The sequence below is a fragment of the Acinetobacter sp. genome (assembly GCF_041919735.1).
Lineage (GTDB): Bacteria > Pseudomonadota > Gammaproteobacteria > Pseudomonadales > Moraxellaceae > Acinetobacter.
Map to the genome: position 1 here is coordinate 1 of NZ_JAYRTF010000013.1, position 57,671 is coordinate 57,671.

Genomic DNA, 57,671 nt, shown 5'->3' on the forward strand with positions numbered 1-57,671 from the left:
AGCTCGTAGCATTCATGGGTTTCTGAGTGGAATTTACGCATCGTTATGTGCATATCAACTTAATCATCAAAATAAACCAACAATTCAAATTATGGAATCATTGGCTTAAGCAGGATTCGGGTTAATTTTAAAGTGATTTTTTGCATGATTGATAAGGTGAATGGTAGACAAAAAATAAGTGCCGGTTTTACACTTATTGAATTAATGATCACAATAGTTATTATTGCTGTATTGGCTGGCATGGCATTGCCTTCTTATAAAAATTACATTAAAAGGGCAAATATAAAGGCTGCACAATCTGATTTGATTTCGTTGAGTTTGGTTTTTGAAAATTATTATCAACGAAATTTATCTTATCCAAATCAAGACTATGCAAATACTAGTGCACTAGCAGCTTCCAACGCTTTTCCTCAATGGTCAGCAAGTAAAACCGATATTTTTAATTTTTCCAGCACAAAAGTAGATGATGGGAAAGGTTATATTTTAACAGCTACTGCTAATAGTTCGAGCAACCTGAACGGCTGTATTTTAAAGATTACCAATACAAATACTCGTACTGCAACAGTGAACTGTGATGGTCAAACTGCATGGTGATTTTCTGGAGAAAACAGCAAGGTGCAACGCTCATAGAGTTAATGGTGATGATTACTATTCTTGGTGTTCTAGCGGTGGCGGGTACTTCGTTAACCTCTTTATGGTCGAAGCAAGCTGAATTGGATAAGGCTATCATGTCTTTGCAAAGCGCGATGAACTTAGCTCGATCCACAGCTATACGCAATGAGTTTAGCCAAAATGTAGATTATGCAGCGAGCCAATTATGTTTTGATCAAAATACTAGAGAGCTATCAGTCCATAAGGCGACTGTTGCTGGTTCTGCAAGCTGTTCAAGTACTGCCGTGTTTAGTTATCCGCTTAATTCAAAAATTGAGATCAAGCATATGGATACTACAACTTTCAAGTGTTTTTCATTCAATCATTTTGGCCAAGTTGTTACTGAAATTACTGGTAACTGCAAAACCAATTTATCGCTGGTTGTAAGTAATGGATCTCTCGATGAAACAAAAAAGCTCGATTAAATCCAATCAAAATGGCATTGGGCTTGTAGAAGCTCTTGTTGCTGTCGCCTTATCAAGCATAGTTATTTTAGGTGCAGTATTTGGTACTGGGCGCATCTTGGTGAGCCAGAAAGAAAAAAATCTTCAGTATATAGTGGTGAATGAATTGCGTGCTGATTTGCAAAAAGCATCATCACAAGAAAAAAATGCATGGTGTAATGGAGACTCCAAGCCTGAGATTAAGCTGCCAAATGAAAAGGATGCTGTAGAAATTAAAGTCACTTGTGAATCTATGGAGGCTACAGTCAGCAATCCTTTAAATTCTACATACAATAAGACAATTACTGATAAACAACCTATTAAATTTGAAATAAATAGTAATTCTCTTGGCGGTAAAATTACGATAGGAGAAGAGCTAAAATGAAAAAACAGACTGGTGCAACTTTAATAAGTTTATTAATAGGTCTGGTAATAGCGATGTTCTGTATTTTAGCAATTCTTAGTTCTTATCGAACAGTGGTTAAGACTGGGGTGGAGTCGCGAATAGCAGCTACACATGATACTGAATTACAAAGTGGCTTAACGGCTGCCCAAATGTTTTTGCAGAATGCCGGTTTTGGGTTGGATGGTGCAAATCACTTTTTAATTACCGACATGCAAATTGAGTCAAATAACTTATCAGTTGTACTTTGGCGCTATAACAATGGGTCAAAAGTAATATGTGAAGGCCTGGCTGATGCAGAGAGCGGCGATAAGAAGAAGCGCCGTTTGGTTTTTTTGGAAGGGCTTTCAGATGAGAGCGGCTCACCATGCAATTCAACTTTGAGCTTGGGGGCTTTTAAATGGAAGGTAAAAAGCACATTGGCAAATCTAGAAGATTATTCTGCTGATAAGTCTAATCCTAAGCAAATAATGTTTAAGCAGACTGCTTTAGCTTGTTCACCCTATGGGGCTGGAGATGCCGACGAAACAACACCGCACCCATTAATTACGATTGAAGCTCAAACAAGCACTCAAAAGCTTGCAGGTTTGGAAAAAGTCCAAATTCCTGTTTGCCTTCTAAATATTGCGTCTTAAAAGAGAGAAGCTAATGTCTATTGAAAACCCAAAGTATCCTCAGGCGCAGCAAGGTTTTGCAACCGTACTTGTTGTTTTGCTTGTGGGGGTTGCTGTTGCTGCTGCAACATTAGGAACAGCATATTATGTAAATACATCTCAAAAAACATTAATTTCAAGCCATGCTTTAACAAATGCGCAATCTGGAGCATGGACTGGAGTTGAGGTATTTCGTAAATATTTAACAAATTTGGATAGTGCTGGAATTTTATCACTTAATGGCCAAAATCTTGTTGTAAAAATACAAGGCGGGCGTGAACTGAAAGTCGATAATCTAGTGAGTCTGGAAACAAATTCGGAGTTAAAACAGTATAGAGTTTCAGCAAATATTTTGAATCAAAGTGAAAAATCTGGCTCATCTTCTAAGATTCAAGTTGTATATGATATTTCTTTAAATCAAGATGCTTCAACTGGTAATGATAATTCAGCAAAATCAACAGAATATTCAGGTGCAATGAATTTTTATGGAAATTTGGATGCAAATGGGGGCATTAATTTTTCTAATGCGGGAGATAGGGCTGTCGTTAATGTTTCTGGAAATTTTAATACCAATAGCGGTTTAAGCGGAATTAAGGAACTTAAAGTGTTAGGTGACGTCAATATTGGTGGAGGGGGGATTACTGGACTAGAAAATATATATGCTAATGGTAATGTAACACTAAAGGCTAGTGGTAATGCATCACTGGTCTCTGCAAAGGGTACGGTAACGACAAGTGGTGGAGTGTCAGTTGGTGATATCTATGCTGATCAAAATGTAGAGATTGGCAGCAGCGGCACCATCAACAGTATTGATACTAAAGAGTCTATTTTTGCTGGAGGCGGGGGGCTTATTAAAGTTGCGACGGCAGGTAAAAACATTGATATTAAAAGTAAGTCTATTACTACAGCTCTTGCAAATTCAAAGATTAACCGTTCAGGTGGCGGTGAATATTTAACATATGCAACAAGTGGTGATGTATTTACTTGCGGAAGTAAGAATTGGAATGCATTTACATTGTTAAAAGCTGTTTCATTTACAAAATGTCCTGATACCCCTGAGAAAATGTTAAAAATATCAGCTGGAACTAAGGTTGCCTTTCCGAAAGGAGCATTGGCTACGGTTACAATGAGCAAACCTATAGTTAATGCATTTACATATGAAGAGCAAGCAAACTATATTTTTAGTGTGGATGAAAATAAAAAAATTAAAGTAAAGGTTCGAAATATAAAAAGCAAGGATGGTAAAACGGATTATTCTGGTGATTACTATTTAGCAAAAATTAGAACTGGCAGTGCTGATTACGGTAGCTATAAGGGGCAAATACGAGAAGGATATTTATGTAAAGAATTACAGCAAAATGATTTAGAGTTTTGTAAATATGATAAAAAAGAGACAGTTGTGAATTGGAATACAACCGTAGAATATGTTCCATATTACACGCTAAAGTTCATTCATCCAGAGGCAGATCAGAACTCAGGCTGGAAATGGGTTGATTATAATCAGCAAAATAATACATGGAATTTAGTTAATTCGTCCTCTTTGTCTCCTTCTATTGCACCTGGAGTGTTATTTTTTAGAGGTAATTTGGTGGTTGATAAAGGCAATTATATTAATACTTTAATAGCTAGTGAAAATATACGGTATGGAGGGAGTACGGAACTTCGCGCACCTAATTATTCAAAAATTGAATTAGTATGCAATACAGTTTTTGGCATGCCAAGTAATTTATGCAGCACGTCTGCTGCTTTTACTCCTAATGGTATTGGAAATATTGCACTTTTAGCAGGTTCATGTATGGATGCTGCATCACCGGATAAATGTTCATCTACTTATGTGGGTGGTAATATTACCTTAGTCGGGCAGGCAACAATCGAAGGAAATGTAATAGCAGGAAACAAACTGGATACTGGTGGAAGCAGCTCAATTAAGGGATCAATTCTTGCTGCAGCATTAGGCAAAGATACAGGTTCTAAGCTTGGTGGTTCGACAACCATCGATTTTAATGGAACTACTGATGAACAAACAACAATTACATTGCCTAGTGAAAATAATAAGGGTACAGGCGGTGAACAAGTTGCCCATGGTGTTAAAGTTAAATGGGCTAGATATATTTAATTCAATAAAAACATTAAGCAACCTGTAATTATTTGTATGGTTGCTTAATGTTTTTTGAATTATTTAATTGTCCATTTTGTGCCAGATTCGATAACATCTGAATATAAATTTTTTGACATTAATTGAAGGTTGAAATCTTGAGGATCATTAGGCAAGGTTATTAATAATGGCAACCTTGAAACTCCTAATGTACCTGTCGCAATTGCATAATTGAGGTCCCGATAGGAGCTGGAATATGCATTTTCAATTTCAAAATTCACACATAATGTAGGGTTTTGTTTTCGAATAGAAATAATTTCAGAATAGCATTTGCTTCGAATATCTTTCTGTTGTTTTTGTAATTTTTCAATTTCTTTTTGAATTCCGTCAGTCTTTTTAAATAAGCGTGTAAAAAAGCCTGCTTGTTCAGCTTTTTTTGTTTCTTTCTCCCATAGGGAGATTTGCTGTTGAACTTTTCTATTCTCTTCTAAAGAAGACTTAATTAGATTTTGCATTTTTACTAATAACATATTTGTTTCATGTAACTTTGGTTCATAACTTTCGATGCTGTCAAACGGTTTGAATATTTGTGATTTTCGTTGATTTAATAGTTTTAAGTAAGCTAATAGCTTTTGTTTGAAATTTAAAGCCTGGTTGTTATATGCGATAGCTGAGTTATATAAAAAGTCATCATACATGTTTAATAATTCGATGAATAACCGACGGATATTTAAAAAACAGTATTCTAGTTCATCGGGCTGTTGGTAAACCTGGTTTAAGGCTGCTTGAAATGGTTCTAAAATATTTACAGTTAATTTTTTTTCAACTTCAATTAGATGTTCATTAACGATCGAATCGACTGAGAAACTATTTACATTAAGCTGTGAACTTAATAAAGAAAAAATTTCAGTCTGGTTGTAGTCATGAAAGCCTTCAATAAGTTGTGTAATGTGTGGGCTAAGAGTTCGTTGAATGCCAATAATGCGGTTTATTAAAAAGTCAAGATTTTTAATGTATGATGGGTCGGAAATTTTACTTTCTTCTAGAACAAGACCTTGTATATATATCCCACCGTTAGAGCCTAATGTCTCTTCGGATAAAAAAGCTCTGATTGAATAATGGACTTCTGTATTTTCTATAGTGCTGGCTATAATAAAGTAATATTTGGAAGTTTTGATTAAGTCAAAATCTCTAATTTTTTGTTGTGAATATAAATAGTCATTAAAAAATGGATTTTTATCACTTTTTAATTCATTTTGAAGAATTTTTGAAAACCATGATCTTAAAATAATTTTTTTAATAAATACTTCAAGTATAAATTCTCGAACCTGATCAGTGGTGATCCCGCGTGTATTCTCTTTGACACTAAAATCTATTTTTTTAATGATATCTGCTGCATCATATAAAAAGGAACATAATAATTCTTTTTTTTCAATATCTTTTGTATGAATCGAATTTGTAGCTTCGCGTATTTCGCTTAATACGCTTTCGAGATAATTTGCAATTTCCAGTGCTGTACTTAAATTTTTTAAATAATCAAGACTTATTAATAATCTCGGTATTAAATTTAATAACTTTGGGTTCTTAATATGTTCTGCAAGATCTCTTGTTGAAGTGTATCCAATATAATAATATTCTTTTTTTTGTGGGTCAAAACGAATATTTTTTCTTTTTAAAAATTGATCTTCAGCTTTTTCAATTAAGCTTTCAGGGATTTCTTTTAGCAAATTATCAAGATTTTTTTTCCAGTCTATGTCTAAAGCTGGTTCTATTTGCTGTAATTTTACACGTAAATAATATGGAATGTAAGCCGTCATAAAAATGCCAAAAATATAAACTATGCAAAGAAAAAAGAGAACAAATCGACAGTATTAGATCATAATAATAACAAAAAATCACCAGTATTTTTAGTTAATTAAGTATGTTTTGGGTGTGCTTGATGGAGTTTAATATTGAATTTTTCCGTGTGAGAATTGAAATTTATAATTTAATTTGTGATATGTGTTTTAGGCTGAAATAATTTACTAAATTTATGCTGATTCTTTATAAATATTTTTTTTTGATAAGGCATGTTGATCGTGTTATTTAATATTAAACATATGAGATTATGAATCAAAAAGATTTTTATTTTTATATCTAAATACCTTGCTAGCTAAGATATGGTTTGCTATAGAAGTGTTCTCCACGCTTTCAGGTGGTTTTATAGACTTATGAGAAGATGATTGGTTAAAAATAAAAGTATGTTTAATATTGTAAATTTATAATAAATATTGATTTTTATTAAAAATATACAAATCAGTATACAATTTTATTAAAATAAATTTGTATACTCGCTCACTACTAATTACTCCAATTTACTACATTCCTATACAACTTTAAAAAGTGCATAAGGTATTGTTATTACAAGGTAATAAGGCTACATGCAAGGCATTCCAATCCAGCACAAACTTGGTGGGTTCTACTTTTTCTATTACGCCATCGTTGGCACATTTATGCCGTTTTGGAATTTGTATCTCGAAGACCAAGGCTTCAACTATCAAGAAATTGGCGTCTTGTCATCAATTGCGATTATCACGCGTTTTTTTGCTCCATTTATCTGGGGCTGGATTGCAGACAAATCTGGCAAACGCATGCTGCTGGTGCGTATTGCCACATGGATGGAGTGCTGCATTTGGCTGCTCATTTTTATTATCCCAAACAGCTTTCAGGCAATCGCTCTGCTTATGCTGATATTCAGTTTCTTTCAAAATGCAATTCTGGCGCAGTTTGAAGGGGTCACTTTATTTTGGCTGGGTGAAAAACGCACAATGCTGTATGGCAAGGTTCGAAAATGGGGCTCGATCGGTTTTATTGCGGGGGTATTTTGTATTGGCGCAGTGCTCGAAATTATAAGCATCTCTTGGCTGCCGGTTTTGCTGCTGTGTATCGCATCACTGGCTTTTTTGTGGTCGTTTAGCATTAAAGAACCAAGTTCAGCACCTGCCTCGCAAAAACAGCTGGAACCATTGTGGCCAATTTTAAAAAGACCCATTGTGGCGTGTTTTTTTATTATTGAATTTATACTGCTTTTTTCACATGCGCCATTTTACAGTTTCTACAGCAATTATTTGCACCAAATTGGCTACAGTACAGGGCAAATCGGCTTGCTGTGGTCAGTTGGCGTTATTGCCGAAATCATTATGTTTGCTTTTGCGCAGCTGTTTTTAACGCGTTTTTCATGGCGGACTTTGGTTTGCGCTTGTCTGCTGTTAACGGGGCTGCGCTGGCTGCTGGTCGGGCTTTATCCTGAGGTATTTACGATTCAATTTATTGCGCAAACCATACATGCATTCAGTTTTGGCTTATTTCATATGATTGCTATGCGTATTATTTTTATGAATTTTAGTGTGGGGCAGCAAGGGCGCGGACAGGCGCTGTACAGCACTATGTGGGGCTTAGGGGTTGCGAGCGGCAGCATGCTGGCTGGACATTATTGGGATATTCTTTCAGGGCCGTCGATTTTTATGTTGGCAGGGACTTCCACTTTGATTGGACTCTTTTTCATTGCCGGCTTGCCTAAGAAAATTTTAAGTTGATTGCAATTTTTAAACTGATTGTAAATAAAGCGTGATTGCTAGCTGTAATTTGCCACCTGATTGCGGCCCAGTTCTTTCGCCTGATATAGCGCTTGATCTGCATGATTGATCAAGCTTTGCAGTGTTTGCTGTTCGGACATGTTGTGATGTGTGATGCCGATACTTACTGTAATGTACAAGGGATCTTTGCCGTGAATACTGATAGGCGTGTTTTCGGTAATGGTGCGGATGCGCTCAGCAATGCCTTGCGCTTCGCTCATATCAATATTCTGCATGAAAATAACAAACTCTTCACCGCCTATGCGGGCAAATAAATCATCGCGCCGCAGATTATGCTGGATGGTCTGGGCAAAGTGCTGCAGCACCAAATCGCCGATATAATGCCCGTACTGATCATTGATTTTTTTGAAATGATCAATATCCATCATAATAATAGAAAAAGGCTGAGGCAGGTCATTTTGCATCAGCAGTTCGCTTCTTTGAAAGAAATAGCGCCGTGTCATTGCGTGAGTCAGGCTGTCATGATTGGCTAAATACAAGACTTGCTTATACAGTTCGTGGCGGTTTTGGCTGATAATGCATAAAATGAGCGGCGCGAGGCTCAGCATGCATAAACCGATGCGTACAGATATCGACGTTGATAAATATGCATCGGAAGATTCTGAAAGATAGAATTGATTCAAGCTGTGATAAGTTGCCAATAACACAGCGAAATTAATTAAAGCCACTGAAAATAGCCGATAGGTCAAAGCAGCCCAAATCAAAGCGGCAAGCGGATAGAGCAGTGCGCCGGGACCAGAAAATAAATAGGTCATCAGCACGCATGCAAAAACAGCAATCAATGGAAAAATGTGGCGGAGCGGATATTGCTTGTGCCGGCGCTCATTCAGCACGAATTTAACTTTAGCCCAAGTGGGCATTGCTAAGATCAGCGGAATAACCAAGATCTCATTCACTAATTCTCCCGTCCACCACATTCCAAAATCGACCCATAAACGGTCTGCGGACATAAAAGTGTTGGGCACATGCGGGATGGTGAAAACGGCAAATGCTGCGCTGGCTAAACAGCCGGTAAAGGCAAAACCCGAAAATAAATAAAGAAAAGTGAAGCCTTTATTGTAATTACGGTAATTGATACGGAAATAATGGATGAAAAATAAGGACGCTGCAACGTTCAGCAAATTCGCCAAGGTGAGGAAAAAAGTCAGTTCAAGATGATTGCCTGTAAGCAGGTCTGCCGCCATATATGCAGAAAATGCGCCAAGCCATCCGCCTGCATTGTTCAGCTTGGGAAAACGGATGAATAATGCCAGCAATGCGCCATTGGCAGGCCAGAAAAATGCAAAAAAAGAAAGCGGGCGCGTCAAAATGCCAATCAGGCTGCAGATCAAGACGACGATGGCAATAATTGTGAAAGCTTTGCTTTGCTTGCCTATAGATACAGACAGCTCATCTGAAGTATGCAAGTCAATCAGCCCCTTCCTAAAATTGCTAACCTTAACGTCCTTGGAATATCCGACTAAAGTTTAATTCTTTTGCTTATGATAAGCGATATCTTGCCGATGAATGTGAGAAAACTATGAAAAATGTGAATTATTTTTAAAAAAATGAACCTTTTGCACAGCAAATTAAAAAGCTAGAGTTCCAAGCGAAAATGATTGTTATAAAATGGTGATAAATGAATGTTTTATAAAAAAATGTGGTAATTTATAAGCCATAGTTTATATGATTGAATAAACGTATGAAAAATACATATCTTACTGTTTTACTTATGCTATTTGCTACAAACGCAATTGCTGCAGACAATAAAAAAATACCGCAAAATCAAAATGCTGATACGCAGGCTCAAGAAAGCCCAGTTAATAGCTTCCGCGTGATGACTCGGCCGGAAATTGTTGGCCTATGGGGAATGGAAATTCCAAGCAAACGCAAATGCATTGAATATTATAATTTTAAGAGCAACAATGATGTCATTATAAAAAGCGGCGATGAATGGTCATCTGGCATGTATGACTATCAGCCGTCTCAGGATCAAGCCGCGCAGCTTCCTGCGCTGGTTCTGCAAGTAAAATATGATAACAATGAAGTGGATTGCTCGGGCAATAAAACTGATCAGACAGGTGAAATTTCACAATATTTTGTGCAGTGGAAAAACGCCAGCACCATCAATTTCTGCAGCAATGAAAAAGCCGAACAGTGTTTTGCAACTTTGCATCGCGTCTTGCCTTAAATTTTTTTTGATATTGTTTCAAAATAAAAAACCGCTCAATGAGCGGTTTTTTATTTCATGGCGGTTTAGGCTTTGTCTGCCTGACCTTCAATCTTTTTCAGCAAGTGTTTTTCCAGATAATGGATGTCTACTGCTTGTTTAGTGAAGTTTTTATCTTCTAAAATCAAATCACGATGAAGCGGGATATTGGTTTTAATGCCGGTTAAGATCATTTCGTCCAAGGCCTGTTTCATGCGCGCAATTGATGTTTCGCGGTCTTTGCCGTGGGCAATCAGTTTAGCGATCATAGAATCATAATACGGCGGAATGCTATAGCCTTGATAAATATGAGAATCTAAACGGATGCCAGCACCGCCAGCGGCATAGAAATGCTCAATTTTGCCTGGAGACGGCATAAATGTCGTCGGATCTTCGGCATTGATGCGGCATTCCATTGCATGGCCTTTGCATACAACGTCTTCTTGCTGAATTTCCAAGCCCAGGCCTGCTGCAATGCGCAGCTGCTGTTCAATAATGTCAACACCAGTCACCATTTCAGTGACAGGGTGTTCCACCTGAACGCGGGTATTCATTTCAATAAAGAAGAATTCACCATCTTCAAACAAGAACTCAAATGTTCCTGCACCGCGATATTGCATCAGTTTACAGGCATTGACACATGCTTCTAGAATTTCTTCACGTGCTTGTTCTGGTAAACCAGGCGCAGGCGCTTCTTCCAGTACTTTTTGATGGCGGCGCTGCAATGAGCAGTCACGGTCATATAAGTGAATGGCGTGGCCGTTGCCGTCAGCAAGCACTTGAACTTCGACGTGACGCGGTTTTTGCAGGAAGCGTTCCATGTAAACCGTATCATCGCCAAACCACATTTCAGCATCACGCTGCGCAGCCTGTACAGATTCAAGCAGGGTATCGACACGCTCAACAATACGCATGCCGCGTCCGCCGCCGCCCGATGCTGCTTTGACGATCAGCGGGAAACCGATTTCTTTGGCTTCAGCCAGCGCATTGTGAATCGTCACTGCATGGTCACAGCCAGGAACGGTCGGGACACCGGCTTTTTTCATTGCAATAATGGCAGAAACTTTGTTCCCCATTAAGCGGATGTGTTCTGGACGAGGGCCGATAAAGATAAAGCCTGAGCTTTCTACAATTTCAGCAAACTCTGCATTTTCAGATAAAAACCCATAGCCTGGGTGAATGGCGTCAGCGCCTGTGATTTCCGCTGCGGTAATAATCGCAGGGATGTTCAGGTAGCTTTCGCTGCTTGCACCAGGACCGATACACACGGCTTCATCGCAGAAGCGCAAGTGCATGAGGTCTTTATCTGCATCGGAATAAATCCCTACGGTTTTAATTCCTAAAGTTTTGCAGGCCCGAGTGATACGCAATGCGATTTCACCACGGTTTGCAATTAAAACTTTTTGCAACATTATTTTTCCCCGAGGTCTTAGGCGCGGTAGCGGAACAATGGTTGACCGAATTGGATCACATCGCCATTCTTCACTAAAATTTCTTCAATCACGCCGCTTTGAGTCGCTTCAATCGGGTTCATGATTTTCATTGCTTCAATAATGCCCAGTGTTTCACCAGCAGAAACAGTTTGGCCTACTTTTACGAATGTTGCTTCACCTGGGCTTGGCGCAGCATAGAACACGCCGACCATTGGTGAAGTTTCTACTGCGCCGCGAGGCGTTTTAGCAGCAGGTGCGGCTGCTGCTGGCGCAGGCATTGCAGGAACAGCTGCTGCAACAACTGGACTGCGACGAGTCAGCGCAATGGATTGGTCGCCTTCTTTAACTTCTATCGCCTGTAAGTCAGATTCAATCATCAAATCGATGAGCTTCTTGATTTTACGGATATCCATGAGACAGTATTCCTAATTTTAAGATTGTAAAGATGGCTGGATTTTTTCGAGAGCGTAGTCAAGTGCTGCGGCATAGCCTTTTGCACCTAAACCGCAGATTACGCCAACGGCTTTATCCGATAAATATGAATGATGGCGGAAAGCTTCACGCGCATGCACATTTGATAAGTGAACTTCGATAAACGGGATGGCAACGCCAAGAAGGGCATCACGTACTGCCACTGAGGTATGCGTCAGCGCTGCAGGGTTGATAATGATGAACTGTACGCTTTCTTGCTGCGCTTGATGAATACGGTCGACAACTGCACCTTCCCAATTGCTTTGGAAAGTATCTAGAGAAATTGATGCATTTTGCGCTTGTGCTTTGAGCTGCTGATTTATATCCTCAAGGGTGAGGTAGCCATAAACTTCCGGTTCGCGCTGTCCCAGCAAATTCAGATTCGGTCCATGAATGACCAATATGGTCGAACTCATTCAGCTTGCTCCAATTAAAAGTTGCAAAAATACTTTGCGAGATGTCAGCAAAGTTTGCTTATTATGGCATGAAATTCCACATTTCTTTTATAATTTCTTTGAATTGACGTAGAAAGCATGTGCCAGAATTGAACAGTATAATGAGAACTTTGCAGAGAATTGGCAATGTTAAAAGATTACATTTTTTAGTGTGATTATGTTTTTTTAATTTTAAACTGAATTGGCGAAAACTGTTCATATCAATTGTGTAACTGCGGGCCGCGGCTCTGCACTCAAAAGCGCGTTCCAGCGCTTCTATAGCGCGGAGGACGGTGTTTCTGCTTCAATTTTTTAGTTTGCTGCGCAGATGAAGATTCTTTTGGGATGCTGTCCGCGCCATTACATGTTTGCATTTTCATTAAAGCCGTCATCAGCTGATCGCGCTGCTGGGTTTTATGTCAAGGCCGTCCTAAATCATAGGTATGCATTTTTTCATACAGGGTACTGAACATGACGGCGGCTTTTTTATATTGAATATTTTTCTAAATAAAACATTAATTTGGTGGTAAATTTCAGGATTGATGGTCTGTCTGCCATTTGCTGAATATTCGAGGCCAATTGCATATGAGATGCCTTTTATAGAGAGATACGGCAGGTCTTCATAACGTAGGGTATGCAGTGCAGTGCCAAGGCGCTGCTTTGACAGCCATGCATGCGCGCCGTTGATTTGAAAAATCGCTGCTGTTTTAATGATCTCCTTATCTGTTAACAGCTTAGCGAAACTGCGTGAAGATAGAATTTGCTTAAAGGGAAGATCAGGGGTATTCAATGCCATGCAGGATTGACTTTTTTGCTCACAAATGGTGCGGGCAATCAGGGCAGAGAACAGTTTAGCCCGATGCCGCTTATTGGCAAAAGTTAAATCTTAGCAATTACGGGTGCTGTAGCGCTTCCGTATTTTGCTGATTTTTCATTCAATCTTCCCAAATTTCAGAAACAGGTATTTTCACGATCAGGCTTGTTGTGCCGCATCAAACGATATCCAATATCCTTGAAAGGGCACATACGCTTAAAGCCAGTATGCGGCTTTGTAAAATGATTGCCCCACATAGCTTCTATGCCTTGCTGCATGGGCATTGTCCGCCGCTTATGTCAAATCACTCACTGCCTTTTTATCCAAGTTTTTTGGTGAGATTTGAAAATAATCTTATAAAAAATGGGAAGCAGAGGCGTTGATTTGTCAGCATCTTAGAGAGGCATGTTCAAACGCTCGAAAAAGCACAGCGTCTGGAAGATGGGCTGCAAACGGGGAAAATAAGACCAAATCCATGTGCTGCTGGCTAAAAATAATGATTTTTTTGCGGATCACGGTATAGTAAGCGTTTAAAGAACAGTTCATTAGAACGAAACTGGCATGACATTGTATAGAGGGTAAGATGAAAAAGATGATGGGCCTAGCCCTTAGCGCAATGCTGATTTCTGGCTGTGCGGCGCTTCCAGAAAGTGGAAATGTAGGTACCAGTGGACTGCTTTTATGTGAAGCCAATGAGCTATGTCCTGCAGTGCTGGTGGGCTGGAATGAACAGAAAAAAGATGTTCTGGACATGAAAATCAGCCTGAACAGCGTTAGCCATTACTATACGATCAAGCATGTCAGTTTTAGCAATGGTCAGAAAACACTGGACTTTACTCCTGCGGCAGCAACAGAACAAGCCATGATCTTGGGCATGTACCGTTCACGCGCTTTTGTGACTGTTCCTGTAAAGCTGATGGCGGAGCTGAAAGTTGAAGGGCAAAAAGAAGATCAGAACATCACCATGAGTCTGGAAACAGACAGAGGTACAATTACCCGTTATGTGCTGAGAAATGGTCAAGAATCCTCACTGTTTCAGCAATTCAAACAAGTATATTCAGGCTCATAAGCACTTTGGCTTATTTGCCGCAGTTTAAATAAACTGATGAAAGCACCAGCATATCTGGTGCTTTTTTTATTGGCGGCATGCATATATATTAGATTCGCTTCATGCATGCAATCCATAAGCCATGGGCTGTAAGAAAAAACGCAAGTTTTCATTTTGAACCTGACTATCTGACATATTGATCGGATACAATGGCGGCAATCGAATTGAAGATGAATGCTTGACGACCATGGATAAAGAGCTGATTGAAGAACAAAAATTAGTATGCGAAGAATTTGGCTCAGCCTATTTGCCGGTGAAAGAAACCGATTTGGTTGCCATTGCCTTGCATACCTTAAATAAAGAGCCGATTGTTGGGCTGCGCAAATTGCCGGATGAGAACAAAGTAGCTTGGTTTATCTATGGCGGTGAATTGGATGATGGCGAAGCATTCTTTGAAATTATCAGTGTTAAGGAATTGGACAAAGAATTCCCTGACGCGCTTCCGTACTTGGCATTGGACACAGGCTACCGCTTCATGATTGATGCAGATGACTATGAAGATGTTTGGAAAGAAGGCGATGAAGCTTAAGCTGGGCGCACTGATTTTTTGCATGATGAGCCTTGCGCGAGCAGAAACGCTTACGCAGCAGCAGTATGATCAGCAAATTCAGCATCATACTGAAATAATAAAGCAGACGAAAGCGATTTTGGATACGCCAGGCAGCAAGGCGGATGCTGAGCAGCAAAGCCAGGCGTTATGTGACCGGCTCAATGCTTATGAACAGATTGCTCAGCTGTCCAAGGACAATCCTGAGCTGGAGCTGTCTTCAATCAGGCTGATGGCTTCTGAACTGTATTTAAATCAGCAAAAGGCCAGTTTGGGCAACGCTGGGATGAGCATTGCTGTATTTTGTAGCGGAAAAATTAAGCAATAGACCATACTGAAAATGAAAGTTGTCAGGAAATGATAAAAAACTGGTTCAAAATGATAAGTTCATCGGGCTTATGATTAAACGTATTAGAGAGGATAGGCATAGCATCCCTGGCTAAGCGCTTTGCTCTTTAATGCATCATGTTGATGTCGTTCCTTGATAGCCGCTGAAAAGCGGCTTTTTATGGCTTTTATATTGGTGAATAGGCTTGGTGTAGACGGTTTTGTTGCACCATTTCAAAATTAAAGAAAAAATGAAAGATAGCTTATTCATGCTGGCGCTGAGCTTGGCCATATTTTCATATTCTGTAGAAGAAATAGACAAATTAGGTCAATATGCTAAGATAGCTATAGCGCCACAGGTTCCGTATTTGGGTGTTTACTTTCAGGAGTTGTTGAATGACAGCTTATACTTCAGTAATCAAAGCCGGCAAGTATGAGGATGATATGATTCCTAAACTTGCAATTCATGCATTTCGCCATGCTTTTGAGCGTGCCTGCGCGTCTTCTGAAGTCGTATATGCAAAAAATCAGCTGCTGATGCGCCGTGCTGTAAATGGTCAAGAAACCGCAGTAAAAGATTTAGCACAAGCTTATGTTGATGCTGGCCCATTGCCGAAAGTGCTGAAACGTAAAAAGAAATTAGCGGAAACTGCATAGCGTATGCCCCGGCAGCCTCGCATCAGGATGTTTGCAGGGCCAAATGGTTCCGGAAAAAGCACCGTCAAAGAATATTTATTGCCCCATCATATTGGGGCATATTTAAATGCCGATGAACTTGAGCAGCAGCTGAATCAAACACAGCGCATCGACCTGATCAGCTATCATCCATCTTTAAAAGCCCAAGACTTGCTGGCTTTTCTCAAACAAAAAAAGCGCCCTAAAGCAGGAGAATATACGCCGTTGCTATCCAAAGAGCCGGCGGTATTGGATGAATGGAAAATTCAGTTTGATCCCAGTGAAATTGACTCCTATTTATGCGCCCGCATTATTGATTACATCCGGCTGGCCTTTTTGGATTTAAAGGTCAGTTTTACCTTTGAAACGGTGATGTCGCATATATCCAAAGTCGAATTCTTAAAAGAAGCTCAGCGCAAAGGCTACCGCACATATTTATATTTTGTATCGACAGTTGATCCAATGATTAACATTGCGCGGGTCAAATACCGTGTGCAGACTGGCGGGCATGGCGTGCCGGAGCAAAAAATTATAGAACGCTACCAGCGCAGCATGGATTTGCTGATGCAGGCGGTAGAAGCCGCAGACCGCACGTATATTTTTGATAATTCAGCCGATGGGCAAATTGCATCTTTTATTGCGGAAATTGAATCTGCTGAAATCTTGAAAATGAATCAAAGTTTAACGGTATTGCCAAAATGGTTTGCAGATCGGGTTTTAAAAGACTTCGAAGCATAAGTCCGAACGCATCAATCAGATTGACAGCGGGTTCCAGCAATCCATATTTCCTTTGAAATGGCTTTGTTTAATAAAATTGCATAAAAAAATGAAAAGTTAAAAATTCCTCGGGGATATATTCAAGGCTAATTTTTCATTATTAATTTTATTTAAATAATAAAGGATGAAATGTGCTAAATTCAGATGCGCGCTGAGCTGCTTTTGGCCAGCTCAGCCGACGCAATCTGGAATGAAGTCAGAAATAAAATGATTGAAGTTTGAAAGGATTGAATTAAATGCTTAGCGGGATAAATGCAGTCAAGGCTTGGAACGCTGCAAAAAATATGTAAAAAATCGCTTGAAAAATACGGGCAATAACATATTATAAAAACATATATTGTTTTATGGATCATCATCAGTGCATGACTTCATTTGGGCTTTCATTGGCGGCGCAATGCTGGGCCTGTCCGCAGTAGGCTATTTATATGTGCATGGAAAAATTGCTGGAATCAGCGGTTTAGTGGGCCAGCTGTTGAATGCTCAAGGGCGGGCTGGGCGTCCTTCGACGTGGTTCTTGCTTGGCCTATTCATTGTCCCTTTCATTTACAGCCTATTTACTCAGCCAGAAATTACGCTGAATGCGAGCCCTTGGATGATGGTTCTGGCAGGGCTGCTGGTTGGTTTTGGGACACGCTTGGGTTCTGGCTGCACCAGCGGGCATGGCATTTGCGGCATTAGCCGTTTATCAAAACGTTCTTTTATTGCGACAGCAGCCTTTATGGCGGCAGGTATGATCACTGTATTTGTGATGCGTCATGTCTTAGGAGCAGCATCGTGAAAAATGTTCTAGCATTTATTTTTGGCGGATTATTTGCTGTTGGGCTTATGGTTTCAGGCATGGCTAATCCGGAAAAAGTCCTTAACTTTTTGGATATTACAGGGCAGTGGGATGCAAGTTTAGCCTTCGTTATGGCAGGCGCAATTTGTGTTGCATTCATTCCATTTCAGCGCGCCATGCGTCATCCAGAAATGAAAACGCTGTATGGCGAAGCAATTGAGCTGCCGAAAAATACACATTTAGATAAGCAGTTAATCGCAGGCAGCTGTATGTTCGGCATTGGCTGGGGAATTGCAGGTATTTGTCCGGCACCAAGTTTTACTTTAATCGGTTTGGGTTATTATCAGGCAATCTATTTTATTGCAGCCATGTTTGCAGGCGTATGGCTGCATCGTCTTTGGGCTAGCAGGGGGCTGAAATCATGATGCAGGCGCAGGTACAGGATTTTTTTGATGAAAACACCAATACTTTCAGTTATGTGGTGACTGATCCCCAGACAGGGAAATGCGCCGTAATTGATAGTGTTTTGGATTATGATGCACCATCTGCTTCAACCTCGACTCAGCATGCAGATCAAATTCTTGCCTATATTCAGCAAAATAGCCTAAGCGTCGAATGGATTTTAGAAACCCATGTCCATGCTGATCATTTAACGGCTGCGCAATACATCAAAGAACAGGCTGGCGGCAAAATTGCCATCAGCCATAATATTGTTGGCGTGCAGCAGACATTCAGCGCGATTTATAATTTTGATATGAAATATTTCAATTCAAATCAAATTTTTGACTATTTGTTTGAAGATCATGAGGCCTTCAAAATCGGTGACATGGAGGCTTTTAATATTCCGACACCAGGGCATACACCAGCTTGCTTAAGCTATGTGATTGGCGATGCTGTTTTCGTGGGAGATACCTTGTTTATGCCGGATTATGGCACGGCAAGATGCGATTTTCCAAAGGGCAGCGCATCGGCACTGTTTGATTCTGTACAGCGTCTTTATGCGCTTCCAGAACAGACGCGCGTGTACTTGTGCCATGATTATTTGCCAGAAGGCCGTGAACAGTATCATTGCGAAACAACCATTCAGGCGCAAAAACAGCATAATATTCATATTCATGATGGTACGGCAAAAACTGAGTTTGTCGAAATGCGCAACCGCCGTGATGCATCTTTAAGCATGCCGAAATTGATTCTGCCGGCGATTCAAATCAACATGGATGCAGGCAGAATGCCGAAGCCGGAAGAAAATGGCATCCGCTATTTAAAGCTGCCGTTGAACCATTTCAACTGATTTATCTTTAAAACAAAGCAATAATTGAGGCCAGCAAGGCGATATGACTCAGCATAGATCCTTGCCTCGATTTAACTTACACTCCAAAATAGCCTAAGCAAAAAAAATAAAATTTAATCAAAAGCCAATTGATTAAATCCCCCTAAAGAATCATCATCAATCATCTTTAAAAGAAAACAGCATCAGCAACATGATTCTTCATTATGATTTTCAGCAAAACACTGACTCCATAAAAACACCAATTGTGTTTATTCATGGTTTATTTGGCAGCTTGAGCAATTTAGGCATGCTGGCGCGGGCATTCGCAAAAACACATAGCGTGCTTCAGCTGGATGTGCGCAATCACGGCAAGTCAGGGCATTCGCCAGAAATGAATTATCAACTGATGGCGCAGGATGTTGTGGAAACTCTGGATCATCTTGGATTGCAGCATGTGAGTTTGGTCGGTCATTCGATGGGCGGAAAAATTGCGATGCGCATTGCGGATTTAGCGCCTGAACGGATTGAACACTTAGCTGTTTTAGACGTTGCGCCGTATGCATATCAGCAAAATCATCATGATCAAATTTTTAAAGCGCTGCTGGCCGTTGAACAGGCCGATATTCAAACACGCCAGCAAGCTATTGATATTATGAAACCGTTTATTTCGGAAGACATGGTGATTCAATTTTTATTGAAGTCTTTTTCTAAAGGCAAATGGCTGTTCAACGTCAGCGCGTTATATGCGCATTATCCCGATATTTTGAGCTGGCAAGAACAGGCACCGTGGAATAAGCCGGCTTTATTTTTACGCGGTACGGCGTCGCCTTATATTGCCAAAACGGAATATTTAGACGCACTAATGCGCCAATTTCCACAGGCTGAAATTCAGGATATTTCAGGCGCCGGCCATTGGCTGCATGCAGAAAAAACGACCGAAGTTTTAGCGCAGCTGCAAGGCTATCTGGCTTAAAAGTGTTGAATCTGATGTATTGAAAATCACGCAATACGATTGCCTGTTTTAAGCATAAAATGATGGATTGCACCCATTACGGCGCATGAGCAAAACCCGTGGCTTGCAGCTGACCTTCTGAGGTGAGCTGTTCGGCCATTTCTCTGGTTTTCTTGAGCCCTGGCATCCGGTATTCGGTATGGCCATAATCTTGAATGGATTTCCAGCGTCCGCCCCAGGTCAGGCCAACGGATTCGGCTGTCTGCCCATAGAGCTGATAGCCGCGCATAGCCCAAGCATCACGCTCCGAAATCACAACTTTACCATCGCGTTTAAAGGCGACATCTGCGGCTAAGCCAAATTGATGGTAGCTTTGATAGCCTTTTGCGCGCGTAGTGTTGATATTTAAAGATAAATTATTTTGCCGCTCAGGACTGCGGTAGCCTTCTAAAAGCACCATTTCATAGCCATGCTGTTCCCGCATTATTTTAAAAACCATCAGCAGACGCTGTTTATAGCGCGGATTGATTTTATTCCATTTGCGGTCTGCAGAAGCAATATCGGTATGGTGATATTCAAATGCATTTTCATCCAAAGCTGTATTGGTATCAGAAAGCGGTCCAAAATTAGGAGAAATCTGTGAAGCGGAGACAGCCGCGGTATTTTCTAAAGCAATGGCATCATTGACGGCATCTTGAACCAAGGCCTCATCCACCTCAGGCGGGACATCCAGCATTTGACCGTCCAGCATCGCGTAAATTTTCGGATCAGTTTTTTTCAGATAATCCGCTTCAATTGCAGAAGCTGTAATGGGCCGTGTAAATGCATGTATAAGGATGCTGCTGAATAAAAATAAGCCGGCAATTAAAATCCACCATTGCTGCAAATGCCAATGCGACTGAATGTGTTCTGGCGATGCAGCAGTATTCAACTGATGGGCAAACTGTTTTGCAGATGAAAATTGCTCCTTGCTGCGCTTTATTATGTTGTGCAATGTTTGGCTGAGCAGCTGCCTAAATTCATAGGACATGAATAACGCCATCGCAATGCTGAGCACGATAAAGCTGCAGACCAGAAGGAAAATCATGGAACCGCAGCAGTCTCTTTAATTGGAGACAAGGTCTTTGTTATCGTCACTTGCAGTGAAGCGCGCGGACTAGGAACATCGGGTTCCGGTTCATTTATTTGCTGAGCTAAAGCAGGCTGCAAAGCCGGTTTGGCTGGCATTTTGGCTAAATCATTTTTAGCTTTTACTTTGACTGCTGGCTTATTTACAGGTGCATTTTTTAGCCGTTCAGTTGCCTGCGTTTTTTTTGCGACAGGAACCGTTGCGGAGCTTGTCTGAGTCAGTGAATGTTCAAATGGAGAGCGAGCCTGCGCAGCCGGCTGAACGGGCTTTTCATGTTTGAATGCACTCAGTAAATCATCCGAAAAATGCGGACTGTGTTCAGATTCTGCTTCATTTGCGTGAGGTGCAGCCTGAGGCATTGGATGTTCAGCTTGTTCCGGCAACGCCGGCTCTGCATGTGAAACAACGGCAGTATCTTCTTGAAAATGATTGTCAGATGAAAATTTTGACTCATCGCGGTCATTTAAATAAAGATACATCAAGAGCGCCATAGCAATGAATGCGGCGCCTGCAAAAAATCCCCAAACGGCATGCACAGCCGGATGCGTTGCTTTTTTATGCGTAGATTGAAGAATGCGTACGTTATTTTGTTTTTCGTTTGCCATATTTAGCGTACTTATTAAAATTATTATTAAGGTAAATGAATAATGATATATGCAGCTTCCGCTGGAGCCGCAATCACGTTCTGGAACTTGGCAAAAGCTTCATTGCTTTGATTTAACAGCATAAAGTGTAAAGCAGTAAAAGCGCATAATAAAAAAATCAGCCAAAAAATCAGAATCCAGAAAAAAGGCAGTTCACGGTGAATAATATGCTTAATTTGATCAGGCAAAGCCGAAAAAGGAGAAAAGGCTGCTTTTTTGCCTTTGAGATAATCAATTTCATCACCGACACGCGAAGCCAGCACATTAAGGCTTTCAATGGATTCCAAACGGTATTTGCCATGAAATCCCAATAGAATGCAGTAATGATAAACCTCCAGCGCGGCGAGGCGTTCTTTGCCCTTACTGCGGATTTCTTCCATTTTTTCAAAAAAACGGTAGCCCGCCAGCTGGGAACCAAACAGGCTTAATTGCAGCGGGCACATCATCCAGTTGTTTTGAAGTTCAAAAAAACGGGCATCCTGCTGCGTAATAATGGTTTCATCCAGCAAGGCGCAATAGGCATATTTGGCATCCTGAATATCGTCTGAATTGAATTGCAGCTTGCGCGCCTGGCTTTCGAAACGGTTCAGCAAATCCAAAATTTTTTCTCTAAAGCTTTCCGCATGAGAGGGGACATACTGATTTTTCAGTAAAAAAACAATGTAAAAGCCATCATGCATTAAATCGACCAAATTTGAGGTGCTGGCAATTTTATTTTCAATCGCCGCCGGCGCCATGCCAAAGCCGATTTGGCCATCATCAAAAAGAGAGGGGGCATTATTTTGCATATTCATTGCGTTCACCCATTCATCACAGCAATTAATTCAATTGAAATATCTTGGAATCCGCTCGGGATATAGACGCAAATGCTTTCAGAATCCAGCATGCGCTGATAGAGATCGCTATGCGGTTCTATTTCAAAATAGCTGACTCCTGAACGCACAGGTATCGCGGTAGGCACCTGCATCAGATGCTGCAAAGGAATGGCTGGAAGGGCAGCGACAACCCGCTGTTCTACATCAACCGTATTGCCGACTTTGAAACGCAGCGGAACATAAGAAATCAGATCATGCGTTGGCATCACACCGCTGGAAACTGCCAAATATAAGCGGGTATCGCGGCTAATTTTGTCGGATTCCAAACCGCCGATCCAATACGATGGACGGGTTTCTTTCAGCGCGATACTGATATAGCGGTTAGAAATAATCGTATCCAGCAAATCACGCAAAATGTTATCTAGGCTGCTGAAACTTTCTTCTAAGGCATGGTGCTTATATTGAGGCAGCTGATCAACCTCATAAGCGGTTGAAAAGGTCAGCAGTGATCCGCTGAGCCGAAGCAATTCAAAAAACAGCCGCTCAGGGTGTATGTGCGGATACTGCAGCAAATGGTTTAATGCGGCATGTGCGGTGTTCAGCGCATTGACCAGCCAAAAGGACACAATATCGCCAGAACGGAACTCAATTAATTTCTGCTCATTTTCACGGTTATTGGCCTGTATCGCTTTGATCTTCGCCTTCAGGACATTCAGTGTGCGCTTTAATCCAGACATGAGCGGTTCGCTGGATTCAATATGCAAAATCGGCGGAATGAATTTGCTGTCCAGCACAAAACTGCCTGAACTTTGACGTTTCATCCGGCCCACCGGCAGGTATAAAAAGCCATCCAGCTGCTGCGGCTCATGATGCAATTCAAACAGCTTGATTTCAGCACGGCGCCTGAGCAGGCTGATTTCAGCACTGCTGGCATCTGTAAATAAGTCATGCGTTTCGATCAGATGTGAATGGTATCGGCTGGATTGGCTTTGCGCAGATTCAAAACTGATATTTTTCTTGTTCGGCTGCACAATCGGCAGCGCCAAATAGATCTGCATTTCAGTTTTTAAATGCAGCGCATCCAGTAAAATAGGCTCAGGCAGCAAGTCATGGGCAGGCGCCTGATAAATGTCGCCATCTTGCCAAATCATTTCAACTTGACTGATGGCCAGCACATTGGTGCTGAGCTGAGATTCATCAAATTGAAAGGCCTGAATACCGTAGGCAAAAGGAATCGTTGCCCGAATGGTTTGGCTCAGCCGCTGTTCATGATAGGCATCCTGCAGCTGAAAATGCTGCGGACGCAAAAACAGGCCTTCACCCCATAAAATTTTTTCTGCTTTAAACATCAATCTTACCAATCACTATTTGTTTCATTATGAGATTCTTCTGAATTTAGCTGCACACCCAGCAGTTCCTGCATGCTTTCGAGCGGCTTATCATTTTTGATGACCTGAGATAGCCATTCATGCAGCGGCATTTGGCTCCATTTAATGGTTTTCTGCAGCAGATAGCTGACTGGACTATGCGGCTCATTGGTTTGAAAATAATCAGCAATATTCTGTAAAACCTGCATCGCCTGTTCACGGTTCGCTAAATGATTTTGCGGCTGCGGCTGAAAGGACGGCTGATGCGGCGCGGACTGAGCCGTGTGCGCTGCCACAGGCATGGCCATATTTTCTGAAAGCGAAGGTGTAGAAGCCGCTGCGGCAAGGTCCGCAGATGAATTTATCGAAGATGCTAAAAAAGCATCGGCTTTGTAGATCTTTTTCAGCATGATATGCGCCATTTCTATTTGTGAATCTATACTCGAAAAACTTGGCGCATCTAAACCCATTAATTGATCCAACACGTCTTTCAGCAGCTGCCATTGATTTAATGCTTCAACGAATTGCTGATAATGCTGGAATTGAAAAGATTTTGACGTATTAAATAAAGCCTGTTCGAATTGTTCCAATTGCGGGCTGGATGTTTCTGGCTCATCATCTTCTGAACCGCTTTTCAATTTTTGATTTTTCTGATGCAGCATGCTGTCATAATCGGCAAGCGCATATGCTGCGGATGTGCTGACAATCGGTACATGCTTGAGCAAATTCGGCAATAAATGCACGAATCCCTGCAAAAGGCCAATGCGCTGATCGAGATCATCATCTTCAATTTCTGGATGCAATTGAACCCAAAAATTGCTCAAGCTGCGCTGTGTCAGCTCTAGCGCCTTGGCAATGCCCTCAAAGCCGTAAAGATGCGTCCAAGCCTCCAACAGCCATGTAAAGAGCCGCAGATCTTTGGTTTTTTCGGTCAGCAGCTCAGTGGATTTTGCGTGAATAAATGCCCAATCCGCCTGCTTGGGCTCAGAAATCCAGTCACCTTGCTCCAGCAGTGGGTCGTCCTGCGTCTTGGCTTTTTTGATGGCGTGAAATTCATTTGAAAATGAGCAATCGACACCGCAAGGGCAGTCCGCTGAGATCGGCTGCAATAAATCATCGAGTATTAAACTCATATTTGGCCTTTATAATAATTAGGTTTGATACTTATGCTTTTAATGGTTTGCTTTTGGCTGCTTTTGATTTTTTTTCTGGCGGCAGTTGAGGGTCCAAAACATAATGAATTTCATCATTTAAGGCATTGATTTGGATCATGCTTGGGATTTTCTGTTCACTCATCGCCATTAGAATATGCGTTGCCAACTCTGGAAGTACCGTAGAATTTAAAATGTTGTCGACATTGCGCGCGCCGCTGTCTATTTCTGTGCAGCGGCTGAGCAGCAATTCCACCAATTCATCGCTATAGCTCACTTGGGTTTGATAATGCTTGGCGATCCGCGCTGTAATTTTGCCTAATTTATGATGAATAATTTGCACCAGCAGATCATCATGCAGCGGGAAATACGGCACAATGCGCATGCGGCCTAAAAATGCGGGTTTAAATTGCTTATACAGCGCTGGCTTCAGCTGCTCAATCAGCTCTTCAGCGCTCGGCCATTCGTCTGCCGGTTTATGCAGGCATGCCTGCATAATTGCATTGGAGCCGGTATTGGAGGTCAGAAGAATCGTGGTATTTTTAAAATCGATCAGGCGGCCTTCGCCATCCTCTAAAACCCCTTTATCAAAAACTTGATAAAACAGTTCCTGCACATCGCTGTGGGCTTTTTCAATTTCATCTAAAAGCACAACACTGTATGGATTACGGCGCACAGCTTCAGTCAAAACACCGCCTTGACCATAACCGATGTAGCCGGGAGGCGCACCTTTTAAGGATGAAACTGTATGCGCCTCTTGATATTCAGACATGTTGACGGTAATTAAATGTGATTCACCGCCATACAGTTCATCGGCCAAAGCCAAAGCAGTTTCTGTTTTGCCCACACCGCTTGGCCCAGCCAGCAGAAAAACACCTTGCGGTTTATTGGGATCTTCCAATTTTGCTGTTGCGGCTTTAATCCCTTGCACCAGCTGGCGAAGCGCATAATCTTGCCCCATCACGCGCTGGCTGAGCTTGTCCTCCAGGCTCAGAATTTGCTTGATTTCATCATGCAGCATTTTTCCAACAGGAATGCCCGTCCAGTCGGAAATAATCTCGCTAATGATCTGGGCATTGACCCGTTCAAAGACCAGCGGAGATTGACCTTGCAGTTTCAATAGTTGCTGACGCAGCGCTAAAATTTCATGTTGCTGCATTTCAATATTGAATTGATCCATATGATCCGGTTCAGACTTTTGCTGCAATGCCTTAATTTTTTGCACCAGCTGCAGTTCTTGCTGCCATTTTTCTTGTGTTGCTGAAATTTCGGCATTGAGGCTGGAAATGGATTGCGCCAGTTCATCTAAACGTTCGTGATGAATCGGCATGCTTTGATTTTCTTGAGATAAAATTTCCTGCTGCAGCTTCAGGTTATGCAGCTGCGCTTGCTGCTGATCCAGCAGAACAGGATTGGCATTTTGTGTTAAAGCCACGCGGGCTGCAGCCGTATCTAAAACACTGATAGCTTTGTCTGGCAGCTGGCGGCCTGTGATGTAGCGGTGCGATGCGTGTACGGCATTGACGATGGCTTCATCATCAATCTGCAAATTGAAATGATTGGCCATTACGGGAATCATGGCGCGCAACATATCAATGGCAACTTCTTCGGAAGGTTCATCAACCTTGACCACTTGAAAACGGCGGCTCAGTGCAGCATCTTTTTCAAAATACTGCTTATATTCAGCCCAGGTCGTGGCGGCAATAGTCCGCAGTTCACCGCGCGCTAAGGCTGGTTTTAGCAGATTGGCCGCATCATTTTGCCCCGCCTGGCCGCCAGCGCCAATTAAGGTATGCGCTTCATCAATAAATAAAATAATCGGGTGGGCAGAGGACTGAACCTCTTGAATCACTTGCTTGAGGCGGTTTTCGAATTCACCTTTCACACTGGCGCCAGCCTGCAGCAGCCCCATATCCAAAGTGTACAGCTGAACATTTTTCAGCACATCCGGCACCTGATTTTGTGAAATTTTCAGCGCTAAACCTTCAACAACAGCCGTTTTTCCGACACCCGGTTCACCGGTCAGAATCGGATTGTTTTGCCGGCGGCGCATTAAAATATCCAGCATCAAACGGATTTCGAATTCACGGCCAATGACTGGATCAATCCCGCCATTTTTAGCTTTTTCCGTTAAATTGATAGTGTATTGATCCAGTGCAGGTGTTTTTAATGCGGGTAGGTTGCCGGCATCAACTGCAGTTGCATTGAGTGCATGGTTCTTGTTTTGATTTTCACTGCTGTTTTGGCATAAATCGATAAATTTATGCTTCATGCTATCAATTGGTAATAGATCAAAAAGCAATGATGCGCGGGCAGCCATTTGATAAAGATCCTGGGCCGTCAGTAATGCTGTGATTAAATGGCCGCTTCGGATCATGGAATTTTGTTCAGCAGAGGCTAAGAGCCAGGCCTGTTCAAGCAAACGGACAATTGATTTGGCAAAAATCGGGGTGCGCGCATTGCCTTTTGGCAGCTGAGAGATGCTATCAGTCAGATCATGAATTAAATCATCTTTCGCAATCTTATATTTTTTCATTAAAATCTGAAGATCATTTTCTTGATTCTGTTTCAGAATTTCCAATAGAAAATGTTCAATTTCAATTTCATAATTCTGCTGTGCAATACAGGTATTAGCTGATTTTTCAAGTGATAAACGTGATTGTGATGATAATTTTGTAATCAAAATCTTTAAATTATTCATGGATATCTCTGTATTTTTGTTCGAGCAAGCAGCTTATTGGAATAAGTCTATTTACAGGCTGTTTTTAATTAATTTTAGTTTTATATTTTAAATCAAAGCTTTATGTTGTTTTTATAATAAAGCTACCGGCGTATTCTACATATTTTTTATCAAAATCAAAATCAATTTGCAGAAATTATCAAAAAAAAGCAAAAAATGTCATTTTTTGCTCAATTTTTTATTTTTTTTATTGACTTTTGATGGTGCTTTTTTGTTAAATCGGCAACGTTAAAACTTAAAAATGATTAGAAAAAGGAAGAATCACAAAATAATAAGTGATGAACCTTGCAGATAACGACTCAATAATTTAGAGAAAAATAGATGCGTATTTTGACCAAAGGCATATTTTTTATGCCATTGATTGCTATTGCCTGTGCAGCGCAAATCAGCCATGCAAAAAAAGACGATTCCATCGAGTTAAGCAGATCCTGCTTGAAAACATATTCATTGGCAGCGGGTGAAGCAGATGTTGAATTAATCAGTTTATACAGCCAGCTGTGCGATAAAAAAAATAAGCAGGACGCAGAGAAACAAGCACGTTTGAAAATTGATATTGCTCAGCAATATCAAAGTCTTGGCAATAATTTAAAAGCGCTTCAAGCCGTTAGTCAGCTGCGCGGTCAGAATATCGATACACCGCAAATGACCGATATTGCATTCCTTGCGGGTGCCGGAATTGCACAAACTGCATTAAATCAAATGCGTACTGCTGAACTGCGTTCTTTATCTGAAGATGTCTATCCAGCTGCAAAAAACTTAGCGGATACCATCCGTTTTGCACAGCCAGTTGCGCAAATGAATCCCGATAAAATAGGGACTGAAGCTGCCTCCAAAAAGAAATCGGCAAAGAAATCTTCGCCGGCAGCAGCAGGCGGAACAGCCAGAAAAAGCAAGCCGGAAATTGTCAAAAACACTGCGCCAAAAGCGCTCAAAGTGAATAAAACAGTACCTGTCAAAGAAGCTGCAGTGAAAGTCTCTGATTCTGCAAATACATCACCATTTGAAACTTTTAATAAAAAATAAAAGAAGAAGGAAAATAAAATGGCCAAGCGTGAAAGTGTGCAAAAAAAATTACAGCGTATTCGGCCGCCGAGGGTGCAGCTGACTTATGATGTTGAAGTCGGTGATGGGCGAGAAATCAAAGAACTGCCTTTTGTCGTCGGTGTACTTGGCGATTTCTCTGCAGCATCTGAGCTGGAAAAAACCAAGCTGAAAGATAAAAAATTTATCAATGTGGATTTGGAAAACATTGATGAGGTGATGGAGTCTTTAGCGCCGCGCGCCAATTTCCGGGCTGAAAATACCTTGACTGAAGAGGGCGGCACACTGTCTGTAGATTTGACCTTTAAATCGATGGATGATTTCCGGCCGGAAAATATTGTGCAGCAGATTGATCCATTGAAAAAACTGGTTGCGGCGCGTGAACGCCTGACCGATCTGCGCAATAAAATTTCAAATAATGAGCGGCTGGAAGATCTGTTGGATGATGTTTTACAAAACACAGATCAAGTCCGCAAGCTGAGTTTGGAGGCTGAAAATGAATAATGCAGGTGCAGCAGCGGCAGCCGATTTAGCCATAAAAGAAGAATACAGTTTGCTGGATTCAATTGTTGAGCAAAGCCGCATTGCGCGCAATGATGATGAGCATGGCCGCGCCAAAAGCTTGATTGGCGAACTGGCGAAAGAAGTAATGGCTGGAACGATTACCGTTTCTGAAAACATGACCTTGTCGATTGATAAGCGTATTGCAGAAATTGATGCGCTGATTTCGGCACAGCTCAGTAAAATCATGCATCATGCTGATTTTCAGAAAGTGGAGTCAACTTGGCGCGGTTTATATTATTTTTGCCAAGAAACACCATCGAATTCTTTAATTAAAATCCGCATGCTGAATACGACAAAAAAGGAACTGATCAAGGATTTTCAAAGCGCATCCGATTTTGATCAAAGCACGCTGTTCAAGAAAATTTATGAAGAAGAATATGGCTCCTTTGGCGGCGCGCCATATGCAACTTTGATTGGCGATTTTGAATTTGACCGCACATCTTCAGACATGTATTTGCTGGAGCAGATTTCACATGTGGCGGCCGCTGCGCATGCGCCATTTATTTCAGCCGCCAGCCCAGAAATGTTCGGCTTAGAATCATTTACCGATATTGATCGTCCCCGTGATGTATCGAAAATTTTTGAAACAGCTGAATATGTGCAATGGCGTTCTTTCCGGGAAAGTGATGATGCGCGTTATGTCGCTTTAACCATGCCCCGCGTTTTGGGCCGTTTGCCGTATCATCCTAAAGAAGGCGCCGCCACAGAAGGCTTCAACTATGTTGAAGAGGTTTCCGGCGAAAACCATAATGAATATTTATGGATGAATGCTGCATATGCATTTTCTACACGCTTGACCAATGCCTTTGATATGCATGGCTGGTGCGCTGCGATCCGCGGTGTGGAAGGCGGAGGCTTAGTCGAAGGCCTGCCGGTGCATACCTTTAAAACCAATGATGGCGAAGTTGTCTTTAAATGCCCGACTGAAATTGCCATCACCGACCGTCGTGAAAAAGAACTGAGCGACTTAGGCTTTGTGCCTTTAGTGCATTGTAAAAATACCAATTATGCTGCATTTTTTGGCGCGCAATCTGCGCAAAAACCGAAAAAATATGACAGTGATACGGCCAATGCCAATTCGGCATTATCCAGCCAAATTCAATACATCATGGCGGTTTCGCGCATTGCGCATTATTTAAAAGCCATGATGCGCGATAAAGTCGGCAGTTTTGCATCTGCAGGCAATGTTGAAGCCTTTTTAAATGGCTGGCTTTCACAATATGTTTTGCTGGATGACGGCGCATCACAGGAAGCCAAAGCCCAATATCCGCTGCGTGAAGCATCGGTCAAAGTGGTAGAGAATCCAGCTCAGCCTGGGCACTACAAGTCTGTGGTCTTTTTGAGGCCGCATTTCCAGCTGGACGAGTTATCTGTGTCATTGAGGCTTGTGACTGAGTTGCCTCAGTCTTCAAATTAATTTGAGCCAGCATAATAATAAAGCTAAATTAAAATTAGGAAAATTATAAAAATGAAAGATATATACGTACAGTTTAAAGGCAAATACAAAGTGGATGGTGAATCACGCGATTCTGAGCATAAAAACTGGCTAGAAGTTAATTCCTGGTCACACAATATGCGCCAGCCAAAATCTGCGACTTCTTCAAGTGTAGGCGGCCATACCGCTGAACGCGTTGAACATGCCGATATGATTTTTGTCAAAGACTTGGATGCGACCAGTCCAAAACTTTGGGAAGCCTGTTCTGCCGGCTATACGTTTGATGAAGTTCAAATCGACTTTTACCGCGCCAATGGCGACAAGCGAATTAAATATCTTCAAATCAAATTGAAGCATGTTTTAGTATCCAGCGTGACGCCGAATGTCAATGAAGAAGGCGTTCCGCATGAAGCATTTGGCCTGAAATATGCCGCAGTAGAATGGACGTATAACCAGCAGGATATTAATGGCACGCAAAAAGGCGCTGTGACGAAGAAATGGTCACTTTCGAATAACACTGCATCTTACGCTGCATAAGTTTCAATTTGGAATAGAGGCTGATCCTGATTGGCCTCTATTCTTCTCATGAAGAATAAGAAAAGCATGAATTTAGATCACCTTTATCCTTATGGGTTTAAAACCACATTATTTGAGCGGCTGCTGCCGAATGAAAATCAGGGGCTGCAGGGGCAGTCACTGCAGCAGTTAAGGGAATCTGTGGCGATGGATCTGGAAGATTTATTGAATAGCCGGATGGTCAAGCTGAACAGTGATATTGATGACTTCCCTTTGGTGAAGCAGTCTATTTTGCAGTTCGGCATTATCGATTTTGTAGGCTTATCAACGGCCAACCCGGCGGATCGCGACAAAATTTGCCAGTCGATTGAGCAGTCCATTGCATCGCATGAACCAAGATTAAAGCAAATCAAGGTGGAAATGCAGATGGAAGGCGACAACATGGGAGCGCTTTGCCTCAGTATTCAAGCTTTTCTGAATATTCATCCTTTATATGAACCTGTTGTTTTTGATGCTTTATTAAAGCCGACAACACAACAATATGTTATTTCGCCTAGAGCTTGAGTGGGTTATCTGTGATTGAAGAGCTGCTACCGTATTATGAAAAGCAATTGCAGGAGTTTGGCCAGCAATCGCGTGAGTTTGCGCAGAAATATCCTAAAATTGCCCAGCGTTTATCTTTAAATCAAGAGCAGATTGACGACCCGCATATTGAACGGCTGATTCAGGCTTTCTCATTAATCGCGGCACGGATTGATAAAAAGCTGGCAGACAGCTATGAAGTGTTTACCCACTCCATTTTTGAGGTGATGTTTCCGCAGTATTTAAAGCCTTTTCCCGCCTGTACGGTTATTTCATTTGAAGATGCCAATAAAATAAAGCAGTTGGCCGATGCGCACTTGATTCCGCGCAGCACCGCTTTAAAGTCGAAAAGCATCCGCGGTGTGCAGTGTGAATATTCAACAGTTCAGGACACGGTTTTATTGCCGATTTCCCTAAAGCAATTACAGTTTAAGACCCATTCCAGCGCGCATATTCATTTGCATCATAATGCGGTGCTGAGTTTAAGCTTTGAGATTTTCAATCAAAAGCACAAGCTGCTGGAACACAGAATATTGCCGATTTATTTAGATGCGATTTCGAATTTCCCGCTGCAAGTGCTGGACAGCATTTTTCAGCAATCTACAGGTTTTACAATTAAAGCCGGCCATGAAACATTTGATATTGCCAATCCCTTTCAGCTGACGGGGTTTCAAGAACAGGAAAGCGTGCTGCCGCTTGATCAGCATACGCATCAGGCCTACCGGCTGTTGATGGAATATTTCTGCTGTCCTGAAAAATTTCATTTTTTGGCGCTGAATTTGGATTTTCTGCGCTTATTTCAAACAGTACAGGAATTTGAAGTGCAGATTCACTTTAAATTGAACCTGAATGATCAGGCCAGTTTGCGCAATTATTCTGAATTAAGCGCCGCAAATTTCAAGCTGTTTTGCACACCTGCCGTCAATCTGTTTAAAAAGCAGGCTGAACCGCAAAAAATTGACCATAAGCGCATGCAGTATCCACTGATGACCGATGCGCATCATCCTGAATATTATCAGGCTTATTCAATTTTAAGAATGAATATGATCCGCGAAAAAAGCAGTCAGGATCGGGTTGAGCATCCGATTTTGCCTTTTTTTGCGATGAGCCACTATCATCAAGATCAAGTAAATTTTTTCTACAGTTTGAATGGTTCTGCGCATGCAAAAAGCCAGGAAATGCAGTATTCGGTGCTGTCTAAGCATTTAGCGCCGCACAGTACGCAATCCGATTTCATCAGTATTGAATTGCTGTGCTCCAATCGTGATTTGCCGCATGAAAGCTACAATAAAGATCAAAATATTTTGACATTGAATGACAGCAATCTTGCGCGCCGCGCAGTAATGCTGAAACGCCCGAATTTGCCGTATTATTTTGAACAAAAGCAGCAGGAACAATGGCGCATTATTTCGCATTTGTCTTTAAATACAATGTCATTCATGAAGGGCGATGCCATTGCGCAGATGAAAGAATTGCTTGAATTGTACAATCTGCCTCAAACCAAAGAAAATCAGATGGTCATTGATTCAATCCAAAAACTGGATTTTGAATTAACTCAAAAATTAGTACCTAGCCAGCCTTATCCCTTATTTGTCCGCGGTGTCCGAGTCAAACTGGGAATACAGTCCGAGGTATTCCGCGGTCATAGCCTGTATATTTTCAGCCAGCTGCTGGCGCAAGTATTTAATTTGAAAGTTCAAATGAACAGTTATGTTGATTTGATCGTTTATGATGTGCAATCTCAGCAGGAGTTATACCAATGCGTTCAGAACGTTGGTGGCAAAATGCTTCTGTAATTGAGGAATTGCTGGAAAAGCCGGCTTCTTTTGAGTTTATTCAAGCCGCCAGGCTGCTCAGGCATATGCCGTATGCCGATAAAAGCAAGCATTGGGCGGCGAATTTTCAATTTAACAGTTCACTGAAATTGAATTTTCCGCAAAGCGAAATTGAAGCGCTACATTTGGATGATCATAAAGCGCATCTTACCAATCTAATGGTGGGCTTGACCGGTATGCAGGGCATGCTGCCTTACAGCTATACCAATAAAATTAAATTGAGCGGCCATAAACAGCAAAAAGAAGCGCTGCACTTTTTGAATCTCTTTAACCATAAGCTGACAGCGCAGTATGTGGATGCCAGCCTTCATTATAATCTGCCAATACGCTATGAAATTGATTCAGAAAATCATTATATCGATATTCTGCACGCCTTAAATGGCTATGTAAAAAATCAGCATCAGCATGCAGATTTGGATGATTATTTTGCTGAATTTTCGGGATTGATGCAGGGGCAAACCAATACGGTTTATGCCTTGAAAACGATTCTCAGCTGTATTTTTGATGCCGAGATTGCCATTCAAGAATTTATTCCGGCTCAATTCAGTTTAAGTGCTGAACAGCGGACCTGCTTAGGCGCTGCGCAGGCCAGCCGTTTAGGGCTGAATACCTTTTGCGGTGAAAGCGTCCGGCAAATGGATGACAAAATTGAAATCACGATTGGTCCATTAAACCGTCAGGATTATGCAGGCTTTTTGCCGCGCCAGGCCATGAGTGAAAAGCTGAAAAAAATCATCAGCACATGGTGCAGCCCGACACTGGCCGTTGATGTGCGCCTTATTTTAAAAAAAGAATATATCCACTCTGCCCGTTTAAGTGCAGATGTTGCGGCAGGCTTGGGGCATGGCGCTTTTTTAAGCCCCCAAAAAACCATTGACAATGCTGAAACCTGTTATGCATTAATCGGAAATTTATCATGATAAAAATAATAATTTCATCCTTTATCGCCATTGCGCTGCTTATCAACAGCTGCGTTATTTTGTATTGGCGGGATACGGCTTATGATCCGGCGGGCGCAGATCTGCTCTGCTATTTGCTGATTTTGCCTATCGCAGTAACAGCAGCTGTATTAGCTCCCTATTTGATTTATCGGTATTTGAAATACCGTAAAGAAAAACAACAAGAAAAAGCGCTTCAGGCCGCTGCATTTGAAAAACAGCAAGCGCAGCAATTGATCGATAGCTCAAAAGCGCCAGCCATGCAAAGCAGTGAATTTTCAGTCCATATTTATGCGGCGGCGGCTTGGCACAGCTTTGGTGAAAATGAAGCCATCATTGAGCAGTATAAGCAGTTCAAAAGTCCTGAGCTGGACACCAGTTTATTGAATCCTTATGGCTTGCCGGTACTGTCGCTGCGCATTCAGGATTTAGATGATTTGCTACAAGATGCGGAAGACGACGAAACCTTGCATATGCCGATGCGTGAACAGCGCATCAGCCATCTGATCAATCATCAAATTGAACAGCATGCCGCTGTATTGGCAGATGTGGCTGAACATTTAAAAGATTCAGCAATGTTCTATGACAGTGAAATCGCCTATCAATACAAAATGCATCCTGCTTGGATGGGAAACATCGATGCCGATGGCGAATTTGAAGAAGAGCCTGCCGATCATGCCGCAAAGCCGGTTCATCGGCTGAATCTGCTCTGCATTCATTTGCTGTTGCCTGAGGAGATGATTCATTCATGGAATAATGCGCTGACTGAACAGATGCAGCAGACGCTGGCGGAGCAATTTTCAATTGTGCCGGCGCAAATCTACATTGAGCAGCATTTTATCAGCCAGCACAGCGCCTATGCTGAGTGGCTTAAAATCTTGGAACGCATTTCACAGCAGGAGCATGCTTTTAGCTTAGTGATCAATGCCGATTCTGAAATTGATCAAGCGCTGCTGGACGAAAAGTTCTGGCAATCTGAACAGTATATTGCCGCTGAATATGTGTCCAGCTGGTGCATCGCCAATGTGCAGATAGAAATGAAAGCGCTGCAGCCCTGCAAAACCTTAAAAATGACGCTGAATGAAGCCAGCATTCAAGATTATCTGCAAGCTCATCAGCTGAATCATCACGTGCAGTTTCAGCAGGATGAGCCTTGTGTATTGATTTTAGATGATGCCTCGAATGCCCGGACAGCCAAAAAATTGCAGCAGAAATTTACGGATTCTGTTATAGAGCCGCAGCACTTTTTATATGGGCAGCCTTATGTAGGCCATACACAGAAACTGTCCGCTATTTTCAGCTTTATGCTGGGGACGTTTTTCCCAGAAGATATACATGGCTTGGTATATAGCGCAGAACAGGAAAATATTTACGCGCTGTTTCAAGGCTGGCAAGAAGAAGCTGTACCTCAAGTTTTGCAAGAAGAATTTTTGAACCAATAAAAGCTTAAAGACAAGAAGCTGCATCGAAATAAAAACAATTTAAGAGAATAACGTGAATACATTATTTTATACCTTGCTGGGCTATGTCTGGCAGTATGTGACTAATCCTAAAGCAATGATGGCGCTGGCATTTTTTGTCACAATTATCGCAATGCATAATACCGTGCCGGATAAGGCCTTTTGGATCATCGTGGCGGTTTATCTTCTTGGCCTGATGATCTGGGGCATTTATGAGCTTGTCCAGCATTTACGTGGCCAAAAGCAGGGTGAAATTCTGGCGGATGCCATCAGTAAAGATACTGAGTCTGAATACAGCAAAGTTAAAAATACAGAAGAATTACAGCTGATTAATCAGCAAGTTAAAGATTCCATCCAATTGATACGCAAGTCTAAGCTGGGCGATAAAAAAGGCAATGCTGCTTTATATGAGCTGCCTTGGTATATGGTGATCGGCAATCCTGCAGCGGGAAAAAGTTCAGCCATTTATAATTCTGGCCTGCGTTTTCCTTTTGAAGACAGCCATCAAAAAATGGTGTCTGCGGGTTTAAGCGGAACACGCAATTGTGACTGGTTCTTTTCCACAGAAGGCGTGTTATTGGATACGGCGGGGCGCTATTCAGCTTATGCTGAAGATCATTCTGAATGGCTGGGCTTTTTAAATATCCTGAAAAAGAACCGTACAAAAGCGCCTATTAACGGTCTGATTGTGATTGTCAGCGCGGCTGAACTCGTCAGCCAAAGCCCGGAAAAGTCGATTAAATTAGCAAAAAATTTACGCGCCCGGATTCAGGACTTGACCGAGCGCTTGGAAATCTTTGCGCCGGTGTATCTGGTGTTTTCTAAGATGGATTTGATTGCCGGATTTACCGAGTTTTTTGACTGTTATGACAATGATGAATTTGATCAGGTTTGGGGTGCGACACTGCCATATGACCCAAATTCTTCTGAAAATTCGGTTGAGCTGTTTGAAAAACATTACAGCATTTTATATGACGGCCTAAAAAGCGTCAGCACCACGCACTTAAGCCGCCGACATGCGCAGAACATTTCGCCCAGCGTCATGACTTTTCCTTTAGAATTTAAAAGCTTGAAGCCCGTACTTAAAACCTTTATCGGCACGCTGTTTCAGGAAAACCCTTACCAGTTCAAACCGGTTTTCCGCGGTTTTTATTTTACCAGCGCAGTGCAGGAAGGCCTGATTGAAAGCCCCATGACGGAGCAGATTGCAGATGATTTTCATCTGATGAAAAGCACCGGCAGTGATTATGGCGTGCCGACCAATTCGATTTCACAAGATCATGGCTATTTCCTTAAAGGGCTGTTTTCTAATGTAATTTTAAAAGATAAAAATCTGGTGAGGCAGCATATTAATCCTGTCCGCAAAAGGCAGCGTTTTTTGCTGTTTATTGGCGCCTTATGTGCGGTGGCAATTTTGCTGAGCCTGTGGGTCTGGTCTTATCGGAACAATCAGCAGCTGATTGCAGAAGCCAATGCGGACTTAGCCAAAGTGGTGCAGATGGAAGGCCGGTCAGGCGTTGAGCTGTCGACACAGCTGGAAGCGCTGCTGATTTTGCAAGGCCATTTGCAGCAGCTGGATCATTTTGAACAAGACCGGCCTTTAAAATACAGTTTTGGCCTGTATCAGGGCCATGCGATTCGAGAAAAACTGAAAGCGGAATATTTAAAAGGTGTGCAGCAGATCGTTTTGCAGCCCGCGCAGCAAAATATGGCGCAATATTTGCAGCAGGTGAAAGCCAATGAAGCGGTGCTGAAAGAAAATCATATTAATGTGCAGCTCAACCAAACAGTGCGCGCGCAGCCTTTATCTGAACCGTCGGACCGCAATCCGCAAGATGCCTACAATGCGTTGAAAGCTTACTTAATGCTGAGCAGTCCGCAATATCGGGAATCCAGTCATTTGAGCGATCAGGTTTCGCGTTTTTGGCGTTCATGGCTGGATGCCAACCGTGGTTCATTGCCGCGCAATGAAATGATCGGCAAGGCAGAGCAGATTTTATCCTATGCCATGACATTGGCCAATGATCCGCTGTTCCCGCGTCTGGAATCGGATGCCAATCTGGTGGATCAAACACGGCAAATTCTGACGGCAATTACTACCGGAATTCCGGCACGTGATCGAGTCTATAATGAAATTAAGATGCGCGGATCGGTGCGTTTCCCAGCCTTGACCATCAAGCAGATGGTGGGTGAAGCGGGGCAAGGCAGTATGCTGGGCAGCTATGCCTTGCCAGGCATCTTTAGCTATCAGGCGTGGAATGATTATGTCAAAGACGCGATTGAACAGGCGGCCAATAGCCCGACGGACAGCAAAGACTGGGTGCTGAACATGACCCAATCTGATGATTTGACCTTCAGCGGCAGCCCAGAACAAATCCGCAAACAATTGACTGAGCTGTATAAGCAGGAATATATCGCAGAATGGCGTAAATTTTTAAATGGCGTGCACTATGCAAAAAATCCTGATTTTAAGCAGCAGGCCAAACATATGGATATTTGGGGCGAACCGGAAAACTCGCCAATCCGCAAAGTCATTGAACGGGCTGCCAAAGAAACCAGCTGGGATAATCCCGTGGTGCAGGCGGAATTGGCCGCGCCGAAAACCAGTTTTGTGGCCTGGTTTAAGCGCAAAGTGCTGAACCGTGATGAAAGCAAGATCGCACAGCAGAACATGCCGGCTGCAGCTCAAGGTGTGATTGCCAAAGAGTTCCAGATGTTCTATCAGCTGGTGCGCAAGCGTGATGATCAGCAGAATAAATCCTTGCTGGATGAATATATGCAGTCGATGGGGCAAGTGCGCAGCAAACTGAATGATTTGCGCAGCGCCGGTGATTTTGGCCCATCCAGCATGGCTTTGGCCAAGCAGACCATTAATGATCAGAATTCTGTTTTCAATACTGCGCAAAAGTATGTTGATGAAAAGATGGCGGTCGGTTTAAAAGAATCTGATCAGCAGCTGCTGCATAAACTTTTGATTGCGCCTTTGACGCAGACCTTTGAAAGCTTGCTGACCCCGGCGCAGGATGAATTGAACAAGCTATGGATGATGCAGGCCTATCAGCCCTTTACGGTCAATCTATCCGCCAAATATCCGTTTAATGCCAATGCAGCGCTGCAGGCAACCAGCAATGAAATCAATCAGATTTTTGGTGAAAGCGGCAGCATTGCGCGTTTTGTCAAAGAATATCTTGATCCGTTTGTGATTCGCCGCGGCTACACGCTCAGCTCTAAAACTTGGCAAGATTTAGGAATTGGCATCAATCCGCAATTTGCAGCCAATTTCCAGAACTATGCAGCGCCAAGCAATGGCATGGCGACGGGTGAATTAAATCAGCCAGCCGCTGCTGCCGCACCAGCCAGCCAGTCGAATTTCCAGTTTTATCCTTTGGAAAATCCGCAGCTGCTGTCTTATACCATTGATATTGATGGGCAACGCATGGTGTTTGAAAATGGCGTGCAGCAATGGGTGAATTTTGTCTGGCCGAATAAAGGCGCGATTCCAGGCGCTCGGATTACCGCCATCGATTTGGAAGGCAAAACCCATACCGTGTTTGATGAGCCGGGAGAATACGGCATTAACCGCTTGGTTGAAGGGGCTGAACGGATGCAAAAAGGCAATGCTTTTGAAATGATTTGGCGCAGCAAGCAAAGTCCTGACGTTTTTGTCAAAGTGAACTTCCGCTTAGTCAGCGGCAATACGGCAGGCAGCATTGGGGCCAACCCGGGCTATAAAGGGCTGGTGCTGGTCAATCAGGTGGTGATGGATAAAGCGGTTCGCGTTGTCGCTGCGCAGGAAATGCCAGCTGGCGCTATGCCGGCGCCTGCACCAGCTGCAGCCAATTTAAGCGCCGCATTTCAGAACGGAAAAGCGGAAGGAGCTGCGCAATGACAGTCTGTTTGAGCAGGAAAAGCAGGAGGCACTGCGATGCATGAGCTGAAAACCACACCGCTGTATTATGGGAAATGTCCGGCGCACGGTGACTTTTTGAAGTCGCGCGGCCAGCATGCTTTGATTCAGCTGATGGATCAATGGATGACGGAAGCGCTGGAGCAGGCAATGCGTTCTGAACATTTTCAGGAGGCCTATGCAACTCTGCCATCCTTAGACTTTTTTATTGCCAGTCCGCAAGATAAACGGTTTCTCGCCGCGAATTTGATCAGCAGTGAAGACAGTTCCGGCCGCCAGTTTCCAATGGTGCTGTGCCATCTGCTGGAGCTGGATGATCCCTTTGACAACATCCTGTTTGCGCCATACCGCTATAAGCCGGCGCTGATTGACTTATATCAGCGCAATCGCATTATGCGCTCTATCCGTGATCCTGATGTGCTGCTGGATAAATTAAGCAAGCTGTCGGATGAAATTCAAATATTCGGTACAGAAGAAGCCGTTTCATTTTATGAGCATCATACCGTGCATTCTTTTGCCAAGATGCTGAATTTCAGCCCGTATCAGCTGGCGCAAAGCATGATTGGCTTAGGGCTTTTACTGCAGCCGATTATTCAGCATGGCACAGCGCGTTTGAATAAAGTGCTGATCCTGCCGATAGGCAATATCAGCTACTGCTATGAAATCGCCGCCTTTTGGGTCAACTTGATCAGCCGCTTTATTGAAAAGAAAAATGCAGAATTATTGATCGGCATTTTGCACAGTGAATCGCCAAAGCTGCTTCTAGGATTCCAAGGGGCAGATATCCGGGCGCTTAGCAGCATTTTTACTCAAGATATCGACAATGAACATTGGGTGTCGTTGATTGATGCGCAGTGGGTTGATCCGTATTTAGAACAAAATGCAGGACTGGCTACGCTGGAACAGGCGCTGTGTGAACGGCAAATGAGCCTAACCCAAGCCATCAAACTGTTCCGGCAGACATTTATAGAGGATTAAGCATGAATACATATAAAAACCATATTTTTAAGACAATGGCGTGCATCCTTTTGAGCCTGTTTGGCGGTTTCAGCTATGCACAGCAGCCGATTGTGATTGAAGGCGCTGTGCCGAATGAAGCGGCTAAACAAGAAATTTTGAATAAAGCCTATGCGGCTTATGGTCGTGAAAATGTCGTGGACAAGATACAGGTGCGTATGGTGGCTGCACCCAATGGCTGGAGCAGTACGGTAAGCAATGCCATTGTTGAAGATTTAAAAAAAGTAAAACAGGGACAGCTGTCTGTACGCGGCATGCAAGTCCGGTTGACAGGTAAAGTCAGCAATGCGGAGGAAATACCAGCCACGGCTGCGAAGTTTCAAAGCTTGATGCCACTAGGCTTTAAAATCAATACTGAGCTGAGCGTCAATGCAGCGGAGCAGCAGATTATTGATGCGGCATTGAAAAACCGCATTATTGAATTTGAGTCCGGGAGTGCTGTTCTAGCGCCATCTGGGATGCAAATACTGAATGAAATGGCCGTGGCTTTGAATAAAGTTGGCGGCAAGAAAGTCAAAATTATTGGCCATACGGACAGTTCTGGCGACAGCGCAAAAAATCTGGCATTGAGTCAGGAGCGTGCTGCGGCAGTAAAAAACTATTTGACCAGCAAAAATATTGCAGGAGACAGCATGAGTGCCGAAGGCTTGGGGGCAGCTAAGCCTGTTGCTGATAATGCAACAGCAGAAGGTCGCAAAAAGAACCGCCGCATTGAGTTTGAAGTCCTGTAAGCCCCGTGCTTCAAATGATTATTTATTCCAAATCAAACAATAAAACCGCTGAATTCGGTTTTATTGTTTGAAACAGAAAAATGAGCTGAATCGCTTAAAGCGTGCAGCTGTCATTACAATGTATATTGCATGTAAGGATAGGGGTAAAAAATAGCGTTTCAATGTGCCCTTATCATTGAATTTTAGCCCAGGGCTGAGCCTCTTCCAGCTGATAAGCCAATTCCAGCAAGGTGCGTTCATCACCTAAATTGGCCGATAATTGCATGCCGATAGGCAAACCATGTTCAGCGGTCTGGCCCAGCGGTAAGGAAATTGCCGGCGCACCCGCAATATTTTGGATGGGTGTGAAAGTGACATAATTTTGAATTCTTGCAAATAGCTCATCGAAAGACAGCTGCGGTGAAATATAGCCAAGCTTGGGTGTGGTGTGCGCTAAGACCGGAGAAAGCAAAACATCAAACTGGCTGAACATTTGCTGATATTCATGCTGAATCTTTTTTAAGCGGTGCAAAAACAGCGGTGTTTTATAAAAATTGCGTTTATACAATTTAGACAATCCAACGGTTAAATGATCCAGCTCTTCCGGCTGAAAGCTGGAACCAAAGAGCTTTTTGCCGAAGCTTTGCAGCATAAACGATAAAAAGCCCCAATAGTGGCTGAAATCTTGGACAAAATTTGCTGAAAACGGCAGCTGAAATGTTTCTACGTGATGGCCTAAGTTTTCCAGAAGCTGGACTGTATTTTCCAGCGCAGATGCAGTTTCTGCATCAACAGTGCCGGTAATAGATTGCTTGGCAACTCCGATACGCAGTTTCCTGTTGGATGCATGCTCAATTAAGCCCATTTTAGGCAGCTGCACATTATAGAAACTGCGCTCCATTCCCGCCATAAAATGCGCAGTATCTCTGACGCTGCGCGTGAGGACGCCTTCGGAAATGATATTAATCGGCAGCTTGCTGGCAGCCTCGCTGTCGCGTGTGCGTCCGCGTGTCGGTTTGAGGCCAATTAAACCGCAGCAGGCCGCTGGGATGCGGATTGAGCCGCCTCCATCATTGGCATGCGCGATGGGCACTGCACCTGCGGCCACCAAAGCGGCTGAGCCGCCGGAAGAAGCGCCGCAAGAAAATTCGGTATGCCAAGGATTCAGTGTCGCAGAGCCATCTTTGTATTCTGTGGTCGCATTCAGGCCAAATTCAGGCATGCTGCTTTTGCCTAAAAAGATAAAGCCCTGATCAGCCAGCTGCTGGCTGAGTACAGGATTTTGAGTGACCGGCGGACTATGAATGGCCTGAGAACCATGATGCGTCGGCAATCCGGCTAAATCGGTATTGTCTTTCATAAAAAAAGGAACCCCGGCAAAAATGCCATTCTGCTGCTGTCCGCTGAGCTGCAGCGCTTTTTCAAATTGCTCTGCTTGGACAGCATTTAAAACAGGGTTGACTTTTTTTACGCGCAAGATGGATGCCTGTACGGCTTCTTTTGCAGAAATTTCTTTATTTTTAATCAGCTGTGCAATTTTTACAGCGTCGAAATCTTCTAAAACATCATTGCAGAAACTGTGAATGCGTGTTGTGCGCGGAGCGTCCATCAATAAATTCCTATTTTGTTTTTTTTAATCTCATCGTTCCAAATGAAGATTATATTTTGACAACAAATATTGTCAAATTAATCTCTGGTTATCTCTGCATGAAATGAACGGCACAATGAGATAGAGCAGATGACGCCGATGGACTTAAATAGGCTCAAAGCAATATCTACATGCTGTAGAAGCTCATTTGTCCAAAATCCATTTATGATTTGCAGAATCAGCTGAAGAAATAACAGCCTGACAAAAATTAAATGCACCATGATTGGATTAGGCAATATTGCCATGGACATGCTTTGGCTGGCGGCGATGTACTGCAAATTGCATCTCATTCAATTTTTAGATTTCTATTTCTAAATACTGCTGAAAAAAAGCGCCGCGGCAAAGCTTAATGATCTTTTAAATATCTTCTCTAAGCCTTTTGCTGAAAAGTATATACATGCTCGCAATAGAGCCTGATATGAATCATCGGACACATCTAACGAACAATATTCAGCCAAAAATATTTGCTGAAAGAATATGGAATGCTCTCGCAAATAGCTGAATAATTTGTTTACACCTAATCAGTTATTTATTTGTTTACTAAAAATATTTAGGTTTAAATGTGCCTGCCGATGCATTGCGCTGCAATTTTTTTGATGCGTGAATCATCCAGCTTGACACCATCCTATTTACGCATTTGCTGAATGATCCATGCAAAATCACTGGCTTGGACTGAATCCTGTGTGCCAAATGAACGGATAATATTTTGAATTTTATAAAATTTATCGACATGAATGAGGGGCGAACAGTTAAAGCGGATAATTTTACGGCATTTGCCAGACCTGATCCAGACAACTCAATGTCTTTAAATCATGCTGAGCAAGCTGAATGGCCGTTTCTATGGCTGTTAATGCTTCTGGATACAGTTTTACCCATTCCTGTGTCAACGCCAAAACGTTATCTGCAACTTCTGGAATAATCTGCTTGCTGCCTGCAATGACCCAGCTATAGCCTTGAATTTGCGCCTGAATATTCCATGGTTCACCTGCGCAGAAGCCGACGATTTGCTGTGCAGAAATGGCATTGACCATATACGGCGGCGGCAAAGCAGATAAAGAACAATTTTTAGCCAAAGCATCATCGGCCAGAGCCAGCGATTCCCTTAAGCAATAATGGTGGATTGATTGTTTAAACACTTGTGCACCGGATTTGATGGCAGCAGCCAGTTTAGCGGCAGATTCTGCAGGCTTATTCTGTTCACTGATTTCAAAATCCCAGCATAATTTCTGGCTTAGGCTGATAAAAGCGCGGCTGGTGCTGAGTACCAATGATGTTTGCAATGAGATTCCCAATTGATCTTCACCGATTGCGGCGGCTGGCGGCATGGCGGACAGGCAATGCGCGGCATCTAAAATGCCAAATGCTAAATGGTCACGCAGGCTTACCCACGAGGTTTCCTTTACTAAATGGCATTAAGCCTTGCGCGGCGAAATAGCCCTGATGCTGCGCCCATAAAATGGCAGTGCAGTCTAGCATCGGAACATAGCCCAATTGAATATCGGTTTTTTCAAGCGTGGCCATGGTTTATTCCTTAAATTGAGACTGTAATAAAGTTTGTGCATCGAGCAGGCGACGCGCCATTTCACCCATAGTCATGCGGTGGCTCATGGCATTTTTACGCAGTAGGTTAAAGGCTTGTTCTTCGGCAAGACCATGCATCTGAATCAGTAGCACTTTAGCTTTTTCGATATCTTTGCGGTCAGCCAATTTATTTTTGGTTTCAGCTAAATCATTTAAGAGTTTTTTATGTTTTTTAAATTGTTCTATTGAAATTTCTAAAATATTTTGCAGTTTGGCAGGATCAATCTTGTCAACGATATAGGCTGTGACTCCTGCTTCAATCGCACTTTTAATGGTGTCTGTATGGCTGTTTTTCGTGAAGAGCACGGTAGGCACATCAAATTGGCTGACGCAGCTTTTGATAATGTCGCAGTGCGGATGATCCATGTCCAGCAAAATTACATCGGCATGCAGTTGCTGTAAATCGTTTATATTTAAATGCTTGATTAGTAGGCTCGCAACAACATCGAAATCATGTTGTATCAACGAGGCCTGAATAAACTTGGCACGTTCTGGATCATCATTGATCAGGACAATTTTGAGTTTTGGCATGTGGTGGCCCAAGCAGAGCAAACAAATATGGATCAATATACTTAGCAATTTCAATGCCAATCTGGGGAAATAAAGAAACAGGATCAATTTATCTTGAGGTCCTCTTTTTGCAGTGTGCGGGGCTTGGATGCACTTATGTTGTGCAAGGAGGAACAATGCTTGCACACCGTGCAATTCAATTTCATATAGATGGCTATTTGGCTGATGAAGAACTACCTAAGAGTATTTACTTTATAAAACAAATAGTTATTAGAAAAATAAGTTCAAGAAAATAAATTGGCACGCTCGTTGCTATATCTCTAATGAGTCAAAGACGACTCTAATAAAATTTGTAAGGCGGCCAACGACGTCCGTTCTGATCGACTCTGCTGTGCAGCAATCCGCATAGCAGAAAACACTATACGCTCAGTTCAGGAAGGAGATGGTCATGTCTTCAAATTTAGAAGCTAAAAAAGCCACAAAAATAAGTCTTTTCAGTTTCAGCAGCGCAGCGATGAGAGCCTTCCACATGAGTTGGCTGGCTTTTTTTGTCTGCTTCTTTGCATGGTTTGCCTGTGCACCACTGATGCCAGTGATTGCAGGGGAATTTCATCTGACCAAAGACCAGATTGCCAATATTAATATTGCCGCAGTGGCCATCACCATTTTAGTCCGTCTGATTGTCGGGCCGCTGTGTGATAAATACGGGCCGCGTAAAACCTATACCGCACTGCTAGTGCTCGGCAGTATTCCAGTCTTTGGTGTCGCGTCTGCCAACAGTTATGAATCCTTCCTGTTTTTCCGTTTGCTGATTGGTGCCATTGGCGCAAGCTTTGTGATCACGCAATACCATACCAGCATTATGTTTGCGCCGAATGTAGTCGGTACAGCCAATGCTGCATCAGCAGGTTGGGGTAATGCCGGCGGCGGTGCAACACAGGCGCTGATGCCCTTGATGCTCGGTGCTTTGGTGATGTTCGGTGTTGAACAAGCGATGGGCTGGAGAATTGCACTCATCGTTCCGGGTGTCCTGATGTTGATTGTGGGTTTGATGTACTGGAAATTTACTCAAGACTGTCCACAAGGCAACTTTAAAGAATTGCGTGCAGAGGGTGTGCATGTCGGCTCAGATAAAAAGGGCGGCGTTGCAATCCTGATGCATGCTGCAAAAAACTACCGTGTTTGGATTTTATTTGGTGCCTATGCAGCATGTTTCGGTATTGAAATTTTCATCCATAACATTGTCGCAATGTATTACGTCGAGCATTTTAGCTTTGGTTTAAAAGAAGCCGGGATGGCTGCGGGCATCTTTGGTTTATTGGCGTTATTTGCCCGTGCACTGGGCGGTATTGTTTCAGATAAATTGGCGATGAAAAAAGGGCTTGATGGCCGTACTCAAATCTTGTTCGCGATGATTTTGATGGAAGGTCTGTTCCTGATGGTTTTCTCACAAATGAATAGCGCAGTCCTTGCCATTCTCGCGATGACGGTATTTGCCTTATTTACCCACATGGCGTGTGGCGCAACCTATGCACTGGTGCCCTTTATTGATCGTGATGCCTTAGGTGGTGTCGCAGGGATTATTGGTGCAGGCGGCAATGTCGGTGCAGTTGCAGCAGGTTTCTTACTCAAAGGGATGCTGGATATCCAAAGCACATTGATGATTTTAGGTGGTTTGGTGGTGATCGCTGCAAGCTGTGTGCTGATGATCCGCTTCTCCGTTGAGCATAAAGAGAAAGAACAAAAGTTATTTGAAGCCGCTGTACTTGAACGTGAAAGCCTTGAACAAAATGCTTCGGCAAGTATTAAACCCAGTATGAAGCAAAGCGTTTAAGCCAAAGAATAAGCAGAAAAATTGAGGAGAATTGAGATGAAATTAGTGATGATTGGTCATGGCATGGTTGGACACAAATTCATTGAATCTGTGTTGGAACATGCAGGCGATGAAGTTGAAATCACCATCTTGGCAGAAGAACCGCGTTTGGCCTATGACCGTGTACATTTAACCGAGTACTTTACCGGTAAATCAGCCAAAGATTTGACCCTTTGCCGTGCAGATTTTGCTGATGCTTATGGTATCGATCTTCGTTTAAGCACAAAAGTGACTGACATCGATGCACTCAATAAAAGCGTTAGGACCCAGCATGGGGATGTGATTGCTTACGACAAACTGGTTCTCGCGACAGGTTCCTATGCTTTTGTTCCGCCAATTCCGGGCAATGACCGTGAAAACTGCTTTGTATATCGCACCATTGAAGATCTGGATGCACTCAAACAAGCCAGTCTGACTGCAAAAACAGGTGTGGTGATTGGTGGCGGCTTATTGGGTTTGGAAGCAGCCAAAGCTTTACGAGATTTGGACTTGGAAACCCATGTGGTTGAGTTTGCGCCACGCTTAATGGCGGTTCAAATTGATGATTTAGGCGGTAAAGTTTTACGTTCGAAAATTGAAAACCTCGGGGTAAAAGTCCATACCCAAAAGGCGACATCTAGTATTGAAGAGGGCACGAATAGCACGCATGTGATGAAGTTTGCTGATGGTTCTGAGCTTGAAACAGATATCGTGTTGTTTTCCGCAGGGATTCGCCCACGGGATGAATTGGCGCGTCAAAGCGGCTTGGCCATTGGTGAACGTGGCGGGATCGTGATCAATGATTATTGCCAAACCTCCGATGCAGATATTTATGCAATTGGTGAATGCGCCTTATGGCAGAACAAAATTTATGGTTTGGTTGCACCGGGCTATGACATGGCGCGTATTGCCGCAAAACATGTGATGGATCAAGCCTGCAATTCATTTGCCGGCGCAGACATGAGTACCAAGTTGAAACTGATGGGGGTGGATGTTGCCTCGGTGGGTGATGCACATGCCATGACACCAAATTCACTCAGTTATTTTTATGCCGATGAAGATGCGATGGTCTATAAAAAGATCGTCGTCAATGCTGAAAAAAATAAATTATTGGGTGCAGTGCTGGTCGGTTGCGCCAAAGAATATAACGACTTGCTGCAAATGATGCTGAATGGACTGGACATCCCAGAAAATCCTGAAAGCTTAATCATGCCGGGGTATGCGCAATCATCGAGTAAATCAGGGGGCAGTGGTGTCGATCTACTACCAGAGAGCGCAACCATTTGTTCATGCAACAACGTGTCTAAAGCGGATATCTGTAGTGCAATTGCGGAGGGTTCAACCTCTTTGGGGGCGTTGAAAAAATGCACCAAAGCCGCAACCGCATGTGGCGGATGTGCGCCCTTAGTGACTCAAGTTTTAAAATCTGAGTTGCAACGTCAAGGTGTGACAGTCAATAACCATATTTGTGAACACTTTGCCTATTCACGCCAAGAGCTGTATCACCTGGTTCGTGTTAATGAAATCAAAACCTTTGACGATCTGATCGGGCAGCATGGTCATGGTATTGGCTGTGATATTTGCAAGCCAACAGTAGCCAATATCTTGGCGTCTTGCTGGAATGATTTTGTTTTAAAGCCGAGTCATGCAGGCTTGCAAGACAGTAATGATTACTACCTCGGCAATATTCAAAAAGATGGTTCCTATTCGATCGTCCCGCGTATGGCGGGCGGTGAAGTCACACCTGATGGTTTGATTGCAATCGGTCAAATTGCCAAAGACTATGGCTTATATACCAAACTGACAGGTGGTCAACGTGTGGACATGTTTGGCGCGCAAGTGCATCAACTGCCTGAGATTTGGACAAAACTGATCGAGGCAGGTTTTGAGTCTGGTCATGCTTACGGCAAATCATTACGTACCGTGAAATCCTGTGTGGGCAGTACATGGTGCCGTTATGGCGTAGATGATTCTGTCGGTTTAGCCATTTTCCTTGAAAATCGCTACAAGGGCTTACGTTCACCGCATAAATTAAAAATGGCGGTTTCGGGTTGTACCCGTGAATGTGCCGAAGCGCAAAGTAAAGATGTCGGTGTGATTGCGACTGAAAAGGGCTGGAATCTCTATGTCTGTGGTAACGGTGGGATGAAACCGCGTCATGCAGAATTATTGGCCTCAGACTTGGATACGCAAACGCTGATTCAATATATCGACCGTTTCTTTATGTTCTATATCCAAACCGCAGATCGTTTGCAACGGACCTCAGTATGGCGCGACAACATGGAAGGCGGTTTGGACTACCTTAAAGATGTGGTGGTTCACGATTCACTCGGCGTTGCAGCGGAGCTGGAACAGCGTATGCGTCATGTGGTGGGCACGTATCAAGATGAATGGCGTACTGCGGTAGAAGATCCAGAGGTACGCAAACGTTTTGTCACTTTTATCAATGCGAAAGCAGAACAGCAGCAAGATCCGCACATTCAATTTGCACAAGTGCGTGGGCAGATCCGTCCGAAAACTGAAGCAGAACGTGATGTGACACGTATTCCTGTGGTTGAGGCTTAATTTATAAAGGTAAAACTTTTATTTAGTTTTTAAGCCCTCTTTCTGATTTCCCCCAAAGGGGGAAAGGATTTAGAGCTTAAATAAAAGTTTAAAAGGATAAAGATGATGACAGTTTTAAAAGATATGAATGAACTGGATTGGCTAGATGTTTGCGCTTTGGATGAAATCACTCCAAATACAGGTGTTGGTGCATTGTTGGATAATCAGCAAATTGCAATTTTTCGGGTCGGCAGTGAAAAGCGCGTGTATGCACTCAGCAACCAAGATCCATTCAGCAAAGCTTTTGTGATGTCGCGTGGCATTATTGGTGATTTGCAAGGTGAACGTGTTGTTGCATCCCCGATTTATAAACAGCATTTCAGTTTGGCGACGGGGCGTTGTTTGGAAGATAAAGAACAAAAATTGTTGGTTTTTCCAAGCAAAATTGAAAATGGTCGCGTACTGATCAGTCCGACAGCGCAAAAAACCTATATCACCAATAACGGAACTGCTCAGGAAAAAATGAAACTGGTGCTGATTGGAAATGGGCTTGCGGGTATGCGCTGTCTGGAAGATCTACTCGATATGGCGCCAGAGCGTTATGAAGTGACGGTGATTGGCGAAGAGCCATGGGGGAACTATAACCGCATCATGCTGTCGCCTGTCTTGTCAGGAGATAAAACCATTGATGACATTATGCTGCATCCACATGCATGGTATAGCGATAAAAATATCCGTTTTATTGCAGGCGATCCAGCCGTGCGTATCGATCGTCCACGGAAGCAGGTCTATACCGAAAAAGGCTTGATGGTTGATTATGACCGCCTGATTTTAGCCACAGGTTCGAAACCGTTTATTCCACCTGTCAAAGGTGCAGATCTAAATGGGGTACTCAGTTTCCGTGATATTTATGACGTCAATACCATGCTGGATTACTGCAAAACTAAGAAAAATGCTGTAGTGATTGGTGGTGGATTATTGGGATTGGAAGCTGCGTATGGTTTAAAACAGCGTGGTATGCATGTGACCGTGTTACATCTGATGGATCGTATTATGGAACGTCAATTAGATGATAAAGCCAGTCAAATGTTGCGTCAGAGTATTGAGCAAAAGGGCATTTCAATCCTCACCGAAGCCAATACCGAGGAACTGATTGGGGTGGATGGTCATGTCACTCAGGTGCGTCTAAAAGATGGCACGGTTTTGGATGTAGACCTTGTGGTTTTTGCTGTAGGTATCCGTCCGAATATGGCTTTGGCGCAAAGTGCGGGCTTACGCTGTAATCGTGGTGTGTTGGTGAATGACACCATGCAAACTTATGACCCAAGTATTTATGCGGTGGGTGAATGTATTGAGCATCGAAATCAAACTTTTGGTTTGGTTGAGCCATTGTGGGGACAAGCTTTTATTTGTGCATCGCATTTGGCCGAGCACGGCAGTTTAACCTTTAAAGCACCGACTGTTCCGACGCAGTTGAAAGTCAGTGGTTGTGATGTGTTCTCCGCAGGAAATTTTGCACCTGAAGATGATTTTGAAGACATTATTTTGAATGATGAAAAACGTCAGATTTATAAACGCATTATTATTCAAGAAGATAAGGTTGTCGGCGCGGTATTGTTTGGTGATACGGAGGATGGGGCTTGGTATGCAGAATTGATTTCTGATCAAACCTCTATTTCTTCAATCCGCAATAAATTGTTATTTGGTAAGGATTTTGCTTTAAAGAAAGCAGGGTGAGAATCTATATTTTTGAAAGTCCCTTCTCCCTCTGGGATGAGGAGCATGCTCCGCAAGAGGATGAGGGGCTTTCATATAAATCCTCTCCCTCTTGCGCGTAACTACGCTCGTCCTTAAAAAGAGGGTGCTTTTTAAAAATTTCATAAAAGTCAAACAATGATTATTGGTAATAAAAAATATATTGAAAGTCCCTTCTCCCTTGGGGAGAAGGTTAGGATGAGGGGAATTCTGCAAATAAATCCTCTCCCTAACCCTCTCCTTTTAAAAGGAGAGGGAACTTTCATTAAGAGTTGATCAGGAGCACAGCAGAAATGAATAGTATCCCTGTAATGGAACTGCATAGCTCCACAGAATCCAAGGTAAAAACCACCCAAACAACATGCCCATATTGCGGCGTCGGTTGTGGCGTCACTGCAACCGTACAACATACAGCTTTAGGGCAAAAAGTGTCTGTGGCTGGAGATTTAAATCATCCTTCCAATTATGGAAAACTGTGCATTAAAGGCAGCAATCTCGCCGATACGATCGGTTTAGAAACTCGGGTTTTACATCCGATGTTAGGGCCTAAAGTTGATTCAGAAAATATCTATACCGATACACGACAATCAACAGATTGGGATACAGCAACAAATCTAATTGCCAATAAATTCCGGCAGTTTATTGACCAATATGGTGCGAAAAGTATTGCCTTCTATGTATCGGGGCAGTTGCTGACCGAAGATTATTATGTGGTCAATAAGTTTGTAAAAGGTTATCTCGGTACAGCCAATATCGATACCAATTCAAGGCTCTGCATGTCTTCTGCGGTTGCTGCGCATAAGCGTGCCTTTGGGGAGGATTTAGTTCCTGCCAGTTATAGTGATTTTGAACATACCGATATGGTGGTTTTGGTGGGTTCAAATACAGCTTGGTGTCATCCCGTACTGTATCAGCGCATCATGAGGGCTAAAGAAGAAAGAGATCTTTTTGTCGTTGTGATTGACCCGCGTTTTACCGCAACTTGTGAGGCAGCGGATTTACATTTACCGATTTTACCCGGACAAGATGTCGCATTATTTAATGGCCTATTACAGTATTTACATCAAAATGGTCATATCGATGCTGAGTTTGTAAAAGCGCATACTCAAGATTTAAAGGCTGCTCTCGAAGCATCTCAATCGGAAGCTGATATTCATGACGTTGCAGCTAAAACAGGAATTTCACTCGAAAAATTAAATTTACTCTTTGAGAAATTTGCGCAAACTAAAAAAGTGATGACTCTGTTTTCTATGGGCGTCAATCAATCGTCTCGCGGCGTGGACAAAGCCAACAGCATTATTAATTGTCATCTGCTGACAGGGAAAATTGGCAAATTGGGTGCAGCGCCATTTTCCATGACCGGACAACCGAATGCCATGGGCGGACGTGAAGTCGGTGGGCTGGCCAATATGTTGGCGGCGCATCTAGATTTGGACAATCCAACGCATCAGCAATTGGTACAGCAGTTTTGGAACAGTCCGACGATTGCGACGCAGGCGGGTTTAAAAGCTGTAGATCTTTTTGAGGCGGTTGAGTCAGGTAAAATTAAAGCCATTTGGATTATGGCCACCAACCCAGTGGTGAGTTTGCCCAATGCAGATCAGGTTAAACGCGCTTTGGAGAAATGTGAGTTTGTGGTCGTTTCCGATATTTGTCAGGACACCGATACCACACAATATGCGGATGTGTTATTGCCTGCACTGGGCTGGGGCGAAAAAGACGGCACAGTTACCAATTCGGAACGTCGTATTTCAAGACAGCGTGCATTTTTAGACGCACCTGAGCAAGCCAAGGCGGATTGGTGGGCAGTGTCACAAGTGGCTCAGAAACTCGGTTTTAGCGGTTTTGACTTCGAAAATAGTCATGAGATTTTTAAAGAACATGCACAATTATCGGCTTATCAGAATGCGGAAATTTTAAAGCGTTCAGATATAGATAATTTCCGTTATTTTAATTTACAGGGATTGATTGACCTTTCATTAGAGGAATATCGCCAACTTGAACCTGTTCAATGGCCCGTCATTCAACGTGATCAATCTCATGACGATTACGAACAACTGTTTTCCAAAGGGCAATATAGCCACGCAGATGGTAAGGCAAAATTTATTGCCACTACTGCAATTGACCCTGTAAATCAAGTGGATGGTGAATATCCTTTAATTTTGAATACGGGACGCATCCGTGACCAATGGCATAGCATGACGCGGACAGGATTATCGGCCAATTTAAGTACCCATAAAGCTGAACCTTATTGTGAAATTCATCCCAATGATGCATTGAAATATGGACTCAAAGATGGGGAATTGGTCGAAATAAAATCAGCTTGGGGTTTGTGTGTATTACGTACGGCGTTGAGCGACAATATTCGCCGTGGACAGATTTTTGCACCGATTCATTGGAATGATCAATTTGCTTCGGATGCCCGTATTGGCAAAGTGGTGAATCCGGTGGTCGATGCAATTTCAGGTGAACCTGAATTTAAACATACCCCTGTGATGATTCAGCCTTTTTATACCCAATGGCAGGGCGTGTTTTATGTACGCACAGGCTTTGAGCACATGGTGAAAAACACCATTGAACATCGCGTGTGGTGGAGCAAAATTCAAACGGCAAAAGCGGTGCTTTATGAGTTGGCAGATCGTCAGCCTTTTACAGAAACCACTGAACAGCTTAAAAGCTTGCTGCCTTTTGAAGATGAAAGTTTTGAATGGCTGAATGTGGAAGATCAATCCGCACAAATATCACACACCGTTGTGCTGCAAAATGGTGTGCTTATCGCCAGCCTATATATTGCACCGAAAGCATTATTGCCCGATCGTGACTGGGTAGCGAGTTTATTTAAACGTGAACGCTTGAGTGCGATGCACCGTAAAGCTTTATTGGCGGGCCAAGCCATGTCGATGGGAAGCAGTGACGGGCCTTTAGTTTGCAGCTGCTTTAAAGTGGGTAAAAATCGAATCATTCAAACTATTAAAGAAAAAAATATTTCCAATGAAAAACAAATCACTGCATGTTTAAAAGCAGGCGGAAATTGCGGTTCATGCCTGCCTGAAATTCGAGGACTCATTAAGGCCTGCCAAATGGAGGAATAATCATGAACAGAAAAATATTCAAATCCCTGACTTATCCTAAAACTGAAGTGGTGATTTTAGCGGGCGGTCAGGCACGCCGTATGAATGGCATCAATAAATTGCTGCAAAAGTTTGATGATGAGATTCAGTTGATTAAAATTCATCAACGGCTCAAGTCCCGTGCTTCAAAAGTTTGGGTGAATAGTCATCGTGACCATTCTATTTATGAACAAATCATTCAGTCCCTTCACTTTTTTTCAGACGATGAAGCCGGTTTTTATGGGCCATTGATGGGGATGAAAAGTGCATGGTCGCATGTGCAATCAGACTATGTGCTGTTTGTCCCGTGTGATGTGACTTATATTCCGAAAAACGTAATTTCTCGATTACATCAAGCGATACAACGCCACCCATTGTGTGAAGTAGCAGTGGTGGAAATCAATGGCAAGGCGCTTTATCCATTTTGTTTACTGAAACGGGGCAGCTTGCCGACAATGATTAAGCATCTTGAGCAAAATCAGCGCAGTTTAAAGGGCTGTTTTGCAGAAATGCACATGCAAATAGCACATTTCAAAAACCGCGCACTATTTTTTCACAGCATTAATTCCTTTGATGAATTGCAGCAGTACCAACAGCTGAATTTTCTCTAATTTTTTTTTCAATGGTGATGCTATTCACGCTGAATAGTGAATGAATACTGCTATTTCCATCTAAAAATTAAATCATTTTAAAAATAAAACCAAAGTTGGAACGCTTATTGCTACGTCTAGGTCATAGAAATAAAACATGATTTTGAGCTGTGTTGATACAGCGCAAAAAACGCCATGGATAATTGACATGAATAGCATGACACAACTGAATCAGCCGCGTGTGTTCCAAGATCAATTTGGGCGGCAAAAACGCAAGCTCCGTATTTCGGTGACAGATCGCTGTAATTTTAAATGTGTCTATTGCATGCCTGAACATCCTGAATGGATGAACAAACACAGTCTTTTAAGTTTTGAAGAACTGTACGTCTTTTGCGAATTTATGGTGCAGCAGGGTATTGAGCAAATCCGCATCACTGGCGGTGAACCTTTAATGTGTCAAGGTGTGGTGTATTTTATCGCGCAGCTCCAAGCGCTGAGAAAAATTGGACTCAAACGAATTTCAATGACCACCAATGGTCATTATCTTGCCGCTTATGCCGCGCAGCTTAAACATGCAGGCCTGGATGGTCTGAACATCAGTTTAGACAGTTTAAATCCAGTGCAATTCGAGGCCTTGACCCAAAAAAAATTGCAGCCTGTATTGGAGGGTATTGCAGCGGCCAAGCAATCTGGACTGAACATTAAAATTAATACCGTGCTCATAAAAGGCGTGAATGATGACCAAATTCTGCCAATTGTGAAATGGGCGCATTCAGCGCAATTTGAACCGCGTTTTATTGAGTTTATGCCGCTCGATGGCGATCAAAATTGGTCGGCATCATCAGTCGTGGCTGAACAAGAAATTTTAGATGTGTTAGCCACTGAATTTGCCGTGCAGATCCAGCAAGGGCAAGGCGCAAGCCCTGCGCGAAGCTATCACATCGATGGAAAACCTGTAGGCATTATTTCAACCATAACGAACGTATTTTGCGGTGAATGTGATCGTCTGCGACTGAATGCACAAGGCGAGTTATTTAACTGCTTATTCGCACAAACAGGGCTGCGGCTTAAAGCAGAAATTCAGTATTTGGCACAGCAGATTACTCAACATGATGCAGCTGCAAAAGATCTTTCGCAGTTTGATCTGCATGAAAAGCTCAGCGCCTATATTTGGCAGAAAAAGTCGGGCTATCAAGCTATTCAAGCCGAGATTCACACTAAAGAAACTCAATCTTATATTCAACAGTCGCATGGCAGAAAGATCAGCATGCACATGATTGGAGGTTAGCCATGTCAGAAGTCATGACCAAAATCATTCAGGTCAAAATCGAAGCGTTTGGCGCAATTCAGCGGCTATTGCCAGAAGATTTATGTCTGCAATGTGCGGCCGAAAGCACGGTTGCAGATGTGCTTGAAAATATTGTACGGACTTATCCAGAAGCCTACGGCTTGCTTGAACGCTGCGCCTGTGCCATGGGGGAAGACATGATGAGTCGTGCCACTGTTTTAGCAGAAGATGCTGTCATCGTCCTGTTATCTCCAGTAGCAGGAGGTTGATATGCAGCTGAAAAACTTTGCGCGCATTCAAGATCTTGCTCTTAAACAGGAGATATTTGATGAGATTCAACATTTTCCTGAATGCGGCGGGATCGGTCTATTTATCGGTACGGTGCGCAATCATCATGAGGGCCGTGCGGTCAAGGCGTTGAAATATACCGCTTATGCACCTGTGGCTGAAAAGATGATTCGCCAAATAGAGCAGGAGATAGAAGCTAAATATGGCGTGTCTTATGTGCGGGTGGTGCATCGTATTGGCACTCTAGATATCGGCGAAACAGCCATTATTGCTATCGCTTATGCCGCACATCGCCGTGAAGCCTTTGCGGCCTGTGAAGAAGCGGTTGAACGGGTCAAACACGAAGTACCAGTGTGGAAAGAAGAGTTTTATCTGGATGGCAGCAGTCAGTTTGTCGAAGGCTGCTGTATTCGTAAAGATGATGCAGATGGATTTAAACAGGGCAGCCAAATACATCAACACAGACATAGACGTGATAGTAATTCGATGATTCACAACGATATACAGACACATTCGCATAGCCATCCACATCATTCAGCTGAATCTGCGGGTTTTATTGAACAAGAGTGGATGTAAGGCGCGATGCATCTAAACAGCTTTAAAATATTCAACAGGAATTTGCCATGAAAAATGTGGGCATGAAAGCAGAAAGTTACCGCACCGCAATTGCCACAGGTATTTTGCATGCTCCGCCGCATTGCATTGAACTGCTTCGAAATGGCAACACTGAAAAAGGCGATGCACTGAAAACCGCACGGATTGCCGGGATTCTTGGTGCGAAACGTACCGATGAGCTGATTCCATTATGCCATCCACTGCCAATTTACCGTGCAGATGTGGAATATGAATTATTTGATGCACACGTTGTCATTACAGCTGTGGTCGAAACCATCGGCCCGACAGGGGTGGAAATGGAAGCTTTAACCGCCGTTTCTTTAGCAGGCTTAACGTTGTATGACATGCTGAAACCGCATTGTGAAGCTGAAGATTTATGCTTAGA

At 42.8% G+C, this 57,671-nt stretch carries 50 protein-coding genes and 2 pseudogenes (1 of these 52 running past the window's edge); 37 read left to right on the forward strand and 15 right to left on the reverse strand.

What is annotated here, in order from left to right:
- From ACE3T3_RS09040 to ACE3T3_RS09065, 6 genes and pseudogenes are all read left to right on the forward strand, one after another.
- A pseudogene (locus ACE3T3_RS09040) lies at positions 1–109 on the forward strand (IS982 family transposase); the annotation flags it as partial.
- 35 nt (positions 110–144) lie between these two features.
- Entirely contained in the window at positions 145–594 is a 450-nt protein-coding gene (locus ACE3T3_RS09045) for a type IV pilin protein (RefSeq protein WP_374666122.1), read from the forward strand.
- Positions 588–1,076, forward strand: a complete 489-nt coding sequence (locus ACE3T3_RS09050) for a Tfp pilus assembly protein FimT/FimU (RefSeq protein ID WP_374666124.1) — start codon at positions 588–590, stop codon at positions 1,074–1,076. Before ACE3T3_RS09045 ends, ACE3T3_RS09050 begins: the two co-directional genes overlap by 7 nt.
- Positions 1,054–1,479 carry a prepilin-type N-terminal cleavage/methylation domain-containing protein gene (locus tag ACE3T3_RS09055; RefSeq protein ID WP_374666126.1) on the forward strand — a complete coding sequence of 142 codons (426 nt, stop codon included), beginning with the start codon at positions 1,054–1,056 and terminating at the stop codon, positions 1,477–1,479. Before ACE3T3_RS09050 ends, ACE3T3_RS09055 begins: the two co-directional genes overlap by 23 nt.
- On the forward strand, positions 1,476–2,132 hold the full coding sequence (locus ACE3T3_RS09060; RefSeq protein WP_374666128.1) for a PilW family protein: 657 nt from the start codon (positions 1,476–1,478) through the stop codon (positions 2,130–2,132). The genes ACE3T3_RS09055 and ACE3T3_RS09060 overlap by 4 nt, the downstream gene beginning before the upstream one ends.
- Before the next feature lie 13 nt (positions 2,133–2,145).
- The gene (locus tag ACE3T3_RS09065; RefSeq protein WP_374666130.1) at positions 2,146–4,266 is read left to right on the forward strand and encodes a hypothetical protein; all 2,121 of its coding nucleotides are present in this window, start codon (positions 2,146–2,148) and stop codon (positions 4,264–4,266) included.
- A gap of 59 nt (positions 4,267–4,325) precedes the next feature.
- Here the strand turns inward: ACE3T3_RS09065 and ACE3T3_RS09070 are convergent, their stop codons facing one another.
- Positions 4,326–6,062, reverse strand: coding sequence for a hypothetical protein (locus ACE3T3_RS09070; protein WP_374666132.1), 1,737 nt, complete (start codon positions 6,060–6,062; stop codon positions 4,326–4,328).
- Positions 6,063–6,665: 603 nt separating this feature from the next.
- Here ACE3T3_RS09070 and ACE3T3_RS09075 point away from each other — a divergent pair.
- Positions 6,666–7,820, forward strand: coding sequence for an MFS transporter (locus ACE3T3_RS09075; protein ID WP_374666134.1), 1,155 nt, complete (start codon positions 6,666–6,668; stop codon positions 7,818–7,820).
- Between the two features lie 38 nt (positions 7,821–7,858).
- Here ACE3T3_RS09075 and ACE3T3_RS09080 read toward each other — a convergent pair whose 3' ends face one another.
- Entirely contained in the window at positions 7,859–9,286 is a 1,428-nt protein-coding gene (locus tag ACE3T3_RS09080) for a diguanylate cyclase domain-containing protein (RefSeq protein WP_374666136.1), read from the reverse strand.
- Positions 9,287–9,561: 275 nt separating this feature from the next.
- Between ACE3T3_RS09080 and ACE3T3_RS09085 the strand changes: the two genes are divergently transcribed.
- The gene (locus tag ACE3T3_RS09085) at positions 9,562–10,050 is read left to right on the forward strand and encodes a hypothetical protein (protein WP_374666138.1); all 489 of its coding nucleotides are present in this window, start codon (positions 9,562–9,564) and stop codon (positions 10,048–10,050) included.
- A gap of 65 nt (positions 10,051–10,115) precedes the next feature.
- Here the strand turns inward: ACE3T3_RS09085 and accC are convergent, their stop codons facing one another.
- From accC to ACE3T3_RS09105, 4 genes are all read right to left on the reverse strand, one after another.
- Positions 10,116–11,480: an acetyl-CoA carboxylase biotin carboxylase subunit gene (gene accC / locus ACE3T3_RS09090; protein ID WP_374666140.1), complete on the reverse strand. Its 1,365-nt coding sequence runs from the start codon at positions 11,478–11,480 to the stop codon at positions 10,116–10,118.
- Positions 11,481–11,497: 17 nt separating this feature from the next.
- Positions 11,498–11,914 (reverse strand): acetyl-CoA carboxylase biotin carboxyl carrier protein, encoded by a 417-nt coding sequence (gene accB / locus ACE3T3_RS09095; protein ID WP_374666142.1) that lies wholly within the window; start codon positions 11,912–11,914, stop codon positions 11,498–11,500.
- Positions 11,915–11,932: 18 nt separating this feature from the next.
- On the reverse strand, positions 11,933–12,388 hold the full coding sequence (gene aroQ / locus ACE3T3_RS09100; RefSeq protein WP_374666144.1) for a type II 3-dehydroquinate dehydratase: 456 nt from the start codon (positions 12,386–12,388) through the stop codon (positions 11,933–11,935).
- A 448-nt stretch (positions 12,389–12,836) separates the two neighbouring features.
- Complete coding sequence (locus tag ACE3T3_RS09105; RefSeq protein ID WP_374666146.1) at positions 12,837–13,202, reverse strand: hypothetical protein; 366 nt, start codon at positions 13,200–13,202, stop codon at positions 12,837–12,839.
- Between the two features lie 601 nt (positions 13,203–13,803).
- Between ACE3T3_RS09105 and ACE3T3_RS09110 the strand changes: the two genes are divergently transcribed.
- The 9 genes from ACE3T3_RS09110 (at position 13,804) to ACE3T3_RS09150 (ending at position 19,675) form a co-directional block, all read left to right on the forward strand.
- Positions 13,804–14,289: a hypothetical protein gene (locus ACE3T3_RS09110; RefSeq protein ID WP_374666148.1), complete on the forward strand. Its 486-nt coding sequence runs from the start codon at positions 13,804–13,806 to the stop codon at positions 14,287–14,289.
- 226 nt (positions 14,290–14,515) lie between these two features.
- Positions 14,516–14,857 (forward strand): hypothetical protein, encoded by a 342-nt coding sequence (locus ACE3T3_RS09115; RefSeq protein WP_374666268.1) that lies wholly within the window; start codon positions 14,516–14,518, stop codon positions 14,855–14,857.
- Positions 14,847–15,203, forward strand: coding sequence for a hypothetical protein (locus ACE3T3_RS09120; protein WP_374666150.1), 357 nt, complete (start codon positions 14,847–14,849; stop codon positions 15,201–15,203). The genes ACE3T3_RS09115 and ACE3T3_RS09120 overlap by 11 nt, the downstream gene beginning before the upstream one ends.
- A gap of 395 nt (positions 15,204–15,598) precedes the next feature.
- The gene (locus ACE3T3_RS09125; protein ID WP_374666151.1) at positions 15,599–15,859 is read left to right on the forward strand and encodes a hypothetical protein; all 261 of its coding nucleotides are present in this window, start codon (positions 15,599–15,601) and stop codon (positions 15,857–15,859) included.
- A 27-nt stretch (positions 15,860–15,886) separates the two neighbouring features.
- Positions 15,887–16,615 carry a zeta toxin family protein gene (locus ACE3T3_RS09130; RefSeq protein ID WP_374666270.1) on the forward strand — a complete coding sequence of 243 codons (729 nt, stop codon included), beginning with the start codon at positions 15,887–15,889 and terminating at the stop codon, positions 16,613–16,615.
- 397 nt (positions 16,616–17,012) lie between these two features.
- Positions 17,013–17,432 carry a YeeE/YedE family protein gene (locus ACE3T3_RS09135; RefSeq protein ID WP_374666153.1) on the forward strand — a complete coding sequence of 140 codons (420 nt, stop codon included), beginning with the start codon at positions 17,013–17,015 and terminating at the stop codon, positions 17,430–17,432.
- Positions 17,429–17,857 (forward strand): DUF6691 family protein, encoded by a 429-nt coding sequence (locus ACE3T3_RS09140; RefSeq protein ID WP_374666155.1) that lies wholly within the window; start codon positions 17,429–17,431, stop codon positions 17,855–17,857. Before ACE3T3_RS09135 ends, ACE3T3_RS09140 begins: the two co-directional genes overlap by 4 nt.
- Positions 17,857–18,723, forward strand: a complete 867-nt coding sequence (locus ACE3T3_RS09145; protein WP_374666272.1) for an MBL fold metallo-hydrolase — start codon at positions 17,857–17,859, stop codon at positions 18,721–18,723. Before ACE3T3_RS09140 ends, ACE3T3_RS09145 begins: the two co-directional genes overlap by 1 nt.
- A gap of 190 nt (positions 18,724–18,913) precedes the next feature.
- On the forward strand, positions 18,914–19,675 hold the full coding sequence (locus ACE3T3_RS09150; protein ID WP_374666157.1) for an alpha/beta fold hydrolase: 762 nt from the start codon (positions 18,914–18,916) through the stop codon (positions 19,673–19,675).
- 76 nt (positions 19,676–19,751) lie between these two features.
- On the opposite strand, the gene ACE3T3_RS09155 is transcribed toward ACE3T3_RS09150, so the two are convergent.
- The 6 genes from ACE3T3_RS09155 to tssH are packed head-to-tail and all read right to left on the reverse strand — an operon-like array spanning position 19,752 to position 27,461.
- Positions 19,752–20,741, reverse strand: a complete 990-nt coding sequence (locus ACE3T3_RS09155; RefSeq protein WP_374666159.1) for a M15 family metallopeptidase — start codon at positions 20,739–20,741, stop codon at positions 19,752–19,754.
- A complete protein-coding gene (locus tag ACE3T3_RS09160) occupies positions 20,738–21,388 on the reverse strand; it encodes a hypothetical protein (RefSeq protein WP_374666161.1) in 651 nt (216 codons plus the stop codon). The genes ACE3T3_RS09155 and ACE3T3_RS09160 overlap by 4 nt, the downstream gene beginning before the upstream one ends.
- Before the next feature lie 26 nt (positions 21,389–21,414).
- Positions 21,415–22,221: a type IVB secretion system protein IcmH/DotU gene (gene icmH / locus ACE3T3_RS09165; protein ID WP_374666163.1), complete on the reverse strand. Its 807-nt coding sequence runs from the start codon at positions 22,219–22,221 to the stop codon at positions 21,415–21,417.
- 5 nt (positions 22,222–22,226) lie between these two features.
- Positions 22,227–23,591: a type VI secretion system baseplate subunit TssK gene (gene tssK / locus ACE3T3_RS09170; RefSeq protein WP_374666165.1), complete on the reverse strand. Its 1,365-nt coding sequence runs from the start codon at positions 23,589–23,591 to the stop codon at positions 22,227–22,229.
- A 5-nt stretch (positions 23,592–23,596) separates the two neighbouring features.
- Positions 23,597–24,742, reverse strand: a complete 1,146-nt coding sequence (gene tssA / locus ACE3T3_RS09175) for a type VI secretion system protein TssA (protein ID WP_374666167.1) — start codon at positions 24,740–24,742, stop codon at positions 23,597–23,599.
- Between the two features lie 31 nt (positions 24,743–24,773).
- Positions 24,774–27,461, reverse strand: coding sequence for a type VI secretion system ATPase TssH (tssH, locus tag ACE3T3_RS09180; protein ID WP_374666169.1), 2,688 nt, complete (start codon positions 27,459–27,461; stop codon positions 24,774–24,776).
- A 390-nt stretch (positions 27,462–27,851) separates the two neighbouring features.
- Between tssH and ACE3T3_RS09185 the strand changes: the two genes are divergently transcribed.
- The 11 genes from ACE3T3_RS09185 (at position 27,852) to ACE3T3_RS09235 (ending at position 41,526) form a co-directional block, all read left to right on the forward strand.
- Positions 27,852–28,523 carry a hypothetical protein gene (locus tag ACE3T3_RS09185; RefSeq protein WP_374666171.1) on the forward strand — a complete coding sequence of 224 codons (672 nt, stop codon included), beginning with the start codon at positions 27,852–27,854 and terminating at the stop codon, positions 28,521–28,523.
- An 18-nt stretch (positions 28,524–28,541) separates the two neighbouring features.
- A complete protein-coding gene (tssB, locus tag ACE3T3_RS09190) occupies positions 28,542–29,045 on the forward strand; it encodes a type VI secretion system contractile sheath small subunit (RefSeq protein ID WP_374666173.1) in 504 nt (167 codons plus the stop codon).
- Positions 29,038–30,522, forward strand: coding sequence for a type VI secretion system contractile sheath large subunit (gene tssC / locus ACE3T3_RS09195; RefSeq protein WP_374666175.1), 1,485 nt, complete (start codon positions 29,038–29,040; stop codon positions 30,520–30,522). The genes tssB and tssC overlap by 8 nt, the downstream gene beginning before the upstream one ends.
- Positions 30,523–30,573: 51 nt before the next feature.
- Positions 30,574–31,077 (forward strand): Hcp family type VI secretion system effector, encoded by a 504-nt coding sequence (locus ACE3T3_RS09200; RefSeq protein ID WP_374666177.1) that lies wholly within the window; start codon positions 30,574–30,576, stop codon positions 31,075–31,077.
- 66 nt (positions 31,078–31,143) lie between these two features.
- Complete coding sequence (tssE, locus tag ACE3T3_RS09205; RefSeq protein ID WP_374666179.1) at positions 31,144–31,620, forward strand: type VI secretion system baseplate subunit TssE; 477 nt, start codon at positions 31,144–31,146, stop codon at positions 31,618–31,620.
- 11 nt (positions 31,621–31,631) lie between these two features.
- Positions 31,632–33,434: a type VI secretion system baseplate subunit TssF gene (tssF, locus tag ACE3T3_RS09210; protein ID WP_374666181.1), complete on the forward strand. Its 1,803-nt coding sequence runs from the start codon at positions 31,632–31,634 to the stop codon at positions 33,432–33,434.
- Positions 33,398–34,393: a type VI secretion system baseplate subunit TssG gene (gene tssG, locus ACE3T3_RS09215; protein WP_374666183.1), complete on the forward strand. Its 996-nt coding sequence runs from the start codon at positions 33,398–33,400 to the stop codon at positions 34,391–34,393. The genes tssF and tssG overlap by 37 nt, the downstream gene beginning before the upstream one ends.
- Positions 34,390–35,853, forward strand: coding sequence for a hypothetical protein (locus tag ACE3T3_RS09220; protein ID WP_374666185.1), 1,464 nt, complete (start codon positions 34,390–34,392; stop codon positions 35,851–35,853). The genes tssG and ACE3T3_RS09220 overlap by 4 nt, the downstream gene beginning before the upstream one ends.
- Before the next feature lie 52 nt (positions 35,854–35,905).
- Positions 35,906–39,760 (forward strand): type VI secretion system membrane subunit TssM, encoded by a 3,855-nt coding sequence (gene tssM / locus ACE3T3_RS09225; protein WP_374666187.1) that lies wholly within the window; start codon positions 35,906–35,908, stop codon positions 39,758–39,760.
- 36 nt (positions 39,761–39,796) lie between these two features.
- Positions 39,797–40,756: a type VI secretion system-associated protein TagF gene (gene tagF, locus ACE3T3_RS09230; RefSeq protein ID WP_374666189.1), complete on the forward strand. Its 960-nt coding sequence runs from the start codon at positions 39,797–39,799 to the stop codon at positions 40,754–40,756.
- Positions 40,757–40,758: 2 nt separating this feature from the next.
- A complete protein-coding gene (locus ACE3T3_RS09235) occupies positions 40,759–41,526 on the forward strand; it encodes an OmpA family protein (protein WP_374666191.1) in 768 nt (255 codons plus the stop codon).
- A 172-nt stretch (positions 41,527–41,698) separates the two neighbouring features.
- Here ACE3T3_RS09235 and ACE3T3_RS09240 read toward each other — a convergent pair whose 3' ends face one another.
- From ACE3T3_RS09240 to ACE3T3_RS09250, 3 genes and pseudogenes are all read right to left on the reverse strand, one after another.
- Positions 41,699–43,114 (reverse strand): amidase, encoded by a 1,416-nt coding sequence (locus ACE3T3_RS09240; protein WP_374666193.1) that lies wholly within the window; start codon positions 43,112–43,114, stop codon positions 41,699–41,701.
- Between the two features lie 595 nt (positions 43,115–43,709).
- Positions 43,710–44,674, reverse strand: a pseudogene (locus tag ACE3T3_RS09245) (ABC transporter substrate-binding protein).
- Between the two features lie 3 nt (positions 44,675–44,677).
- Positions 44,678–45,265, reverse strand: a complete 588-nt coding sequence (locus tag ACE3T3_RS09250; RefSeq protein WP_374666274.1) for an ANTAR domain-containing response regulator — start codon at positions 45,263–45,265, stop codon at positions 44,678–44,680.
- Between the two features lie 427 nt (positions 45,266–45,692).
- Here ACE3T3_RS09250 and ACE3T3_RS09255 point away from each other — a divergent pair, with 427 nt between their 5' ends.
- From ACE3T3_RS09255 to moaCB, 9 genes are all read left to right on the forward strand, one after another.
- Positions 45,693–47,078: an MFS transporter gene (locus ACE3T3_RS09255; protein ID WP_374666195.1), complete on the forward strand. Its 1,386-nt coding sequence runs from the start codon at positions 45,693–45,695 to the stop codon at positions 47,076–47,078.
- Positions 47,079–47,114: 36 nt separating this feature from the next.
- On the forward strand, positions 47,115–49,661 hold the full coding sequence (gene nirB / locus ACE3T3_RS09260) for a nitrite reductase large subunit NirB (protein ID WP_374666197.1): 2,547 nt from the start codon (positions 47,115–47,117) through the stop codon (positions 49,659–49,661).
- A gap of 105 nt (positions 49,662–49,766) precedes the next feature.
- Entirely contained in the window at positions 49,767–51,377 is a 1,611-nt protein-coding gene (gene nirD / locus ACE3T3_RS09265) for a nitrite reductase small subunit NirD (protein ID WP_374666276.1), read from the forward strand.
- A 311-nt stretch (positions 51,378–51,688) separates the two neighbouring features.
- Positions 51,689–54,487 carry a molybdopterin-dependent oxidoreductase gene (locus ACE3T3_RS09270; RefSeq protein ID WP_374666199.1) on the forward strand — a complete coding sequence of 933 codons (2,799 nt, stop codon included), beginning with the start codon at positions 51,689–51,691 and terminating at the stop codon, positions 54,485–54,487.
- Between the two features lie 2 nt (positions 54,488–54,489).
- Positions 54,490–55,116: a molybdenum cofactor guanylyltransferase gene (locus ACE3T3_RS09275; RefSeq protein ID WP_374666201.1), complete on the forward strand. Its 627-nt coding sequence runs from the start codon at positions 54,490–54,492 to the stop codon at positions 55,114–55,116.
- 187 nt (positions 55,117–55,303) lie between these two features.
- Positions 55,304–56,383 (forward strand): GTP 3',8-cyclase MoaA, encoded by a 1,080-nt coding sequence (gene moaA / locus ACE3T3_RS09280; RefSeq protein WP_374666203.1) that lies wholly within the window; start codon positions 55,304–55,306, stop codon positions 56,381–56,383.
- Between the two features lie 2 nt (positions 56,384–56,385).
- Positions 56,386–56,652 (forward strand): MoaD/ThiS family protein, encoded by a 267-nt coding sequence (locus ACE3T3_RS09285; protein ID WP_374666205.1) that lies wholly within the window; start codon positions 56,386–56,388, stop codon positions 56,650–56,652.
- Position 56,653: 1 nt separating this feature from the next.
- Positions 56,654–57,247, forward strand: a complete 594-nt coding sequence (locus ACE3T3_RS09290) for a molybdenum cofactor biosynthesis protein MoaE (protein ID WP_374666207.1) — start codon at positions 56,654–56,656, stop codon at positions 57,245–57,247.
- 47 nt (positions 57,248–57,294) lie between these two features.
- On the forward strand, positions 57,295–57,671 hold the 5' portion of the coding sequence (gene moaCB / locus ACE3T3_RS09295; RefSeq protein ID WP_374666209.1) for a bifunctional molybdenum cofactor biosynthesis protein MoaC/MoaB. 547 nt of this gene lie beyond the right edge of the window; 377 of the gene's 924 nt are visible here — the first part of the coding sequence; its start codon is at positions 57,295–57,297; its stop codon lies off the right edge, out of view.

Coding starts and splice junctions, on each gene's coding strand:
- ACE3T3_RS09045 (WP_374666122.1), top strand. CDS start 145: ATGATTGATAAGGTGAATGGTAGACAAAAAATAAGTGCCGGTTTTACA.
- ACE3T3_RS09050 (WP_374666124.1), top strand. CDS start 588: ATGGTGATTTTCTGGAGAAAACAGCAAGGTGCAACGCTCATAGAGTTA.
- ACE3T3_RS09055 (WP_374666126.1), top strand. CDS start 1,054: ATGAAACAAAAAAGCTCGATTAAATCCAATCAAAATGGCATTGGGCTT.
- ACE3T3_RS09060 (WP_374666128.1), top strand. CDS start 1,476: ATGAAAAAACAGACTGGTGCAACTTTAATAAGTTTATTAATAGGTCTG.
- ACE3T3_RS09065 (WP_374666130.1), top strand. CDS start 2,146: ATGTCTATTGAAAACCCAAAGTATCCTCAGGCGCAGCAAGGTTTTGCA.
- ACE3T3_RS09070 (WP_374666132.1), bottom strand. CDS start 6,062: ATGACGGCTTACATTCCATATTATTTACGTGTAAAATTACAGCAAATA.
- ACE3T3_RS09075 (WP_374666134.1), top strand. CDS start 6,666: ATGCAAGGCATTCCAATCCAGCACAAACTTGGTGGGTTCTACTTTTTC.
- ACE3T3_RS09085 (WP_374666138.1), top strand. CDS start 9,562: ATGAAAAATACATATCTTACTGTTTTACTTATGCTATTTGCTACAAAC.
- accC (WP_374666140.1), bottom strand. CDS start 11,480: ATGTTGCAAAAAGTTTTAATTGCAAACCGTGGTGAAATCGCATTGCGT.
- accB (WP_374666142.1), bottom strand. CDS start 11,914: ATGGATATCCGTAAAATCAAGAAGCTCATCGATTTGATGATTGAATCT.
- aroQ (WP_374666144.1), bottom strand. CDS start 12,388: ATGAGTTCGACCATATTGGTCATTCATGGACCGAATCTGAATTTGCTG.
- ACE3T3_RS09105 (WP_374666146.1), bottom strand. CDS start 13,202: ATGGCATTGAATACCCCTGATCTTCCCTTTAAGCAAATTCTATCTTCA.
- ACE3T3_RS09110 (WP_374666148.1), top strand. CDS start 13,804: ATGAAAAAGATGATGGGCCTAGCCCTTAGCGCAATGCTGATTTCTGGC.
- ACE3T3_RS09115 (WP_374666268.1), top strand. CDS start 14,516: ATGGATAAAGAGCTGATTGAAGAACAAAAATTAGTATGCGAAGAATTT.
- ACE3T3_RS09120 (WP_374666150.1), top strand. CDS start 14,847: ATGAAGCTTAAGCTGGGCGCACTGATTTTTTGCATGATGAGCCTTGCG.
- ACE3T3_RS09125 (WP_374666151.1), top strand. CDS start 15,599: ATGACAGCTTATACTTCAGTAATCAAAGCCGGCAAGTATGAGGATGAT.
- ACE3T3_RS09130 (WP_374666270.1), top strand. CDS start 15,887: ATGTTTGCAGGGCCAAATGGTTCCGGAAAAAGCACCGTCAAAGAATAT.
- ACE3T3_RS09145 (WP_374666272.1), top strand. CDS start 17,857: ATGCAGGCGCAGGTACAGGATTTTTTTGATGAAAACACCAATACTTTC.
- ACE3T3_RS09150 (WP_374666157.1), top strand. CDS start 18,914: ATGATTCTTCATTATGATTTTCAGCAAAACACTGACTCCATAAAAACA.
- ACE3T3_RS09155 (WP_374666159.1), bottom strand. CDS start 20,741: ATGATTTTCCTTCTGGTCTGCAGCTTTATCGTGCTCAGCATTGCGATG.
- ACE3T3_RS09160 (WP_374666161.1), bottom strand. CDS start 21,388: ATGGCAAACGAAAAACAAAATAACGTACGCATTCTTCAATCTACGCAT.
- icmH (WP_374666163.1), bottom strand. CDS start 22,221: ATGAATATGCAAAATAATGCCCCCTCTCTTTTTGATGATGGCCAAATC.
- tssK (WP_374666165.1), bottom strand. CDS start 23,591: ATGTTTAAAGCAGAAAAAATTTTATGGGGTGAAGGCCTGTTTTTGCGT.
- tssA (WP_374666167.1), bottom strand. CDS start 24,742: ATGAGTTTAATACTCGATGATTTATTGCAGCCGATCTCAGCGGACTGC.
- tssH (WP_374666169.1), bottom strand. CDS start 27,461: ATGAATAATTTAAAGATTTTGATTACAAAATTATCATCACAATCACGT.
- ACE3T3_RS09185 (WP_374666171.1), top strand. CDS start 27,852: ATGCCATTGATTGCTATTGCCTGTGCAGCGCAAATCAGCCATGCAAAA.
- tssB (WP_374666173.1), top strand. CDS start 28,542: ATGGCCAAGCGTGAAAGTGTGCAAAAAAAATTACAGCGTATTCGGCCG.
- tssC (WP_374666175.1), top strand. CDS start 29,038: ATGAATAATGCAGGTGCAGCAGCGGCAGCCGATTTAGCCATAAAAGAA.
- ACE3T3_RS09200 (WP_374666177.1), top strand. CDS start 30,574: ATGAAAGATATATACGTACAGTTTAAAGGCAAATACAAAGTGGATGGT.
- tssE (WP_374666179.1), top strand. CDS start 31,144: ATGAATTTAGATCACCTTTATCCTTATGGGTTTAAAACCACATTATTT.
- tssG (WP_374666183.1), top strand. CDS start 33,398: ATGCGTTCAGAACGTTGGTGGCAAAATGCTTCTGTAATTGAGGAATTG.
- ACE3T3_RS09220 (WP_374666185.1), top strand. CDS start 34,390: ATGATAAAAATAATAATTTCATCCTTTATCGCCATTGCGCTGCTTATC.
- tagF (WP_374666189.1), top strand. CDS start 39,797: ATGCATGAGCTGAAAACCACACCGCTGTATTATGGGAAATGTCCGGCG.
- ACE3T3_RS09235 (WP_374666191.1), top strand. CDS start 40,759: ATGAATACATATAAAAACCATATTTTTAAGACAATGGCGTGCATCCTT.
- ACE3T3_RS09240 (WP_374666193.1), bottom strand. CDS start 43,114: ATGGACGCTCCGCGCACAACACGCATTCACAGTTTCTGCAATGATGTT.
- ACE3T3_RS09250 (WP_374666274.1), bottom strand. CDS start 45,265: ATGCCAAAACTCAAAATTGTCCTGATCAATGATGATCCAGAACGTGCC.
- ACE3T3_RS09255 (WP_374666195.1), top strand. CDS start 45,693: ATGTCTTCAAATTTAGAAGCTAAAAAAGCCACAAAAATAAGTCTTTTC.
- nirB (WP_374666197.1), top strand. CDS start 47,115: ATGAAATTAGTGATGATTGGTCATGGCATGGTTGGACACAAATTCATT.
- nirD (WP_374666276.1), top strand. CDS start 49,767: ATGACAGTTTTAAAAGATATGAATGAACTGGATTGGCTAGATGTTTGC.
- ACE3T3_RS09270 (WP_374666199.1), top strand. CDS start 51,689: ATGAATAGTATCCCTGTAATGGAACTGCATAGCTCCACAGAATCCAAG.
- ACE3T3_RS09275 (WP_374666201.1), top strand. CDS start 54,490: ATGAACAGAAAAATATTCAAATCCCTGACTTATCCTAAAACTGAAGTG.
- moaA (WP_374666203.1), top strand. CDS start 55,304: ATGAATAGCATGACACAACTGAATCAGCCGCGTGTGTTCCAAGATCAA.
- ACE3T3_RS09285 (WP_374666205.1), top strand. CDS start 56,386: ATGTCAGAAGTCATGACCAAAATCATTCAGGTCAAAATCGAAGCGTTT.
- ACE3T3_RS09290 (WP_374666207.1), top strand. CDS start 56,654: ATGCAGCTGAAAAACTTTGCGCGCATTCAAGATCTTGCTCTTAAACAG.